Source organism: Burkholderia sp. JPY481 (assembly GCF_038900515.1).
In the GTDB taxonomy this organism is placed as follows: Bacteria; Pseudomonadota; Gammaproteobacteria; order Burkholderiales; family Burkholderiaceae; genus Paraburkholderia; species Paraburkholderia youngii.
On record NZ_JAYMRT010000010.1, the window covers coordinates 167,992 to 225,662 of the forward strand.

The 57,671-nt window shown below is 62.3% G+C and carries 49 protein-coding genes (1 of these 49 running past the window's edge); 26 read left to right on the plus strand and 23 right to left on the minus strand.

Going from position 1 to position 57,671, the window contains the following annotated elements:
• The 3 genes in view from VSR82_RS23595 to VSR82_RS23605 are tightly spaced (each overlapping or abutting the next) and all read right to left on the minus strand, a layout consistent with a single transcriptional unit that may run on beyond the window.
• Positions 1-595: the 5' portion of an ABC transporter ATP-binding protein gene (locus VSR82_RS23595; RefSeq protein WP_429463202.1), read on the minus strand. The gene continues 170 nt to the left of window position 1, outside the view; only the first 595 of its 765 coding nucleotides appear in the window; its start codon is at positions 593-595; its stop codon lies off the left edge, out of view.
• Positions 592-1,572, minus strand: a complete 981-nt coding sequence (locus VSR82_RS23600) for a branched-chain amino acid ABC transporter permease (protein WP_498858105.1) — start codon at positions 1,570-1,572, stop codon at positions 592-594. Before VSR82_RS23600 ends, VSR82_RS23595 begins: the two co-directional genes overlap by 4 nt.
• Positions 1,569-2,432, minus strand: coding sequence for a branched-chain amino acid ABC transporter permease (locus VSR82_RS23605; RefSeq protein ID WP_498858106.1), 864 nt, complete (start codon positions 2,430-2,432; stop codon positions 1,569-1,571). The genes VSR82_RS23600 and VSR82_RS23605 overlap by 4 nt, the downstream gene beginning before the upstream one ends.
• A 536-nt stretch (positions 2,433-2,968) precedes the next feature.
• Here VSR82_RS23605 and VSR82_RS23610 point away from each other — a divergent pair.
• The 3 genes from VSR82_RS23610 (at position 2,969) to VSR82_RS23620 (ending at position 7,101) form a co-directional block, all read left to right on the plus strand.
• Entirely contained in the window at positions 2,969-5,710 is a 2,742-nt protein-coding gene (locus tag VSR82_RS23610) for an ATP-binding protein (protein WP_498858107.1), read from the plus strand.
• 435 nt (positions 5,711-6,145) lie between these two features.
• Positions 6,146-6,415: a hypothetical protein gene (locus tag VSR82_RS23615; RefSeq protein WP_410851288.1), complete on the plus strand. Its 270-nt coding sequence runs from the start codon at positions 6,146-6,148 to the stop codon at positions 6,413-6,415.
• A 200-nt stretch (positions 6,416-6,615) separates the two neighbouring features.
• The gene (locus tag VSR82_RS23620) at positions 6,616-7,101 is read left to right on the plus strand and encodes a hypothetical protein (protein WP_429463192.1); all 486 of its coding nucleotides are present in this window, start codon (positions 6,616-6,618) and stop codon (positions 7,099-7,101) included.
• 232 nt (positions 7,102-7,333) lie between these two features.
• Here the strand turns inward: VSR82_RS23620 and VSR82_RS23625 are convergent, their stop codons facing one another.
• Both VSR82_RS23625 and VSR82_RS23630 read right to left on the minus strand, forming a co-directional pair.
• Positions 7,334-8,275: a LysR substrate-binding domain-containing protein gene (locus VSR82_RS23625; RefSeq protein ID WP_429463190.1), complete on the minus strand. Its 942-nt coding sequence runs from the start codon at positions 8,273-8,275 to the stop codon at positions 7,334-7,336.
• 25 nt (positions 8,276-8,300) lie between these two features.
• A complete protein-coding gene (locus VSR82_RS23630; RefSeq protein WP_429463188.1) occupies positions 8,301-9,629 on the minus strand; it encodes an MFS transporter in 1,329 nt (442 codons plus the stop codon).
• Between the two features lie 243 nt (positions 9,630-9,872).
• Between VSR82_RS23630 and VSR82_RS23635 the strand changes: the two genes are divergently transcribed.
• From VSR82_RS23635 to VSR82_RS23660, 6 genes are all read left to right on the plus strand, one after another.
• The gene (locus VSR82_RS23635; protein WP_498858108.1) at positions 9,873-10,691 is read left to right on the plus strand and encodes a class II aldolase/adducin family protein; all 819 of its coding nucleotides are present in this window, start codon (positions 9,873-9,875) and stop codon (positions 10,689-10,691) included.
• Positions 10,692-11,029: 338 nt separating this feature from the next.
• Positions 11,030-11,908 carry an ATP-grasp fold amidoligase family protein gene (locus VSR82_RS23640; RefSeq protein WP_368581321.1) on the plus strand — a complete coding sequence of 293 codons (879 nt, stop codon included), beginning with the start codon at positions 11,030-11,032 and terminating at the stop codon, positions 11,906-11,908.
• A gap of 286 nt (positions 11,909-12,194) precedes the next feature.
• The gene (locus VSR82_RS23645; RefSeq protein ID WP_498858109.1) at positions 12,195-13,721 is read left to right on the plus strand and encodes a glycosyltransferase family 39 protein; all 1,527 of its coding nucleotides are present in this window, start codon (positions 12,195-12,197) and stop codon (positions 13,719-13,721) included.
• Positions 13,718-15,166 carry a UbiA family prenyltransferase gene (locus VSR82_RS23650; protein ID WP_429463182.1) on the plus strand — a complete coding sequence of 483 codons (1,449 nt, stop codon included), beginning with the start codon at positions 13,718-13,720 and terminating at the stop codon, positions 15,164-15,166. The genes VSR82_RS23645 and VSR82_RS23650 overlap by 4 nt, the downstream gene beginning before the upstream one ends.
• Before the next feature lie 169 nt (positions 15,167-15,335).
• Positions 15,336-15,692 carry a SpoIIAA family protein gene (locus tag VSR82_RS23655; RefSeq protein ID WP_368581318.1) on the plus strand — a complete coding sequence of 119 codons (357 nt, stop codon included), beginning with the start codon at positions 15,336-15,338 and terminating at the stop codon, positions 15,690-15,692.
• A 101-nt stretch (positions 15,693-15,793) separates the two neighbouring features.
• Positions 15,794-16,693: an NAD-dependent epimerase/dehydratase family protein gene (locus VSR82_RS23660; RefSeq protein WP_368581317.1), complete on the plus strand. Its 900-nt coding sequence runs from the start codon at positions 15,794-15,796 to the stop codon at positions 16,691-16,693.
• Positions 16,694-16,805: 112 nt separating this feature from the next.
• Here VSR82_RS23660 and VSR82_RS23665 read toward each other — a convergent pair whose 3' ends face one another.
• The 5 genes from VSR82_RS23665 to VSR82_RS23685 all read right to left on the minus strand — a co-directional run bounded on the left by VSR82_RS23665 (position 16,806) and on the right by VSR82_RS23685 (position 22,655).
• Complete coding sequence (locus VSR82_RS23665) at positions 16,806-17,024, minus strand: hypervirulence associated TUDOR domain-containing protein (RefSeq protein WP_429463179.1); 219 nt, start codon at positions 17,022-17,024, stop codon at positions 16,806-16,808.
• 76 nt (positions 17,025-17,100) lie between these two features.
• Entirely contained in the window at positions 17,101-17,742 is a 642-nt protein-coding gene (locus VSR82_RS23670) for a peroxiredoxin (protein WP_429463177.1), read from the minus strand.
• A gap of 58 nt (positions 17,743-17,800) precedes the next feature.
• A complete protein-coding gene (locus VSR82_RS23675) occupies positions 17,801-19,009 on the minus strand; it encodes a class I SAM-dependent methyltransferase (protein ID WP_429463175.1) in 1,209 nt (402 codons plus the stop codon).
• A 65-nt stretch (positions 19,010-19,074) separates the two neighbouring features.
• Positions 19,075-20,808, minus strand: coding sequence for an NADPH-dependent assimilatory sulfite reductase hemoprotein subunit (locus tag VSR82_RS23680; protein WP_429463173.1), 1,734 nt, complete (start codon positions 20,806-20,808; stop codon positions 19,075-19,077).
• Positions 20,809-20,816: 8 nt separating this feature from the next.
• Complete coding sequence (locus VSR82_RS23685) at positions 20,817-22,655, minus strand: assimilatory sulfite reductase (NADPH) flavoprotein subunit (RefSeq protein ID WP_429463171.1); 1,839 nt, start codon at positions 22,653-22,655, stop codon at positions 20,817-20,819.
• Between the two features lie 169 nt (positions 22,656-22,824).
• Between VSR82_RS23685 and VSR82_RS23690 the strand changes: the two genes are divergently transcribed.
• Entirely contained in the window at positions 22,825-23,760 is a 936-nt protein-coding gene (locus VSR82_RS23690; protein ID WP_498858110.1) for a LysR family transcriptional regulator, read from the plus strand.
• Positions 23,761-23,780: 20 nt separating this feature from the next.
• Here VSR82_RS23690 and VSR82_RS23695 read toward each other — a convergent pair whose 3' ends face one another.
• Positions 23,781-23,918 carry a hypothetical protein gene (locus tag VSR82_RS23695; protein ID WP_429463166.1) on the minus strand — a complete coding sequence of 46 codons (138 nt, stop codon included), beginning with the start codon at positions 23,916-23,918 and terminating at the stop codon, positions 23,781-23,783.
• Between the two features lie 799 nt (positions 23,919-24,717).
• Between VSR82_RS23695 and VSR82_RS23700 the strand changes: the two genes are divergently transcribed.
• Positions 24,718-25,185: a CBS domain-containing protein gene (locus VSR82_RS23700; RefSeq protein ID WP_368581309.1), complete on the plus strand. Its 468-nt coding sequence runs from the start codon at positions 24,718-24,720 to the stop codon at positions 25,183-25,185.
• A 31-nt stretch (positions 25,186-25,216) separates the two neighbouring features.
• Positions 25,217-27,232 carry an acyl CoA:acetate/3-ketoacid CoA transferase gene (locus tag VSR82_RS23705; protein ID WP_429463164.1) on the plus strand — a complete coding sequence of 672 codons (2,016 nt, stop codon included), beginning with the start codon at positions 25,217-25,219 and terminating at the stop codon, positions 27,230-27,232.
• 44 nt (positions 27,233-27,276) lie between these two features.
• On the opposite strand, the gene VSR82_RS23710 is transcribed toward VSR82_RS23705, so the two are convergent.
• From VSR82_RS23710 to VSR82_RS23720, 3 genes are read right to left on the minus strand one after another with little or no spacing between them, the layout of a single operon-like run.
• Positions 27,277-27,825, minus strand: coding sequence for a hypothetical protein (locus VSR82_RS23710; protein WP_429463161.1), 549 nt, complete (start codon positions 27,823-27,825; stop codon positions 27,277-27,279).
• Between the two features lie 28 nt (positions 27,826-27,853).
• Positions 27,854-28,009, minus strand: a complete 156-nt coding sequence (locus VSR82_RS23715) for a hypothetical protein (protein ID WP_368581306.1) — start codon at positions 28,007-28,009, stop codon at positions 27,854-27,856.
• 55 nt (positions 28,010-28,064) lie between these two features.
• The gene (locus VSR82_RS23720) at positions 28,065-30,455 is read right to left on the minus strand and encodes a two-partner secretion domain-containing protein (protein ID WP_498858111.1); all 2,391 of its coding nucleotides are present in this window, start codon (positions 30,453-30,455) and stop codon (positions 28,065-28,067) included.
• A gap of 538 nt (positions 30,456-30,993) precedes the next feature.
• On the opposite strand from VSR82_RS23720, the gene VSR82_RS23725 reads away from it, so the two are divergent.
• Positions 30,994-32,217 carry a YeeE/YedE family protein gene (locus tag VSR82_RS23725; protein WP_368581304.1) on the plus strand — a complete coding sequence of 408 codons (1,224 nt, stop codon included), beginning with the start codon at positions 30,994-30,996 and terminating at the stop codon, positions 32,215-32,217.
• 88 nt (positions 32,218-32,305) lie between these two features.
• On the opposite strand, the gene VSR82_RS23730 is transcribed toward VSR82_RS23725, so the two are convergent.
• On the minus strand, positions 32,306-32,986 hold the full coding sequence (locus tag VSR82_RS23730; protein ID WP_498858112.1) for a DUF4410 domain-containing protein: 681 nt from the start codon (positions 32,984-32,986) through the stop codon (positions 32,306-32,308).
• Between the two features lie 204 nt (positions 32,987-33,190).
• On the opposite strand from VSR82_RS23730, the gene VSR82_RS23735 reads away from it, so the two are divergent.
• Positions 33,191-34,846 carry an FAD-dependent oxidoreductase gene (locus VSR82_RS23735; protein ID WP_429463156.1) on the plus strand — a complete coding sequence of 552 codons (1,656 nt, stop codon included), beginning with the start codon at positions 33,191-33,193 and terminating at the stop codon, positions 34,844-34,846.
• Positions 34,847-34,861: 15 nt separating this feature from the next.
• Here VSR82_RS23735 and VSR82_RS23740 read toward each other — a convergent pair whose 3' ends face one another.
• Complete coding sequence (locus tag VSR82_RS23740) at positions 34,862-35,764, minus strand: ATP adenylyltransferase family protein (protein WP_429463154.1); 903 nt, start codon at positions 35,762-35,764, stop codon at positions 34,862-34,864.
• 51 nt (positions 35,765-35,815) lie between these two features.
• Positions 35,816-36,301 (minus strand): adenosine-specific kinase, encoded by a 486-nt coding sequence (locus VSR82_RS23745; RefSeq protein ID WP_176111261.1) that lies wholly within the window; start codon positions 36,299-36,301, stop codon positions 35,816-35,818.
• Positions 36,302-36,663: 362 nt separating this feature from the next.
• Between VSR82_RS23745 and VSR82_RS23750 the strand changes: the two genes are divergently transcribed.
• From VSR82_RS23750 to VSR82_RS23760, 3 genes are all read left to right on the plus strand, one after another.
• Complete coding sequence (locus VSR82_RS23750) at positions 36,664-37,971, plus strand: tryptophan leader peptide (RefSeq protein WP_498858113.1); 1,308 nt, start codon at positions 36,664-36,666, stop codon at positions 37,969-37,971.
• A gap of 66 nt (positions 37,972-38,037) precedes the next feature.
• Entirely contained in the window at positions 38,038-38,367 is a 330-nt protein-coding gene (locus tag VSR82_RS23755; protein WP_429463150.1) for a hypothetical protein, read from the plus strand.
• A 33-nt stretch (positions 38,368-38,400) separates the two neighbouring features.
• Positions 38,401-39,246, plus strand: coding sequence for a GNAT family N-acetyltransferase (locus VSR82_RS23760; protein WP_429463148.1), 846 nt, complete (start codon positions 38,401-38,403; stop codon positions 39,244-39,246).
• A gap of 19 nt (positions 39,247-39,265) precedes the next feature.
• Here the strand turns inward: VSR82_RS23760 and VSR82_RS23765 are convergent, their stop codons facing one another.
• Positions 39,266-40,855 carry a methyl-accepting chemotaxis protein gene (locus VSR82_RS23765; protein WP_368581296.1) on the minus strand — a complete coding sequence of 530 codons (1,590 nt, stop codon included), beginning with the start codon at positions 40,853-40,855 and terminating at the stop codon, positions 39,266-39,268.
• Between the two features lie 179 nt (positions 40,856-41,034).
• Positions 41,035-41,931, minus strand: coding sequence for a LysR family transcriptional regulator (locus VSR82_RS23770; protein WP_429463146.1), 897 nt, complete (start codon positions 41,929-41,931; stop codon positions 41,035-41,037).
• 179 nt (positions 41,932-42,110) lie between these two features.
• Here VSR82_RS23770 and VSR82_RS23775 point away from each other — a divergent pair, with 179 nt between their 5' ends.
• The 3 genes from VSR82_RS23775 to VSR82_RS23785 all read left to right on the plus strand — a co-directional run bounded on the left by VSR82_RS23775 (position 42,111) and on the right by VSR82_RS23785 (position 46,403).
• Positions 42,111-43,277, plus strand: coding sequence for a mandelate racemase/muconate lactonizing enzyme family protein (locus VSR82_RS23775; protein WP_176378267.1), 1,167 nt, complete (start codon positions 42,111-42,113; stop codon positions 43,275-43,277).
• 146 nt (positions 43,278-43,423) lie between these two features.
• Positions 43,424-44,794, plus strand: a complete 1,371-nt coding sequence (dctA, locus tag VSR82_RS23780; protein ID WP_429463144.1) for a C4-dicarboxylate transporter DctA — start codon at positions 43,424-43,426, stop codon at positions 44,792-44,794.
• 61 nt (positions 44,795-44,855) lie between these two features.
• Entirely contained in the window at positions 44,856-46,403 is a 1,548-nt protein-coding gene (locus VSR82_RS23785) for a methyl-accepting chemotaxis protein (protein WP_368581294.1), read from the plus strand.
• Positions 46,404-46,437: 34 nt separating this feature from the next.
• Here the strand turns inward: VSR82_RS23785 and VSR82_RS23790 are convergent, their stop codons facing one another.
• From VSR82_RS23790 to VSR82_RS23805, 4 genes are all read right to left on the minus strand, one after another.
• Entirely contained in the window at positions 46,438-47,961 is a 1,524-nt protein-coding gene (locus tag VSR82_RS23790) for an ATP-binding cassette domain-containing protein (protein ID WP_429463141.1), read from the minus strand.
• Positions 47,958-48,884, minus strand: a complete 927-nt coding sequence (locus VSR82_RS23795) for a branched-chain amino acid ABC transporter permease (RefSeq protein ID WP_498858114.1) — start codon at positions 48,882-48,884, stop codon at positions 47,958-47,960. The genes VSR82_RS23790 and VSR82_RS23795 overlap by 4 nt, the downstream gene beginning before the upstream one ends.
• A gap of 23 nt (positions 48,885-48,907) precedes the next feature.
• Positions 48,908-49,783 (minus strand): branched-chain amino acid ABC transporter permease, encoded by an 876-nt coding sequence (locus VSR82_RS23800; RefSeq protein WP_410851261.1) that lies wholly within the window; start codon positions 49,781-49,783, stop codon positions 48,908-48,910.
• A gap of 91 nt (positions 49,784-49,874) precedes the next feature.
• A complete protein-coding gene (locus VSR82_RS23805) occupies positions 49,875-51,140 on the minus strand; it encodes an ABC transporter substrate-binding protein (RefSeq protein WP_498858115.1) in 1,266 nt (421 codons plus the stop codon).
• A gap of 674 nt (positions 51,141-51,814) precedes the next feature.
• Here VSR82_RS23805 and VSR82_RS23810 point away from each other — a divergent pair.
• The 6 genes from VSR82_RS23810 (at position 51,815) to VSR82_RS23835 (ending at position 57,580) form a co-directional block, all read left to right on the plus strand.
• A complete protein-coding gene (locus VSR82_RS23810; RefSeq protein WP_429463139.1) occupies positions 51,815-52,303 on the plus strand; it encodes a hypothetical protein in 489 nt (162 codons plus the stop codon).
• A 275-nt stretch (positions 52,304-52,578) separates the two neighbouring features.
• The gene (locus VSR82_RS23815) at positions 52,579-53,835 is read left to right on the plus strand and encodes an ABC transporter substrate-binding protein (protein ID WP_429463138.1); all 1,257 of its coding nucleotides are present in this window, start codon (positions 52,579-52,581) and stop codon (positions 53,833-53,835) included.
• Between the two features lie 40 nt (positions 53,836-53,875).
• Positions 53,876-54,745, plus strand: a complete 870-nt coding sequence (locus VSR82_RS23820; protein WP_429463137.1) for a carbohydrate ABC transporter permease — start codon at positions 53,876-53,878, stop codon at positions 54,743-54,745.
• Positions 54,745-55,596, plus strand: a complete 852-nt coding sequence (locus VSR82_RS23825) for a carbohydrate ABC transporter permease (RefSeq protein ID WP_429463677.1) — start codon at positions 54,745-54,747, stop codon at positions 55,594-55,596. Before VSR82_RS23820 ends, VSR82_RS23825 begins: the two co-directional genes overlap by 1 nt.
• A gap of 102 nt (positions 55,597-55,698) precedes the next feature.
• Positions 55,699-56,538, plus strand: coding sequence for a phosphatidylinositol-specific phospholipase C (locus VSR82_RS23830; protein ID WP_498858116.1), 840 nt, complete (start codon positions 55,699-55,701; stop codon positions 56,536-56,538).
• An 886-nt stretch (positions 56,539-57,424) separates the two neighbouring features.
• Positions 57,425-57,580 (plus strand): hypothetical protein, encoded by a 156-nt coding sequence (locus VSR82_RS23835; protein ID WP_368581285.1) that lies wholly within the window; start codon positions 57,425-57,427, stop codon positions 57,578-57,580.
• Positions 57,581-57,671: the final 91 nt, after the last annotated feature.

A 57,671-nucleotide genomic window follows, 5' to 3' on the forward strand; every position in this document is an offset into this window, starting at 1 on the left:
GCGTCTTGTTCTTGCTTATCTGACGAATCAACTCGACGACCTTCTGTGATTCGTCGACGTCGAGACCTGCGGTCGGTTCATCGAGCAGGATCAATTGAGGAGACGTCGCGATGGTGAGCGCAATCTCCAGCTGTCGCTGTTCGCCGTATGAAAGCGCGCATGCCGGCGTGTCGCGTCGCTCGAGTAGCTCCAGCAATCCGAGAACATAATTTGCCTCCCGGGCTGCGGATTCCTGATGATCGACGACGTGCCAGAAATCGAGTCGGCTGCCGCGGCGGGATAAAACAGCACTTCGCACGGACTCGAAGACAGTCAGGCGCGGAAAGGTGTTGATACTTTGGAAGGAACGAGCAACACCTAGGCGGGCGATACGATAGGGAGACATCCGCGTGATGTCCTTTTGTTTATAGAAAATTCCCCCTTGCCTTGGATGCAAGCGCCCGCTGATGATATTGAACAACGTCGTCTTGCCTGCGCCATTCGGTCCGATGATCGCGTGCCGCTCACCCGGAAAGATCTTCAGGTCGATTCCCGCCAACACACGAAACCCGCAAAAATCGTGATGAATTTCGCGGAGTTCGAGCATGGGGTTCATGGCTGTTCTCGCGTGGGTGAACGCCACATTCCGATCAGAAATTGGATTGGACCCGCAGGCCCGACGATGCCAGCCAAACCGGTACGCATGAACAGTATTAGCAGGACGAACAGCAGACCGACCACGAACGGCCAGTGTTCGCTGATACTCGACAGCCAGTCTTGTAACAGAATATAAGCTGCTGCACCTAATAGAGGCCCGACAAGTGTTCCGGTACCGCCGAGAAGCGCGATCAACACCACCTCGGCACTGGTGTTGAAATCCAGTGCTTCAGGCGACACAAGTTCCTGAAAGCTCGCAAAGAGTCCACCCGCGACCGCCGCAAAAGAAGATGCAATACAGAACACGCTCAACCTTGTGGCGAAAACATTGTAGCCAAGCGATGCAGCCCGCTCGTCGTTTTCGCGCACTGTCACTGAGGCGTTTCCCAATGGTGTGCGGGTGATGTGCCATATCGCAGCAATGCACAGCATCACCACCGTCAGTTCAAGCCAGTAAAAGTGCCGTGGCTCGTTCATGTGCAACAGAAGCCCGCCTGGCAAGCGCAAATCCGGCGGACGAACGCTCAGGCCGTCGTCGCCCCTCGTCACGGTCCGCCATTTCAGTGCGACTGCAAAGAGAAATTGACTGAAGGCCAGCGTGAGCATCGAAAAAGACGTGCCTCGAGAACGAACACAAAGGACTCCCACGACGATCCCCAAAGATGCGCCAGAGAGCGCGCAACCAATCAAAGTCAGTGGAACTGGCACGGCACCGAGGAATTTCCATGTCAGACCGGCTGCGTAACCACCTATTCCGAACGCGGCTGCATGACCGAAAGAAAGCATTCCGCCATACCCGAACAGAAGATTGAACGAGGCGGCAAAAAGGCCAAAGTAAAGTATCTCTATGACAAGTCGCAGCGAAGCGATGTCCAGAATCAGAGGTAGAAGGTAGAGCGCGATGAGCGCTGAAATCCATCCGGCGAGCAGGATCACCGCGTCTTCCCCAATAGGCCTTGTGGCCTGACTATCAGCACTGCCGCCATCAGAAGGAATTGAAAAACGAGTGCAAACTGTGGAACGAAAAGTATCCCGAATGACTGTATCTCACCGATCAGAATGGAGGATATCAACGCTCCAGAAAGCGATCCGAATCCGCCGATTACGACAACGACAAAAGTATCGACGAGAATTGCCTGTCCCATCGATGGTTCGACCTGCAGGAAAGGAGCCGCAACGACTCCAGCGATAGCAGCGAGGGCAGAACCCAGGCCAAAAACCGTGGTCATCACCAGACCCGTGTTGACACCCAGCGCACTCACCATTTCTCGATCCGAAACGCAGGAAAGAATGACGATGCCAAGCCGCGTCCGGTTGAGGACAATCCCCAGAAGCACGCAAATCAGACCTGAGAATGCGAGAATGAACAGGCGATATGTCGGATATCGTCCGCCCAACAGGGGAATCGATCCGGCCAGCAACGAGGGCGTTGGAACCTCCAACGTATAGCTGCCCCAGATCCACCGCGTTGCTTCGGAGATCATGTAAAACAGACCGAGAGTCAAAAGCAACTCGCGCTCTTGTCCATGCCCGCGGATGCGCCGCAATAGCCCGTATTCAACTGCCGCACCGAGTAATCCCACCGCAATAGGAGCGATGAGCAGAGAAAGCCAAAAGTTCTCTGTGATCGCGACGATCGCATAGGCGAGATAAGCGCCCAACATATAGAAGGCCGCATGAGCGATATTTAAAACCCGCAGCAACCCGAAGATAAGAGTCAGTCCGGACGCAACCAGAAAGAGCAGCATCCCATAGACCAGGCCGTGCAAGGCCTGCATTGTGTAGAGACTGATCATGTCACCAGTGACCGATCTTCAACCGGTCATCGTGCGGATGAAGCGTCGAACGTCATAGCCTCCTCCATTCAGTGACGGCGTTTTATCCTGTATTAGCCGAACGTCACTCTATAGATAAAGCGTGGCGACTGGAATGAGTCGGTTAATCGTAAGGTTCCAGGATCGTCAGGACGCAAGTCGACGACCTTTTTTGTCTTGCCAACAGCATCGACAAAAGCCTTAAGCGTTCTAAGCATGATAGTTGATGAGTTTGGCAAACGAGTGCGGTTTGGAAGTCGAAATCCGCCAATCCGGTCAAATGCTTCGAGACCGGATTGCTCCATCACTCTTCGTCTCGATCGCCAATTTGAATCATGTCTTCCACTAAAAGATGATCTTGCGCAGAACGGACCTTATCGGATAGCGCGCGAATGCACGCTTGCGTCCGAAAAGGCATCAAACACTGGCGGCGAGGTCCCTAGAGTCATATGCTCCATCAATGGATGACTCGGACAAGGATAGTCAGGGAGGCGTCGACTCACACGACGATTGGCCGAATGAACGCCGAAAATTCCGCGAAATTCATCACGACGCCGGACTCCGTCAGCGACGCCATCGTATCTGTACTGCACTACCCCGGATTCGACATCGATAAAGGGCGCGGCGAACTGCGCGTCGAGGGACGCCCTGTTGCCCTCAGACCCAAGACCTTTGCGCTATTGCTGCATCTGGCGCAGCACCCCGGCCGCCTGCTAGGCAGGATCGAACTCATCGACGCCGTATGGCGCGACGTTATTGTCACTGACGATTCGCTGGTGCAGTGCATCGGTGAATTGCGCGCGGCTCTGGGCGATCGAAGTCAGCAGTTAATTCGGACGGTGCCGCGCCGGGGCTATATTTTCGACGTCCGGCCAGTCGGGTCATTTTCCGCCGAAGGCCCGGACCTGACGGCACCTTCGTCATCGCTGGCGCTCAATGGGGACATCGGCGTGCCGCAATCGGTTCGGGAAGCGGCGCTGAAGCGGTCTTCTTCTGATTTCGTCGATACGGCTGTCAGAAGAGCAGTCCCTTCGAACAGAGAGTCCGCTGGGGAAGAGCGCGCTTCCCTGACGAGGTCCGTAAGGGCGGGCGGCAATCTGCCGGCCCAGATGCCACCGCTCTATGGGCGTGCGGACGACATCGTCACGCTCGCGCGTTTGCTGGAGATCTGCCAGCTCGTCAGCGTGGTGGGCCCCGGGGGCATCGGCAAGACACGGGTGGCCCAGGCCGTGGCGCACCGGCTGCGCAACGACTATGCAGACGGCGCCTGGCTCGTCGAACTGGCCTCGCTGGCGGACGCTCAACTTCTCGTGCCGACCGTGGCGCGCGTGCTGGGGCACCAGATCGCGCTCGAAGCAGGTGGACTCACGTCGCTGGTGCAACTGATCAGGGATCAGCGACTGCTGCTGTTGCTGGACAACTGCGAACACCTGCTCGAACCTGCCGCGGACCTGGTCGCGCGGATCGTGGCCGCCGCACCGGGCGTGCGGGTGCTGGTCACCAGTCAGGAACCGTTGCATATCGATCAGGAGCAGATCTTCCGGCTCGACGCGCTGGCCGTGCCCGCGAGCGCCGACGCGACCGTCGCGCTGGGCTTTGGCGCGGTTCAGCTGTTCGTCGCCCGCGCCCAGGCCGCCGATCCGAAGTTCACGGTCGGCAGCGGCAACGTGGGCGATGTGGTCGAGATCTGTCGGCGGCTCGATGGGATTCCGCTGGCGATCGAGTTCGCCGCGGCGCGGGGGGCGCTCCTCGGACTGCATGGGCTGAGGCTGCGGCTCGACGAGCGGTTGAGGCTGCTGGCGGGCGGAACTCGAACCGCGCTGCCTCGCCATCAGACTTTGCGGCGGGCGCTGCAGTGGAGTTATGGGCTGCTCACGGCGCCCGAGCAGACCGTGTTCGACCGGCTCGGCGTGTTCATGGGCAGTTTCTCGCTCGAAGCCGCACAGCGCGCAGCGAGCGACCAGACAATCGATAGCTGGGCAGTCATTGATCACCTGGCCTCGCTGGTGGACAAATCGCTCGTGATGATTGAAGGCGGCGGAATGCCGCGCTACCGGCTGCTCGAAAGCAGCCGGTCCTTTGCCTTGGAGCGGCTCGCCGTCGCTGGTGCGCTGGATGCGACGCGCCGGCGCCACGCCGAAGCGCTAGCGGAGAACCTGAGCGGAGACGATCCCTTCGAGGAGCCTCTGGCGCGGATGCGTCGCATCGCGCCAGACCTGGACAATGTGCGCGCAGCCGTGGCGTGGGCACTTGGACCAACGGGCGATCGCCGGATCGCGGTCGAGCTTGCCGCCGCCACGGACACGCTATGGGATGCACGCGGCTTCAACGACGAAGGCGCGCGGCTGTACCGCACGATCGAGCCCTGGGTGGACGAGTCAATGCCGCCTCGACTGGCAGCGCGCTTCTGGTTTGCCGTCGCGGACCTGCGCATGCGTACGGAGACGAAGCGCCAGGCCGCTTCGGCACTGAAGGCGGCTCGACTCTTTCAAAGCCTGAACGACCGCTTCGGAGTCTTCAGCTCCTTGATGGTTGCAGCGCTCCAGTTTGCCATGCTGACCGATCGCGACGCGGCGAAGGCAGCACTGGCCGAGGCAGAAGCCCTGTTCGACGACGCATGGCCGTCGTGGTTGCAAACGTACACCGATTGGTGCAGAGCGGCTTGCACGTACTATATCGATGGCACTCCCGAGGAAGCGCGAAGACTAGCCAATGCTGCATTGCAGGCGCATCGCCGTGGCGACAGCTTCTTCGGAGACCGCTGCCAATTTTTGCTGGCCGCCTGCGACTTGATGGCGGGCGACTTCGCTTCCGCATTGCGGCGATGTAACGATATTCTCGACAGCGCCAGCGTGACCGGAAGTGTCCACCTGCGGTCGCAAATCCTGGTTGTACGCGGCGCGGCGCTCGTTTATCTCGACGACATCGAAACGGCTGAGCTTGAATTGCGCAGCGCTTGCACGCTGTCGATGCATGCGGATGGTCCGATGACCTGTCCCTACTGCTACGTAGCGCATTTGCTGGTGCGGCAGGGCCGTCTCGCCGACGCCGCGAGGACAATTGCCTGGATTGACAGGCGCCTTCTGCAGGCAGACCTTGGTTACCGCGATTGGATACCTCCGCATGCGGTGTCCAGCTACGAGCATGCGCGAGACATTGTCCGCTCGTCATTCACGCCCGAAGAACGTGATCGATTTGCCAGCGAAGGCGCGCGGCTCGATGTCGAGCAAGTCACAGCAATGGCATTTCCGGCTCGATAGAACGAAAAGCGACGCGGCGGATTTGGACTCATTGCACCGGAAACCGCGGCTGCCCGCGCCCGCCTGAAGCACAAGTCATCTTCCACCAATCGAACCGATTGCCTTCAATACGCCGTCGTCGTGGTCACATCTTTCGGCGCAATTTCGGCGTTGATTCGGCATCCCTTCGTGCGACCCGACCCCGCCGTGCCTACGCTGCTCTTGCCAGCGAACTCGCATATTGCAACGAATCGCGCATGGATGCGGCGACCGCTGCGTCATTAATGGCGGCGGCGCGCGACTAATCCTCATCACGGGCCCTCGCTCACGCGCATCCAGCGTATTCGAGCCGAATTCAACCGCTTGCGCACTGCCGCCACGCAAACGGTTTGTCGTCGTGAGCGGCACATCAGTCCCGACGCGAATCAATCTCGTCGAACTTGTAGGAGACGCATCATGAAGTATGCACTGAAGGTGGCCTTGGCTTGCACAGCCGTTACTATGGTGGCAGGCGTCGCGTTTGCTCAGGGGGGCGGAAATGGCAATGGTGGAAGCGGCGGAGGTAGCGCGCATGGCGCGGCAACTTCCGGCATGACACGTAACGGAGACCCTGTGTCGAGCCCGTTGGATGCGATACCGGGCAAAAATGATTTCGGCAAGAACGAGTCCGATACGCACTCGATGCCGCCGAACGATGCCCTAAATACAGCGAAGAGCGGTCAATAAGGCGACTGTCCGATCATGCAACGGCTGACCGAAGTCACTGGCCGGCGCCGTCGCAGGAGTGTTTTGCTTGCAGCAAGGGTGCATCGCACCCTTTCTGCAAGCATTACCCACACTATCTCTATTCAAACCAAGTATCTATAACAGTTCTGTGGAGCCCGCAATGTAGTACGAGTTTCGAAGTAGTCAACGGAGCAGGGAAAATGAAATCAACGTTAAGAAAATTGGCATTGGCCGCATCCATGACTGTTTCCGCCGGCGCGACATTGGCCCAGATGTTCGATATGCCTCGGCACGGTAGCACGACCTACACGAATTACGCTATCAACCACGAACTGGCCACCATCGACATGGGCGATCAAGGGTCCAGTTTGCTGATTGAGGGGTTCGGGATCACGCGCAATTCGGTCGGCGAAAAACCTTTCGATCGTATGTCGGTTCAATGCCTTTTCTATGAAAGCGCTAGAAGCGGCAAATATGAAGTAAAGGGTGCTTGCACCGAAACTGATGTGGACGGTGACAAGATCAACCTCACCTTTGAAACGGACACTCAAACTTTGACCGGAGGTACCGGCAAGTACAAAGGAATAAGCGGTTCGGGGACATTCTCGGGACAGCTATTGCACCCACCCGCCGTGGGCACGCATGCGGTCGAGGTGAATAACAAGATCACCTGGAATATGAATTAGCGATATGCGCCGACCCATGCGGTCGACTCCGAAACTGGTTCCCTCGCAAAAATCTCGCACGCGCAGTCGCGTCAGATCGCATGCCCAAGTTTTCCTATCAATCGCAGGATTGAGCATGCCAGTAGCGAGGGTTCGAAGTCGTATTCGGTCTTGTGCGAGCCACCCAGACTTTCGAAAGCTTCCACGGTAAAGCACGCCGTTGCCATTCACCCCAATAGCGTTGCTCGACACGTCAGCATTGCGGCGCTTCTTCCGGCAATGCTCGACGTTGCGCGCGATAACGTGTCATCTCCTCGTCCAGCCATGTGGCGAAAGCGACGAATGGCGCCCACTCGCGCCGCTGCTCCGGAAACATCAGATAAGTCTTCTGCGCATTGATCGCCGCATATCCGCCGATGCGCACCAACTGGCCCAACGCCAGCTCCTGCTCGATCAGCACGCGCGGCAATAGCGCGAGGCCCAGGCCCGCGACCGCTGCTCGAATCGCCATGATGAAGAAGTCGAACGAGTGGTCGCTGCCGTTGCGCGGCGTGTGTTCGATGGCTTCGTGCGCGGCGGCTTCGCTCCACGTCATCCAGGCGGCGGGCAGATCGCGCGTATGAATCCACGGCATCTCGACGATGTCCTGCGCGGCGAGTTCATCGGCCATTGATGGCGAGGCGACCATCCACACTTCGTCGTCCGCCATCAGCACCTTGCTCGCGAGTCCCGGCAGCGGCGACTGCTCGAAGTGAATCGCGGCGTCGAAGTTCAGGTCGTGGAAGTACGTTGGTTGATCACGGCCAATCAGCCGTACCTGGATGTTCGGCTGCGCACGATGAAAAGCCGGCAGCCGAGGCACCAGCCATTGCGCGCCGAAGGTGACGCCTACCGCGACGCGCAGCGTCGAGCGTTCGCGATTGGCTACGAGTTGCTGCGTGTCCTGGCGAATCTGCTCGAGATTCACGCGGATGCGATGCGCGTAATCGGCGCCCGCATCGGTCAGCACCAGACGCTGGCTGACGCGCCGGAATAACTCGACGCCGAGGCTGGATTCGAGTTCGTTGACCTTCTTGCAGATGGCGCCGTGTGTCTGCTGCAGTTCAGTGGCGGCCTTCGAGAAGCTTTGATGACGCGCCGACGCCTCGAAGGCCTGCAACGCCGTCAGGCTCGGAATTCCTCTACGCAATGACACGAGCGGGTCTCCATAGGAAGTTCGCTCATTTTAGCGCCATGCTTGCGGCGGGCTCGCGCCGACGTTCGGTGTCGAGCACGATCCCAAGCACTGCACCGGCGGTCATCGCCACCGCAATGCCGATGAATGCGAGCTGAAACGTGCCGGTCGTATCGCGCACCCAGCCGATGAGATACGGCATCAGAAAGCCCGACGATACACCGATGCTCGTAATGAGCGCGATCCCCGCCGCCGCCGCGCGATCGGTGAGGATGTTTCGCGGCAACTGCCAGAACGTGCTGATGCTGCAGAAGCACGCGGACGTGCCGACCGCCAGCACCGCGATGGTCGCGAGCGGCGACGACAGATAGAGTGCGCTTGCGAGCGCGATTGCCGACAGCAACATCGGTCCGGCGACGTAGCGCGCATGAATGCGCTTGCGACTCACGATACGTCCCCACACGATCACGCTGACCACCGCGGCCGCGAACGGCGCGGACGTGATCAGGCCGATCTGCGTGAGCGAGTACTGCGCGCTACCCTTGAAGGTCTTCACGACCTGCGGAAGGAAATACAGCAGTCCGATGATGCCCGAGTTGATGCCGAAATAAACCAGGCCGAGGCCCCAGACCTTCAGGTTGGTGAGCGCGTGGCGCGCGTTGCCGGGCTGCACGGCGGCGGACGCGGCCTGCTCCTCGCCGATGAGCGCCGCGCGGATCGTCTGACGGTCTTTCTCGCTCAGGCCGCGCCATGCGTGAGGACCGTCCGGCAAATAGAACCACGCGACCACGCCGAGCACGATAGCGGGCAGACCTTCGAGCAGGATCATCGCGCGCCAGCCGGTGATGCCGAACACGTTCGCATGCTCCATGATCCACGTCGACACCGGCGCGCCGATCATGCCGGTGAGCGGGATCGACATCGTGAAGAGCGACATCATCCAGACGCGATTGCGTGCGGGCATCCACAGCGTCAGGTAGTAGACCATGCCGGGATACAGCCCCGCCTCGAACACGCCGAGCGTGAACCGCGCGATATACAGCCATTGCGCGTTCGGCACGAAGCTCGTGAGCGACGACAGCAGGCCCCAGGAGACCAGTATGCGTGTCATCCAGCGCCGCGCGCCGAAGCGATGCATGCACAGATTGCTGGGCACTTCGCACAGGATGTAGCCCAGAAAGAACAGACTCGCGGACAGCCCGTATTGCGCGGCGCTCATGCCGAGTTCGGCGTTCATCGTCAATGCCGCGTAGCCGACATTGGCGCGATCGAGCTGGTTGGCGACGTACATCAGCACCATCAGCGGCGCGAGCCGCCACACGATGCGTTTCATCAGATCGGGCGGCAACGCGCTTTGGGTATCGAGAGTCTGCATGGGTGTTGTCCGGGCACGAGTCCTTTCGTGGCTTCATTTAGCACTAGCCGAATTTCCATGACAATCCACGAAAAGTATCTGTCCTGTGACGCTTCGGCATAACCTCGTGCAAAGCCATGCGCGACGGGCCTTCGTGGCGAGTGGTGCCGAAATCTCACACGACATTGCGCAAACCGCCATGGACGGCGGCACTTCTGGCGCACCAGAATAACAATGTCCCGTCTCTTTCATCGAGGGTGCCGCATGTGCTCGGTCGACTCCGACGATTATCAGATTCCCACTCCCATCGGCGGAGCGTTGCCGGTTCCGCGTGTCCATAAAGACCACGAGACCGAGCGGCGGCATCGCAAGCTCAAGCTCGCGGCGGCGTTCCGGCTGCTGGCGCGCTTCGGGCTGACCGAGGGCATCGCCGGTCATGTGACGATGCGCGATCCCGAGCATCACGACCGCTACTGGGTCAATCAATATGCGCAGCACTTTTCGACCATCCATCCCGACGATCTCATGTGCATCGACGACAAGGGCGCGGTGCACCACGGCAGTGGGCCGGTCAATGCGGCGGCGGTCGCGATTCATTGCGGGCTGCATCGCCAGAATCATGCGGCGGCGGCCGCCGTGCACACGCATACGACCTATGGCCGCGCGTTCGCCGCGCGCGAACGGCTGCTGGCGCCGATCAATCAGGAAGCGTGTCTGTTCTTCGAAAACCATGTGGTATTTCGCGCAGACATCGTCGTGCTCGCCACCGACGAGGGCGCGCGTATAGCGCAGACCATGGGCGAGTGCAAGGCCGCAATCCTATTGAATCACGGCCTGCTGACGGTGGGATCGAACGTGGATTCGGCCGTGTATCGCTTCATCGCCATGGAGCGGTGCGCGCAGGTGCAGTTGCTGGCAGAGGCGGCCGGCCCGCTCGAGCCGCTCAGCGCGGAAGAGGCACGCGCGACGCGCCGGCATCTGGCGTCAGACTACGTCGCCTGGCTCGGTTTTCAGGGCTTATTCAAGCAGATACTGCGCGAACACAGCGACCTCAACGACTACGCGCGCATGCTCGACATGTAGTCGTGATCAACGCGACGATACACGTGCGTACGGTACCTTCCACTTCGAGCGCTCATGACGCTCATTGCGAATACATCAGGAACAAGGTCAGCGGCCCATTACTTCTGATCATTGGCACCGAGCGCATTCGCGGCAGTATGCAAGCGATCACCGTATCAGCCGGCCTCGCTTTGTGAATATCAATATCTACTCCACGTGATGCGATATTTGTCGCGTCACCGCTCTTGACGTTGGCTTCTTGCCGAATGATCATAACCTCTGAGCCTGCATCGAACTTCTGTCAGTCGCAGCTTCAGAAATATTGATACCCGTGCGTAGTCATTGTTGGGAGACGTGCAATGACCTACCCGTCCCAATCCATTGTTCAATGGACGAAAGACAACGCGAAACAGCTTCTTCCCGATGCGGTTTTCCTCAGCTTGCTACATCGCAAGCGCATCGGGCGCTTCCCCAAACTTTTTCACCCCACAACCTACAACGAGAAAATCCTGCTACGTTGCTTGCGGCCGGACTCGCGATACAGCGCTTTGACCGACAAACTGACCGTGCGCGATTACGTCAGAGAAAAGATCGGTGAGAAATACCTCATCCCCATCATCTCCGCGCCCTCGGACTTTACGCAAAAGACGTTCGACATGTTGCCGAATTCCTTTGTCATGAAGGCGAACCATGGAAACAATTTTGTGGAAATCGTCCGGGACAAGTCGCAGCAGAGTTTCGAACATCTCCAGTGCCTCGCCAGCCAATGGCTCTCCACCAATTTCTACAGAAATGCGCGGGAACGGCACTACCGAGGAATTCAGCCACGCATTTACTTCGAGAGTCTGCTGCTCGACGAGCACGGCATGATTCCAGCCGACTACAAGGTTCACTGCTTTGCGAACGGATCGGGACGACCCGTGATGTATATCTTCGTCATCTCAGACCGTTTCGGAAGCAACACGCGCGGCGACACATACGACGCACAATGGAACCGTATCGACCTCGAGTTTGCTCCCTACCTTCGCAGCACGCGGCCGGCACCGCGACCGAACAATCTGGAGCTGTTGCTCGATACGGCGGCGCTTCTGTCCGAGGGTTTCGATTATGTTCGCGTCGACCTGTACGCACCATCTGACCGGGTGTTCTTCGGCGAACTCACTTTCACGCCGGGGGCTGGCGTAAGTCCCATGTTGCCCGATCGGGTCGATTATGAATGGGGACGTCTTCTGTCGTGAGGGTGTCTGCAGTGTGGTCGTGACGGCGTTCCTCTTCATCAGCCTGGCGGCCGACTGCGACTGCCAGGCCCATTAGCGGCACTCAGCTCTGTTAGTCGCTGGACGCGACCCGTTCACGGGTCAATTTCGCCGCGAGCGTCCTTCCTCCATCAAGCCTTTTTTACTCGATCGGCGCCATCGGTTGCCGGGTGGTCTGTCAGGTTCGCCCACCTCTTCCATAAGCTCATATTACAATGCCGGGCTAAAAACGCCGCCCGGTACGGTGGCACACAGACCAAAACGCTCAATGTCGACCCAGCTTTCGAATCCTCCGTCGCTCGCCTCGGCCTCCGACCAACCTGCCGCCGCAGGCATCGCATCACTCGGCTGGCTGCTCCCCTTCCACGCAGTCGTCTGGACGCTCGCCGCCTGGCTCGCGCGCGGCAATCTGGACATCCAGGGCGACATGGTCGAGACCTACGTCTGGGGCATCGAGTGGCAGGCCGGTTACGCCAAGCACCCGCCGCTTTCGTCGTGGGTCGCCGCGGCCTGGTTCAGCGTGTTCCCACATACCGATCTCGCCTATTTCGCGCTTTCGGCGGTGAACGTGCTGGTCGGCCTCGCCGGGATCGTCGCGCTCGCCGGGCGCTTCGTGCCGCGCCAGATCGCGATCTTCGCCGGGCTTGCGATGGCGGTATCGCCGCTTTACTCGAATCTCGCCATCAAATTCAATCCCAACTCGATCCTGTTGTCGGTCTGGCCGTGGACCGCCTACTTTTTCGTCCGCTACGTGCAGCCGGGCAGCCGCGTCGCGCGCGGCGGCGCGGCGCTCGGTCTCGGGGCCTGCGCGGCGCTTGCGGTGCTGGGCAAGTACTTCACGATCGTGCTGCTGCTCGGGCTGTTGCTGGCGTTGCTCGCACGCCCCGCATGGCGGGCGCGCCTCGTCAGCGTCGATTCGCTGCTCGCGGTGGCGGCGGGCGTCGCCGTGCTGGCCCCGCACGTGCACTGGATGATGGTCAATCATTTCCCGACGCTCGAGTATGCCGCGCAACGCACCGGCGGCACGCTTCTCGCCGCGGTCGGGCGCTTTGGCATCTACACGCTCGCGCAGATCGGCTACCTCGCGCTCAGTTTCGTTTTCGTGCTGTTGATGGTGCGCACGCGCGGGGCGGCGCGGCTGATGGCGCTGAGCGTCGTTCGGCCCGCGTCGCACCCGGATCTCTGGTGGCTCGCGCTGGGGCCGCTGTTCGCCGTGGGCGTGCTGTCCGTGATCGGCAAGACGCAGATGGCCTCGGTCTGGGGCATGGCGCAGTGGTTCGCGATCGTGCCGCTCTGGCTTGCCGTGCTCGCGCAAGCCCGCGTCGCGTTCGCGCCGCAGCGTGCGATACGCGCGATGGCGGTGTACTGGGCGCTGGTGCTCGCGGTGTCCGCCGTGGTCGGCTACACGGGGGCGCAGCGCAATACCGACGACGCGGCCGAGCCGCGCGCGGAACTCGCGGCAGCCGCGCAGGCGGTGTGGCACGAACACACCAGCCGGCCGCTGTCGATCGTGGCGGGCTCGACGCATGAGGCCGCTTCGATGGTGTTCTATGACGGCGGCCGCGCCCGCTTCTGGGATCTCGACTGGCCGGCAGCAACGCCTTGGGTTGCACCCGCCGATTTCACGCGCCAAGGCGCGCTGATCGTGTGCCGTGGCGACGACTCGGACTGCATCGCGACCGGATCGTCGCTAAGCCATGCCGCGCCGGTTGCGCTCGAGGTGGGCAAGACCGCATGGGGACGGGAGTTGCCCGCGCGTCCCTACCAGCTGTTCGTGATCGTGCCGCAGTCGTGAGCCATGCGCCGATCACGCCGGACCGCGGCCGGCCGCTCGTCGTCGATCTCGACGGCACGCTGTTGCGCTCCGACGTTCTGATCGAGTGCGCGCGGGCGTTTCTGAAGACTTCGCCGCTGCGCTGCTGGCAACTGCTGGTCTGGCTGCTGCGTGGCGGCAAAGCGGGCCTGAAGGCGCGGCTCGCGGCCGCCACGGATCTCGATGTCACCGGGCTGCCGTATGACGCGTCCCTGCTCGCGCAGTTGGCGGCGGAGCGTGCATCCGGCCGTGCGCTCGTGCTTGCGACCGCCACCCACCAGCGCTACGCGCAGGCCATCGCGGATCATCTGGGCTGCTTCGACGAGGTCCATGCGACCGACGGTAAGGTCAACCTGTCCGCGAGACGCAAGCGTGACCGTCTGATCGCCGCCTTCGGGGAGCGCGGCTTCGACTACGCGGGCAATTCGCGCGACGACGTGCCGGTCTTGGCCAGCGCCGCGCGCGCGTGGGTCGTGAACCCGGAGCGCGGCGTCGAGCGCGTGGCGCTCGCGCAGGGCAATGTCGATCGCGTGATCGAGACCCGGCCGGGGCGCCTGAAGGTGCTGGGCAGAGCGCTGCGCCTGCACCAGTGGCTCAAGAATCTGTTGATTTTCGTGCCGCTGCTCACCGCGCACCAATTCGGACAGCCGGCGACAACGCTCGCCGCGGGGCTCGCATTCGTCGCCTTCGGGCTGTGTGCGTCGAGCGTCTACCTGCTCAACGATCTGATCGATCTCGAGGACGACCGCCATCATCCTTCCAAGCGCAATCGGCCGCTCGCATCCGGCGCGTTACCGCTACGCAGGGGGGTTGCGTTGTGTCCGGTATTGCTGGCCGGCGGCGCGCTACTCGCATTCGGCTGCCTGCCGCTGCGCTTCGGGCTCGCACTGCTCGCCTACTACGCGCTCACGCTCGCGTACTCGCTTTACCTGAAGCGGCTGGTGATGGTCGACGTGGTGGTGCTTGCCGCGCTTTACACCGCGCGCATCGTGGCGGGTGCAGCCGCGATCGGGGCACATCTGAGCTTCTGGCTGCTCGCGTTCTCGATGGTCATGTTCCTGAGCCTCGCGCTGGTCAAGCGTTATGCGGAACTGCATGCATTGCAGGCGCGCGGGCTGACGAAAACACGCGGGCGCGGCTACCAGTCCGACGACCTGGCGCTGATTTCATCGCTCGGCGCCGCATCCGGCTATCTCGCGGTGCTGGTCCTCGCGCTCTATATCCAGGACCGCAACACCGCGCTGCTTTATCGTCACCCGCCGATGATCTGGCCGGTGTGCGCTATCCTGCTGTACTGGGTCAGCCGCATGTGGCTGATCGCCCATCGCGGACAGATGCACGACGATCCAGTGCTGTTTGCGGCGAAGGACCGCGCGAGCTGGCTCATGATCGCACTCTGCGCGGCGTGTTTCTGGATGGCGTTATAGAGCGGCGATCATGCGTCGGATGGTGCGCTTATCGGGGCCGCCCTCTGCCGTTCTGCAATACGCTCGCAACCTGACCGGGCGTGTGGAAAGCGGTACCATGAAAACACCATCGGACGCCAGGTTCATCTGTGCCTGAGCGTGTAACGTCTCCGTCGCCAGGGGTCCCGCCATGATCGTGTATCACACCGTAGCCGATTCACCGGTGATCGAAATATCCGTCGAAGGCAAAATCACCGACCACGAACTGCGCGAAGCCATCGAGCGCATGCGCGGCGATCTTGAACTGAACGGTAAGACCCGCGTGCTCGAACGTATCGAGCATTTCAGCGGCATCGAACCGAAGGCACTGTGGACCGACCTGACGCTCGGCGTCTCCGTCGCCCGCAAGGTCAAGCGCGCCGCCGTGGTAGCCGACGCGGGCTGGATTCACGCGTCGATGCATTTGGCGCGGTTCTTTACAAAGGCCGAAATCAAGGCGTTTCGCGTCAACGAGCTGGAACAGGCGCGGGCCTGGATCAACGCCTGAACGTCGTCTTCAGCCGGACGCATTGAGCAGAGACCGGTACTGCCGCATCAGCGACATGCAGTGCCATCCACACAAGAAGCACAACAGGAGAAGAGGAGCACATGACGAAGCGAGTGATTGTGACCGGCGGCAGCGGCCTGGCCGGAAAATGGGTCGTCCAGGACCTGGTCGAGCACGGCTACGAGGTGATGAATGTCGATCGCGTGCCGATGGCAACGCGCACCGCACGCACGTTGATTACGGACATCACCGATGCGGGCCAGGTATTCAATGCGCTGGCATCGAGCACGGCCCCGGGCGAATTCGCCAACGACCTCGAACCCAAGCCGATCGACGCGATCGTGCATTTCGCGGCGATCCCTCGCATCATGATCACGCCCGACAACGAGGTGTACCGGATCAACGTGATGGGCACGTACAACATCCTCGACGCAGCGTCGAAGCTTGGCATTCGCAAGGTTATCGTGGCATCGAGCGAAACCACCTACGGCATCGTGTTCGCGCACCGCGACCGCAGTCCGGAATACTTCCCGCTCGACGAGGAATATCCGGTGGACCCGATGGACAGCTACGCGACGTCGAAGGTGATCAACGAAGTGACGGCGAAGGCGTTTCACGCGCGCACCGGCTCCGACATTTACTGCTTCCGTATCGGCAATGTGCTCGAACCCAGCGACTACGCGAAGTTTCCGGAGTGGCTCAAAGATCCGGCACTGCGCAAGAGGATCGCGTGGAGCTATATCGACGGCCGCGATCTCGCGAGCGCGTGCCGGCTCGCCATCGAAAAGGACGGTCTCGGCTTTCAGGTCATGAACGTGGCGGCCGACGACGTATCGTCCGACGTGCCCACCGCGGAACTGCTCCGGCGCTACTACCCGGGCGTGCCGGTCAGAAAGCAACTCGGCGAGTTCGAGACTCTGCTCAGCAATGAGAAGCTCAAGCGCCTTGTTGGGTGGAAACAGCAACACTACTGGCGCGACGAAACGAAGAAGATCGCCTAGTAGGCATGGCGGGCCGGTGCCCGGCCGGCCCAATCATGCCGTGCGAGTCCTGATTGCCTACCTTGCAACGACGCTGAAGGGTGCAATGGCGCCGTTCTCGATCCCGCGCAGATCAGTGCTTGTGCACCTTCTCCAGACTGTCCGCGCGATGCACCGCATGCTGACCGCTTTTCTCGCTTTCGACCTCGTATCGGGGGTCATCCTTCGACGCACTGATAACCTGACCCTCCAGTTCCGTATCCCTGATGATCCTGCGGACGACCGTACCTGTCGTCACGCCTTGCGGGGTATTCCACGTGACGCGATCACCTGTTTTCGGTCGATGGGACATGATTGTGCTCTCCAGTGGTTGAACCCATAGGATCGCAGCATTCGTCGTTCCTGAGCCGGCTCGAGCGTCTCATCCGTTATTCGCCGGGTTGCGGCGTATAGCGCAGATACGGACGCTCCGCACGATAGCCCTTGGGAAATTTCTCTTTGATAACGGCTTCGTCCTGAAACGTGAGCGGAATGATCACCTCGTCGCCGCTCTTCCAGTTGCCAGGGGTGGCCACCTGATGTGCATCGCTTAGCTGCAACGCGTCGATGACCCGCAGAATCTCGTCGAAGTTACGGCCGATGCTGAGCGGATAGGTCAGCGTCAGCCGCAGGGTCTTCTTCGGATCGATGATGAAGACCGCGCGCACCGTAGCCGTTCCCGACTGGTTCGGATGGATCATGCCGTATAGCGCGGCGACCTTTTTGTCCTTGTCGGCGATGATCGGAAATCCGACCACGGTTTTCTGCGTCTCCTCGATATCTTTCGTCCATGCCTTGTGCGATGTGACGTCATCGACTGAAAGGGCGATCGCCTTGACGTTGCGCTTCTCGAACTCGGGCTGCAATTTCCCCGTCAGACCGAGTTCCGTCGTGCACACGGGTGTGAAGTCCGCGGGATGGGAAAACAGAACGACCCATGCATCGCCGGCCCACTCGTGGAAGCGGATCCGCCCAATTGACGTGTCCTGCTCGAAGTCAGGCGCGGTATCGCCCAGACGAAGACTACTCATGATGTTGACCTCTCAGGTTAGATCGCCCCACGGAGAATTCGTGGAGTCGCGGAATGAATCAGTTCGGCGCGTAGATATAGCGGCGTGACCACGGAAGCTTGCTGGCACGGATGCCCGCCTTGCGCGCGACGATCTGGTAAATGGCCACTTCGTCGTTCTCGAATGCGTGAGCGCAGCCCGCGAGATAGAGACGCCAGATCCGGAATGTCTTTTCGTCGACCAGTTCGCGCAGCTTCGCTGCGTTCGCCTCGTAATTCGCGCTCCACAGCCGCAGGGTTTGCGCATAGTGCTTGCGAAGGTTCTCTACGTCGAACGCTTCGAGACCGCCCTCCTGCATCGACTTCAACGTGAGGCTCAGATGAGGCAACTCGCCATCGGGAAACACGTACTTATCGATAAAGACGCCGCCGTACGGCGTCTCGCCGCTTTCCGCATCGGTCGACGTGATGCCGTGATTCATCAACACGCCGTCTTCGGCGAGAAGTCCTTCCACGTGCGCGAAGTATTCGGCAAGATTCTGGCGCCCCACATGTTCGAACACGCCGACGCTGGTGATCCGATCGAAGCGTCCGGATACATCGCGGTAGTCCTGCAAGCGGATTTCGATGCGATCCGTCAGACCTCGTGCTTTCACGAGTTCAGTTGCCCACTCGAAGTGGTTTTTCGACAGCGTGATGCCGACACACCGCGCGCCGAATTTACGCGCGGCGCGAATCACGAGCGCACCCCATCCGCAGCCGATGTCGAGCAATGTCTGCCCGGGCTTCAGCTGGATTTTCGCGAGGATGTGGTCGATCTTCTTTTGCTGGGCGGTGGCCAGGTCCTCGTCGCCATTCTCGAAGTACGCACACGAGTAGACCATGCGGCGGTCCAGCCACAGCCGGTAGAAATCGTTCGACACATCGTAGTGGTGGTGGATCGCGCGCAGGTCGGACGCGTTCGAATGAGTCAGATGTCGCGCGAGGCGGTGCAACCGGCCCTGCGCCTCCGGCGAAGCCATCGCGAGCGCATAGCCGATATCGACGATGTCGGTCAGGTCCCCTTCGAGATCGATCTTTCCCTGGACGTAGGCTTCTCCCAGCGTGTCCAGCCGCGGCGACAGCAGCAGTCGCGTGACTGCCGCGGTTTTCGCGTGCAGCGTGACGGCTGGCTGCCTGAATACGCCAAGATCATGCGACTGGCCATTCCAGAGCGAAACGCGTGCTGGCAAATTCCTGTGCTCGCGAAGATCGGCCGCCCACGAGGCCAGCTTTCTTTCCCAAAACATCCAATTCTCCTTCATGGACCGCAAGTAAAGCGACATCGTCGAAGCAGACCGTGCAATACGCTGGATCAACGGTTGAAATCGCGGCCCGAGGTCACGGCATCGACATAACCCGCGCGAATGACGAAGTCACCGAAGTGCTCATGCTCGACGCGTTCGCTGGCGAAATGGCCGAGCGTCGTGTCGAGCGACTCGAGGATCGTCTGTTCGCCGACGTTCTCGCGATACAGGCGATTGAGTCTTTCCCCGTGAAAGCCGCCACCCAGATAAAGGTTGTACTTGCCGGGCGCGCGTCCCGACAGTCCGATCTCTGCGATATAGGGCCGCGAGCAACCGTTCGGGCAGCCGCTCATGCGCATCGTGATCGGCACATCCGCCAGCCCGTGCTTTTCGAGCAAGGCTTCGATCTTCGTCACGAGAGACGGCAGGTAGCGCTCGCTTTCGGCCATCGCCAGACCACATGTCGGCATCGCGACGCAGGCCATCGAGTTCAGGCGCAACGCGCTGTCACGAACGTGAGCGAGCAGGCCGTGTTCTTCGGCGAGCCGCTCGATTTGCTCGCGGTTCGCGTCGGGCACCTGAGCAATCACGATGTTCTGATTAGGCGTCAGGCGAAACGTGCCGACGTGCACGCGCGCGATTGCACGCAAACCGTCGAGCAGCGCATGGTCCGGCCTGTTGCTCAGGCGGCCGTTCTCGATGAACAGCGTCAGGTGATGCGCGCCGTCGTCGCCCGTCTGCCAGCCGAGTGCGTCGCCGTTCGTCGTAAAGGCAAACTGGTGCGCTTCTCCGAGTGCGAAGCCCAGCCGCCGTTCGATCTCGGCTTTGACCCAGTCGAGACCGAGATCGTCGATCGTGTACTTGAAGCGCGCGTGCGCGCGTTCCTTGCGGTCGCCGTAATCGCGCTGAACGCTCATCACGGCTTCGCAGGTGGCAAGCACCTGATCCGGCGCGACGAAGCCGATCACGTCGGCGAGCCGCGGATAGGTCGCCGCCGATTGATCGCTGCGTCCCATTCCGCCGCCGATCGCCACGTTGAATCCCTTCAGTTCGCCGTGCTCGGCAATGGCGACAAAACCGAGGTCCTGTGTGTAGACATCGATGTCGTTGACCGGTGGAACCGCGAAGCCAATCTTGAACTTGCGCGGCATATAGGTCTTGCCGTAGAACGGCTCCTCGGGCTCCGGGCCCTCGATGCGTGTCTCGCCATACCAGGTCTCGTGATAAGCGCGCATGCGTGGAATCGCCTGGTCGCTGGCGCGGCGTGCGAGATCATAGACAGCGGCATGGAGTGACGACAGATGCGGATTGATCGAGCACATCACACCGCGGGCGTCGTCGCCGCAGGCAGAGATCGTATCGAGCTGCACTTCGCGCAGGCCCTGAATGAGAGGTCGCAGGTCGTCTTTGAGCACCCAATGGAATTGGACCGTTTGCCGCGTCGTCAGCCGCAGTGTTTCGCCGCCGTTCTCGCGCGCGAGTTGGTCGAGTTTGAGCCATTGCGCAGGCGTGCAGACGCCGCCTGGCATTCGCACGCGAATCATGAACTGAAACGCCGGTTCCAGCTTTTGCCGCCGGCGCTCGTCGCGCAGATCGCGGTCGTCCTGCTGATAAATGCCGTGGAATTTCATCAGCTTCGTGTCGGTATCGGCTACGGCGCCCGTCAACGGATCGGCCAGGCTTGCGCCGATCGTGCCGCGCAACTGGTCGCTCGCGGCCTTCAGACGTTCGTCCGCGCTCAAGCGTTCGACGGGCTGTGACAGGTCGCGGCTGCGATCCGGTTCGGTATGTGGGGTGGTCATCATCTCGCTCAGTAGACGTCGCGCTGGTAGCGCCCGTCGCGTTGAAGCTGTTGAAGGTACGCTTGCGCGCATTCGGTATCGAGCGCGCCCTCGCTGCCGATGATCTCGATAAGCGTGTGATGGACATCGGGCGCGAGGCGGCTTGCATCGCCGCAGACGTATAGGTGCGCGCCTTCTTCCAGCCACGCGAAGAGGTCGTGGCCCTGCGCCTGCATCCGGTGCTGCACGTAGGTCTTCCCTTCGCCGTTGATGCGCCGGTCGCGCGAGAAGGCAACGTCCATCCGGGTCAGCGCGTTGTCTTTCAGCAGCCGTTGCCACTCTGTCTGGTAGAGAAAGTCGGTGCGGAAATTGCGTTCGCCGAAGAAAAGCCACGACCGTCCGTGGGCCCCGCGAGCTTCGCGTTCCTGCATGAAGGCGCGAAACGGCGCAATGCCGGTGCCGGCGCCGATCATGATGATCGGCACGTCGCCTCCGGGCAGCCGGAAGTTCGAATTCCGGTGTACGTACACAGGCAATTGAGCATCGAGCTCGATGCGCTCGGACAATTGACCCGACGCTACGCCTGCGCGCGGTTCGCCGTGCAGTTCGTAGCGCAGCGCCGAAACGGTCAGGTGCACTTCATCGGGTGCCGCGGCGAGGCTCGATGCAATCGAATAGAGCCGCGGCTGCAACGGTCTTAGCGCGGCGAGGAAGTGCTGCGCGTCGATACCCTTGACGGGAAACCGCCGTAACACGTCGATGATGTGGTGGCCGCGCATGTACGCGGTTCGCTCGCCAGCATGCGCGTTGTCGACGAGACGTTCGAGTTCTGCCGCGCCGGAAAGCCGTGCCCAATGCTCGAGAAAGCGCGGCGTGAGTGCAGTGACTTCGAAGCCCGCGCCGAGCGCATCGCCGAGTGTGGTGTCGTTGCCCTTCACATCGACCGCTTGCGAGGCATCGAGATCGAGTTCCTGCAGTACCGCGCGTACCACGGAAGGATCATTCGTCGGCACCACGCCCAATGCGTCGCCCGGTTCGAAGCTGAGCCCCGAGCCTTCGAGCGACAGTTCGATATGCCGGGTTTCCTTCGATGATCCACGCCCCGTCAGCGCGATGTTTTCAATGACGCGGGCGTGAAACGGATGTTGCCTGTCGATGGCCGCCCGCCGTTGCGCCACAGCGCCTGCGGGCGCGCGCGGTTCGGCGCTGAGCGGATGACCGCCTGCGGATAAATTACTGCCCAGAAGCGCAAGGGTCTGCTCGATCCAGGCGTTCGCCGGTTGTTCGTAATCGACGTCACAATCGACTCTCTGCGCGAGGCGCTCGGCGCCGAGGTCCTCGAAACGGCGGTCGAGCCGCTTGCCCGCCTCGCAATAGTGTTCATACGTCGAGTCGCCCAACGCAAGCACGGCAAAACGCACGCCGTTCAGCTTCGGCGCCTTGCGTCCTTCGACGAACTCGAAGAAGTCGGTGGCCGATTGCGGCGGATCGCCCTCGCCATAAGTGCTCGCGACGACGAGGACATCCTGCTCGTCCTTCAACTGACGAACCTTGTAGCTCGCCATGTCATGCAGCGACGCGACGAGACCGCGTTGCGCCGCCTGCTCCGCGAGCGTGCGGGCGAGCGCCGCGCTGTTGCCGGTTTCGCTGCCGTAGAGCACGGTGAGCCGGCGTGCCGAAGTGCCGCCGAGGCGGGCTTCAGCAGCCGGTGCACTCGCTTCGGCTCGGAGTGTGTTGGCTTGGTCGAACCCCGCGAGATATCCGCTGACCCAGACGAGTTGCCGGGAGTCGAGCGAGGTCGTGAGGGCCTTGATGTGTTCCCACTGGACCTCGGTCAGCCCCGGGTCCCGAAATTCCGCAACAGCCATCTCTCTATCGACTCCAGACGTACGCTGCCCCCGGGTGTCCGCGTGAGCGTGTCGCGCGGACCTCGACAGGTCAGCTTGGTGATGAACCAACAGTCATTTTCCGCCACCGGTTATCCGCACGCAAATGGATTATCATTGCAATTGAATGCAAAAATTTTGATATGAAACGATGGATATCACACTGGCCCGCACCTTTCTCGAAGTCTCGGCAAGTGGCAGCTTCATATCGGCCGCGGAGCGTTTGCACCTGACGCAGACGGCGGTGAGCGCGCGCATCCGCACCCTGGAGGAACAGCTGGGACGCCGCCTGTTCGTGCGCAACAAGGCTGGCGCCCGTCTGACGACGGCAGGGGAACGCTTCGTCCGGCATGCAACGACCCTCGTGCAGGTGTGGGAACAAGCTCGTCAGCATGTGGCGCTCCCGCCCGGACGCGAAGAGGGTGTCAGTCTGGGCGGCGAACTCAGCCTGTGGCATCCGCTGCTCGCCGACTGGCTCATCTGGATGCATCGCGAATGCCCGCAGATCGCACTGCGCGCGGAGGTGGACAGCCCGATGCGCTTGCTCGACCGCGTGCATGAAGGCTCGCTCGACATTGCCGTTCTTTACAACCCTCCGCAACGTCCCGACCTGGTTTCGGAACTGCTCGTCGAAGAAAAGCTGGTGATGGTGACGAGCGCGCCAGATGGCGCGATGGACCCCGCCCAGTATGTCTATGTCGACTGGGGGCCGAGCTTTCAGGCAAACCATCAGGCGGCCTTCCCTGAACTCGGTAGTCCACCTGTGTCCATTTCGCTCGGACCGTTGGCGCTGACTTATCTGCTGTCAGTTGGCGGATCGGGCTACTTTCGCATCGGCACCGCCGAGCCGTTCTTGCGGGACGGCCGTCTGCGCCTCGTCACGGGCGCGCCGGAATTCTCATGGTCCGCCTACGTGGTGTACGCGAGACGCCAGGAAGGCAACGTTATCGACCGGGTCCGGCAGGGGCTGCGGGCCGTCGCCACTGTATTTGACGAACCGCGCGCGGACCACGAGGTGGGCTCACGGCCGACCGTTCGCGGTAGCAGGCGGCGGACGGATCGGGGCGAATCCGTGTCACAGCGGTGACGACCGAATTGGTCGGACTATCATCGGGCGGAGCCGACCGTTATGAGCAGCGTGACGTCTTGCGGCATGTCCACCGGGTCCGGCCCGGCCACACCCGCCGGCAAATGAAACGTGCCGCCGTAGTGAATCTTATGTGAGCCGGCAGGTAGATCATTCATGACGCTCTCCAACCGTATTTGTGCTTCTTAACTGGGAACCATCGACTCGGTCGATGGCAACGTTGAAAAGCCACTCGGATTTGCAAACCTGATCAGCCACGAAAGACAACTTCTCTAATCGCAATATCGAGCGAAAGTCTGCGAAGCTATTTGCGGTCGATCATTCGCATAAACCGAAAGGCAATAGAGGTCGCATCGACATTCACCTGAGCGGGCGAATGTGAAAAATGGGCGCACGTTGATCGCGCGGAGTCACGTATTTGCTGTGACGCAAATCATCGGCGACCGGAACCAACATATAGGGAGGACTACCTGGTCACTGAGCCAACGCAATGAGCTGAGTGGTGGCAGATGCGTGCAGAAGTTTTGCACGGAAGTCTGCTCGTGGTGACTTCATGAGTCATGCAACGCCAATAAGATTTGCATTGCATGACGTCGTTATAGCAGCGGTGAAAACTACTACAAGGCGATAAATCAGCCGGGATAAGACTTCGGTTAGACGCCACGAGCCATGCAAGAGGGCACCGGCTCAATTCAGCCGATCGTCATGGACGCCCGAGCGCAATCCGCTGCGCCGCAGGCTCGCGTGTGGCACGCAGCACCGCTCGTTCTTGTCAACCGCACTCTTCCACATAAGCCGGAACAGAAAATGTTCGTTCGACACAGATCAAGCGACCTACACTGCAATTCAACGAAGACAAAAAAGATCGCCAGATCTGGCTGGACCCGAACGATCGTGTTCCGATTTCGCTTTGATCAGGCGGAGTCCGTACATGCTCCCCTTTCTGTGGAGGCGCTCATGAAAAAGGAGAGGAAGACAGCACGGCAAATTCTGTCCGGGAACCCGCGGGAGTTGGTTTCGGTCGGCCCCGACGACACGGTGCTCAGCGCGCTCCAGCTGATGGCCGACAAGGATGTGACGACGGTGCTGGTGCTGCAGGGCAGCAATCTGGTCGGCGTGCTGTCCCAGCGGGACTACGCGCGCAAAGTCGACGTGCTCGGCCGCAACGCCGCCAACACCCGCGTTGGCGACATCATGACCACTCAGGTGTTTTATGTGACGCCCGAACATACCTGCGATCAATGCCTCGCATCGATGCACACGAAGCGGATCCGGCACCTGCCTGTTATCGAATCCGGGCGCGTCATCGGCGTGCTTTCCGACAGTGACGTGCTGGAGGAACTCCTGCAGGAGGACGAGCATTTCATCCGTGTTCTCGAGGACGACATGCTCCATCTGACCATCGATACCGGCGGCGCCTATTAGACAGTCGCGCTCGAATCAGACGAGGTGAAACGTGAGCACGCAATCAACCGCGGGGACGCCTGCACCGGCCATCCTGTCCCGCTCGTCCGGCAAAGTGGCGTCCGCACGCGATGCCGTGCGCCTGATCCGCGCCGGCGATACGGTCGCCACAGGTGGCTTCGTCGGCATCGGCTTCGCCGAAGACATCGCTATTGCCATCGAGGAACTCTGTACGACGCGTGACGAGGATGCGTTAATCACCCTCCCAAAGCCACGCGACCTGACGCTGGTCTATGCTGCCGGTCAAGGAGACGGCAAGGACCGAGGACTGAACCACCTGGCGACGCCGGGGCTCGTCAAGCGCGTCATCGGCGGACACTGGGGTCTCGTGCCGAAGCTGCAGCGGCTTGCGGTAAATAATCAGATCGAAGCCTATAACCTGCCGCAGGGCGTGATCAGTCACCTGTTTCGCGATATTGCGGCCGGAAAACCCGGCCATCTGTCACGTGTCGGCCTCGGCACCTTCGTCGATCCGCGCTTCGGTGGCGGCAAGCTGAACGAACGCACCACCGAAAACCTGGTCGAGTTGATGCAGATCGGCAACGACGAATATCTGTTCTACAAGTCCTTCCCGATCAACGTCGCGATCGTGCGCGGCACCACCGCCGATCCCGACGGCAATGTGACGATGGAGCGCGAAGCGCTGACCCTGGAGGCGCTGGCGATCGCCATGGCCGCGCACAACTGCCACGGTCTGGTGATCGTCCAGGTGGAGCGCATCGCCGAAAGCGGCTCGCTCAATCCGCGACAGGTCAAGATACCCGGCGTGCTGGTCGATTGCGTCGTGCTGGCGCCGCCTGAGAATCATCAGCAGACTTTTGCCACACCGTACAGCGCGGCGTTCGCCGGCGAGATCCGGGTGCCCACGAGCAGCATGGCGCCGATGTCGATGAGCGAGCGCAAGGTGATCGCGCGGCGCGCGGCAATGGAACTCCAGCCGAACAGCGTGGTGAATCTCGGAATCGGCATGCCCGAGGGCATCGCCAGCGTCGCCAACGAGGAAAGAATTCTCGACCTGCTGACGCTGACCACCGAGCCCGGCGTGATCGGCGGCATTCCGGCGGGAGGCTTGAACTTCGGCGCGGCGACCAATCCGCAGGCGATCATCGATCAGCCCGCACAGTTCGATTTCTATGACGGCGGCGGGCTCGACGTCGCGTTTCTCGGCCTCGCGCAGGCCGATCGGATGGGAAACCTCAACGTGTCGAGATTCGGGCCGCGCCTGGCCGGTGCCGGAGGCTTCATCAACATCAGCCAGAATGCCAGGAAAGTCGTGTTTGTCGGCACGTTCATGGCGGGCCAAAGCCAGATTTCAGTCGTCGACGGCAAGCTGCATATTCACCGTGACGGCACGGCCAGGAAGTTCATCGACGAAGTCGAGCACCGCACGTTTTCTGGCCCGTATGCGGCGGCGGCGGGGCAACCGGTCCTCTACATCACCGAGCGTTGCGTGTTCGAACTGTGCGCCGAGGGTATGGAACTCATCGAGATCGCACCTGGTGTCGATCTGGAGCGCGATATTCTGGCCAGGATGGACTTCGCACCGATCCTGCGTTCGCCGAAGCAGATGGACGAGCGGATCTTCCTGCCGGAACCGATGGGCCTGCGCTCGAATGTTTTGCGGCTGCCGCTGGAAGCGCGCTTCATCTACGACGACGACAAGAACATCATGTTCCTCAATTTCTCGCGTCTCGAGGTGAAGCGTCCCGACGACATCGCCGCGATCCGAACTCAGGTATGCCGGATCTGCGAACCCCTGGACCACAAGGTTTATGCGGTGGTGAACTACGAGGGTTTCGTGCTGGACCCCGCGCTGGAAGACGCGTATGTCGAAATGGTCGAGGATATGGTGCAGCGCTACTATCTCGGCGTGACGCGCTTTACCACCAGCGCTTTCATGCGCGCCAAACTGGGTGACGCACTGACGCGGCGCGGGCTGTCACCTTATGTCTATGAGACGGAGGCGGAGGCGCAGGCCTTCCTGCGCGAGCAGTCGCCGGACCGCTAGCGAAGCTGAAATCGCCACGAGTGATGTCATCGAGCCGGCAGCCGTCACATCGGCTTGTTGTCGCCACCCTGCAAGTGGAGCGGGTCCGGACTCTTCTGGGTTGAGCGCAACACGCCGGTGTCGTCGAAATAGAAGTTAAACAGCAGGTACCACAGGTTGTCTTCCAGATAGCGATAGCTCCAGACCTCGCGTTTCAACATTGGAAAGTATGTCGTTTCCTCCGGGCGGCCGAAGTTGATCAGAACGTCATTCTTCGTCCACTGGTCAGGCTCCGCGCGGTAAAACTCGTTCGGCTGCAGCACTTGCCGGACGCGGATCACTTTGCCGGTCGGGTCGATGTCCGCGGCGACGGTGACTTCCCCCATGGGCTGCGTCGGCCACATTAGCCGCCTGGAACCGTCGGGCAGGTTGTAGACCTCGCGCGGCTGCCCCATTCTGGCGACCACGGCCGATTCCGGTTCGCCCGCATGGAACGCTTCCCACGGCTGCGCGCAGGCCCCGAGCGCGAATACCGCTGCGCAGAGCAGCGCGGCGCGTCTGTGACAGGCACGACCGGATACCGATCGGGATGAGTTCGATCGCCGGAATGTCATGTGCGACCCTACCCGCCAAGCTCCGGAGTCAGTGCCTGTGATGTAGCCAGCCCATGTGATGGGCGTCGAGCCACTGGGTCATAGTCTCTTGCGGATGCGCGTGCCTGTATCGCCGCGCGAACACGAACGCGATGACCAGCAGGGCCGCCAACGCCACTACCAGGCCCATCATTGACTGAGTCATGGCAGCCTCCTTTCAGGTTGCGACCATGGCTATATGGTAGGCGATGCGCTCGATGTCAGGGCCCTGCCAGCCAGCGCAATTGCGGCCCCGGATAGCCCGCGACCCACGTGCCGTTCGCGCCGAAATCCCAGGTCGGACCGAAGCTCGCCGGCTCGAGCAACTGTTGATCGGTGAGTCCGCTCGAGTCGGCCACCGCCGTGCCCGCGCCGACGCCCGCCGCCGCCCCTGACGATTCGCGGTTCCAGAACACGTTCGCGGCGATGCGGCCGCTGTTCGTGCCCGCGATACCGCCTGTCGTCGCGTTCGCGCCCGGCGTGAGCCTCGACGCGGCATACGACTCGCCGATGGAGCCCGTATTGCTGCCGACAAGCCCTCCGACAGTCGCGCCGCCGCTCAGGAATTCGTCTGCATACGATTGGGCGATCGCGCCATGGTTGGTGCCGACGAGTCCGCCGACTGTGCTTTGCGCACCGGCTGTTGCCCGGCCGATCGCGAAAGACTGACCGATGCGGCCATCGTTAAGTCCGACGAGCCCACCGACCTGATCCGCGCCGGTGATGGCCACGCCCGCCCACGAGCGCTCGATACGTCCAAAGTTCTCGCCAACCAGGCCGCCGGCCACCGTACTCGTGTTGCCCGTCGCATCGATGGTGCCCGTTGCGCCGACGTTTACCATGTGCCCGTAGTTGACGCCGGCCAGCAAGCCGGCCGTTCCTCCCGATGAGGTCGCGGCGCCGTCCGCCAGTGTGAAATTGCGCACGACGCCGCTCTTGCCGATCACGCCGAAGAGTCCGGTATCGGCCGCGGTCGACAGATGCAGGTCCGCGGGCAGATGCCCCATGCCGTCGAACTGCCCGGTGAACGGATTCGCGGCGGTGCCGATGCCGCCGAAGTCCGGCGCACCCGCGAATTCGAGCCCCCTGCTGCCGAGCGCATAGTTGCCGGACAGGTTGTTATTCACCGCGCTCAGATCCGCCATCGAGTTGACGAGCTGATAGGCCGTGAACTGCGTGACGAGCCCACTGAACGGCGCAGGGCGCCACGATGCGTTGGTGTTCACCGTGCCGGGCGTGTAGCTGCCGTTCATGTCGTACAGCCCACTGACGATGCCCATGCTGCGCGACCAGTCGATCGTGCCCAGATTGGTCAGGCTGCCGCCGTTGTCGAAACCATTGGTATCGGCGGACAGCGTGAGCGAACCTTTGCCCGCATTGGCGATGGTCGTCTGCGGTGCGATCGTCAGCGAGTGCGCCGCATCGAGCGTCAGCGAGGAGGCTCCGTGCCAGCGCACGCTGGCGTCGATCGCGATGTCTCCTTCACCGGTCGCACCGAGCTTGCCGTCCCCGCCGTTCGCGATCACGGAGATCGACGCGCCGTTGCTCAGGCTTGCGCCGAGCGTGTGGGCAGTGGGGCCGTCCGCGATGAAGTCTCCAGTGGTGATGTTCCATGCTTTCGCCCGCACATCCGCGCCGCCGACCTTGACGTCTTTGCCTGACATGTCGACCGTGCCGCCGCTGCCGTCGGCATTGCGCGCGCTGATTCGCGCGCCGCGCGCATCGACGTTGCCGGAGTTGACGAGGACCCCGTTGGTGGTCGTGTTGGCGACGAGCCATACGTGGCCGTCGCGGGTCGCAGTGCCGGTGGCGCGCAGCGCGCCCGAACGACCCGCGAGCGCGAAGATGTTGCCGTCGGCCGCCTGCACGTTGACGATCGCCGCCCGCACCTTGCCCGAGTTCGTCACCGTGCCGCCGCTTCCCACGTCCACGAAGACTTGTTGGTAGTTGCCGTCGTATAGATGCACCTGACGGCCCGTGGCGAATTCGGCATTGCCGTTCGGCGCGTCGATCGTCCCTGCGTTCGTGACCTTGTTGGCCGATATCAGGAACACGTCTCCGCCCGACGAACTGATCTTGCCGAGATTGACGACATCCGCCGTGGAACTGCCTGTGTAAGCCGACCCGCCGATCACGGGCGGGTTGAGAAAGACATCGTTGGGGACGTCGAGGGTCGAGGCGACGAAGCGCCCGCCCGTCGACACCACGCCGCCAGGCCCGATGAGCACGCCATGCGGATTGATCAGGTAGACGCTGCCGGTGCCCTTCAGCGTGCCATAGATCGCCGACACATCGTTACCCGTCACGCGATTGAGTGTCGCGCCCGTGCCGTTGTCGATCGATACCGTGCGGCGCGACCCGATTGAAAAACTGTTCCATTCGATGATGCCGCGCGAGCCCGCCTGCGTGATGCTGATGCCGGCATCGTTCTGAGCGATGTTTCCCGAGCCGGCGACGAAATGGCCGCCCTGAGGCAGAGTGCCCGCCGCGCACGCGACGTGCGTCGCGAGAAGTCCGGTCAGCGAAACGACGATGGCGAATGAAATACGCCCGCTTGAATGACGACGTGGCGATGCACGTCGCCGCAGCAGAGGTGGTCTTTGAGTTTTCATGCATCCCCCTTCCAGGCTTGCGCGAAACGGCTGCGCTCCGTATGAAGACTAGCAGTTCGCCTCGTCGCGACTTGCGGCAATCTCAACGATTTGCGCCGTACTGTCGGGCTTTCATACCACTCTCGCCGCAAGATGGCCGCCTGGTTCGAATGTCGTGGCTAGTTTGGTCGATATTTCGGCCCGAAATGCTGTTGCGCGACCGGGACGCGACGCTGGTTATTACCATCGCCTTCCACGTTGATGACAATTTCAATGCAAGTTTGAAATACCGTTATTACGAGGGGTTATTAAACGACGGACCTCCACCCACCGTCGATTTCCGCAAAGGCCCATGCGGCGGGCATTGCGGGGTCGCGGCACCGTCCGCGCCCGGACTCGCGATCGCGCAGTGCGCCCCCCGACAGGCAGCGGCCGCGACCGGACATTTCGGTATACTCCCGCGTTTTCCCGAAACGATTATTCGCGGCCCTCCCGCGCAGCGACCGCCGTTCGACCGGCGCGCCGCCCTCGCGCGACAAGCGCGTCCGCCCCATTCATCATGTCCGATCTCTCCACGCCATTCGGCGCGCCTCGCCGTGCCGTCAACATCAATCCGAAGCCGCTCGCCGTCGCGCTCGCGCTGGTCGTGCTCGGCGCGATCTATCTCGCGCAGACCGTCAGCGTGAAGCAGGCCGCGCTGTACGTCCTCGGCGCGCTGCTCGGCATCACGCTCTATCACGCCGCGTTCGGCTTCACGTCCGCGTGGCGCGTGTTCATCGCCGACGGCCGCGGCGCCGGCCTGCGCGCACAGATGCTGATGCTCGCGGTCGGCGTGCTGCTGTTCTTCCCGGCGCTTTCCGCCGGCACGCTGTTCGGTCATCCGGTGGTGGGCGAAGTGTCGCCCGTCGGCACCTCGGTAGTGGTCGGCGCGTTCATGTTCGGCATCGGCATGCAGCTCGGCGGCGGCTGCGCGTCCGGCACGCTGTACACGGTCGGCGGCGGCAGCACGCGGATGGTGGTCACGCTGATCGCGTTCATCATCGGCTCGGTGATCGGCACTGCGCATATGCCGTTCTGGTCCGCGATGCCGCATCTGCCGCCGATCTCGCTGGTGCAGACGCTCGGCGTGGTCCCGGGGATCGCGCTGAACCTCGTGGTGTTCGCGGCGATCGCCGCGCTGACCGTGCTGATCGAGAAGCGCCGTCACGGCCGCCTCGTCAGCGAAGTGGAGCGCGCACCGAACGCATCGCCGTGGCTGCATGGCCCGTGGCCGCTGCTCGCCGGCGGCGTCGTGCTCGCGATCCTCAACTTCGTGACGCTCGCGCTGTCGGGTCGTCCGTGGGGCATCACGTCGGCGTTCGCGCTGTGGGGCGCCAAGGCGTTTTCCGCATTGGGCGTCGACGTCGCGAGCTGGCCGGTGTGGAGCACCGGTCCGAACGCGGCCGCCCTCGCCGCGCCGATCAGCCACGACATGAAGTCGGTGATGGACATCGGCATCGTGATCGGCGCGATGCTCGCCGCTTCGCTGGCCGGCCGCTATGCGCCGGTGTGGCGTCTGCCGCTGCGCTCGCTGATCGCGGCGATCGTCGGCGGTCTGATTCTCGGCTACGGCGCGCGTCTCGCGTACGGCTGCAACATCGGCGCGTACTTCAGCGGCATCGTGTCGGGCAGCCTGCACGGCTGGCTGTGGCTCGTCGCGGCATTTTTCGGCAACGTGGTCGGCACGAAGCTGCGTCCGCTGTTCGGCCTGCCGGTAGAACGGGTCAAGCAGACGGGCTGCTGATCGGGCGGCTTCGGCCGCATATCGGGCGAGGGCTGCGCTTGCGCCCCGCCCGCGCAGTTCCAAAGTCGTCTGAACCAAGTCGAGTCTTCTACCTGGCGCCCGTCTGAAGCCGTTGCGCGATCTGGTCGGCTATCTGCGCCGCGCTGTTCCTGACCGCCGTCTTTTCATCGCGGCCGGACAGAACCACCTTCGCCGCGATCACGTACGGATTGAGCTTGATCACCGCGCCCGGCATATCCCTGCTCTTCCCCTCTTCAACACTTTCATAAAGCGGCGGCAACTCCGGCGCAGCCAGGTTATCGCAGGAAACCGCGACCTGAAACTGGCTTTGGCCCGCCCCCATGCCCACCATCGCGCGACGCAGCCGGTTGCCCTCATCGACGCTGAGAAAAACGCCGCGCACCTGCCAGCCGTCGTGCGGCAGCGTCTCCCCCGGCGCGACGCGGCGCGCGTCGACTCCGGCCTTCTTCAGATCGTCCGTCAAGGATTGCGCCATCAGCGCAACGATCTCGCGCGCCCGCGCCTGCGGGTCCTGCTGCTGGCGCAGCGGACCCGCAGGCACCAGATTGCCCACGATGCCTCGCGCGCGGTGACCCGGCCCGCTGTCAGGGGCGATATTCGCGGCATCGAGATCGAAATCGGCGACATAGACGACCGCCGGCGCGACAGGCGCCGCAAGCGCTGCCGATGCATCCGCCGCCAGACATCCTTCCGCACTGGCACACACATACGTCGCCAGACAGACCATTCGCAGCCATCGAAACATCATTGCGCACCTCCGCGCTGATCGCCTGGTACTGGCCGCATGGCAACGACGAATTACGGCACTCACATCCAGGCTCTTTACCCATCTTAGGACTTTCGATCGTCTGCATCGCGATCCGAAAATCCTATACTGGGTCGATGCGGTTGGTGGCTACGCGCGTTGTCCGCGTATGCCTTGGCGCGAGTCCGACAAACGGAAAACAAAGCCATGCTGACGATCGACGACATTCGCGCCGTGCCGCTGTTCTCGACCCTCCCCGACAGCGAACTGGAAAACCTCGCGCACGCGGCCGCCGACCTGCATCTGTGCGCGGGCGAGTTCGCGGTTCATGAAGGCGGCGAGCGCGCGTTATACGCGGTGCTGTCGGGCAAGATGGAAGTCATCAAGACGTTCGACGGTATCGAGCGGACCTTGGGCTGGCGTCTGCCCGGCACGATCTTCGGCGAAGTGCCGCTTGCGCTGAGTTCGCCGTTTCCGGGCGCCTATCGAGCCGCCGAGCCTTCGCGCGTGATGCGCGTCGACGCGCCGCAATACTATGCGCTCGCGGCGGCGTCGCCGGAGGTGGCGTTCAAGATGGGCGCGCTCGCGCGCGAACGCATCGGCGGGCTGCAAAGCCTTTCCGCCGAGCCGCCGAAAGCGCGTGTGACGATCGTCGGCAACCGCTGGGACGATGCGTGCACGCTGCTGCGCCAGTTTCTCGCGCGCAATCAGATCAGCGCCGACTGGCTTTCGCCGGATGCGCCCGAACTGGCCGCGCGTTGGCCCGGCACCTGTCCAACGGAAAGCGAGTGCCCCGCGTTGCGCCTCGCCGACGGCACGGTGCTGAGCCGGCCCGCGACCCGCGAACTGGCGGGACTGCTCGGCCTTCAGACGCAGCCGCGTCTGGACGGATACGACACGGCGATCATCGGCGGCGGCCCCGCGGGGCTGGCTGCCGCGGTGTACGGCGCGTCCGAAGGTCTGCGCACGCTGGTGCTGGAGCGCGAGGCGCCGGGCGGACAGGCGGGCACGTCCTCGCGCATCGAGAACTATCTCGGCTTTCCCAATGGCGTTTCCGGCGACGAACTCGCGAGCCGCGCGCTGCAACAGGCACGGCGGCTCGGCGCGGAAATCCTCGTGACGCGCTCGGTCGAGCGCATCGATGTAAAGACGCGGCGGATTCATCTCGATGGCGGCGACGCCGTGCACGCGCGGACCATCATTCTCGCGACGGGCGTCACGTGGCGGCGGCTTGCGATCGACGGCTTCGACCGCTTCATCGGCAAGGGGATCTACTACGGCGCGGCGCGCAGCGAGGCGGGCGCGACCCACGGGCTCGACGTCCATCTGATCGGCGGCGGCAATTCGGCCGGCCAGGCGGCGTTGTTCTTCGCCAATCATGCGCGCAGCGTGACGCTCGTCGTGCGCGGCGATTCGCTCGAAAAGGGCATGTCGCGCTATCTGGTCGAACAGCTTGCGGGCAAATCGAATGTCGCGGTGCGCTTGCGCTCGGAAGTCGTCGGCGCGCATGGCGATACGCATCTGACGGCCATCGACATTCGCGATTCGACGACGGACGCAGTAAGCCGGCACGATTGCGGCGGCCTGTTCGTCTTCATCGGAGCGGATGCGCAGACGGAGTGGCTACCGTCCGAAATCGCGCGCGACGCACGCGGCTATGTTCTGACCGGCGACGACGTCGTCAAGGCCGCACGCTGGCCGCATCATCACCGCGATCCTTATCTGCTCGAATCGAGTGTGCCTGGCGTGTTTGCGTGCGGGGATGTGAGGCTGAGCCCCGTGAAGCGCGTCGCTTCGGCCGTCGGCGAAGGCAGCATGGCGATTGCTTTCGCGCACAGGTACTTGCAGTCGGACGGTGCGTGAGCTCGTTGACGGTCGCTATGTATTCGCAGGCAGCGCGGCGCGTTCCAATACCGTCATCGGGCCGAGCCTTTCGATCACGTCCAGTTGAGCCGCGTCACGCACGAACAGCGAACCCGCAAACCCGAGCGCGTTGATCGACACGCCTTCGACACGCTCTTGTGATCTCGGCACGAGCAGCATCCAGCGCCGTGTGACCAGCAGGTTGTAGGGTGCCGCATGACACCACACGCGATCGATTTCGAGCGCGCCGACACCCGCCGCTTCGAGCAGCGTGCGATAGCGGGACAGCGCCAGCTTCGGCGCATCCGCGCGCGTCAGATCATCCGCGTCGTAGTGCGCGAACGCATGCCAGAACGGCAGCTCCGGCAAGCGGTCCTGCGCACCCAGCAAGGGCTCGATAGGCACCGCCGGACCGGTGTCCCCGAGCGGCAGCGGCACGATCTGCAGATGCTTGTGGGGCTGGCTCGCGCCCGACTCCGTGCCGGCGTTGTAAAAGCCGATGCCATCGAACTCGGCCATGCACGCGAGCAGCGCTTCGAAATCGGCAAGATCGAGCAGCGCTTCCTGCGGTTCGAATGCGCGCGTGACGATCAGCAGGTGATGATCGATCACGTTGAATTTGTTGAGCAACGCGAGATGCGTATCCGAGATATCGGCGACGAACAGATCCGGGTCGGGCGGAAGAAACGGGTTCGCTTCGGGGCGCCTTGCGGTCTGCAGTTTGTGCGCTTGCTCGCGCTGTTGTTCCTTGTGCGTCAGGCTCGACACCTGACGCACGAGAAAACGGATGCCGCCACTGTCGATCATGCACTGTTGGGTGCCGATCGGCCGCAGCGCGCCGCAACCGAGCGCATGGTCGGTCTGTCGCAGAATGGCGGGCCACAACGTGCCCGGAATCAGGCGTCGTTGTCGTTCCATAGCATGTCGGCAGGTATGGCGGTGCGTGTGAAGCAAGTGAAAGCGCAGCCGCTACAGCTTGTAGCCTATCGTGCGCAAAAGATCCTTGCGCCATTGAACGTCTTCCGCGCTTTCGGTGCCGACGGGCGGAAAGCCATCGATCACGCCGACGATCCCGCGCCCCTGATCCGTTTCAGCGATCAGCACTTCGACGGGATTCGCCGTTGCGCAGAAGATGCGGCAGACCTCGGGCACGGCCTTGATCGTGTTCAGCACGTTGACGGGGAAAAAGCCGTCGCCCAGAAACACGAAGAAGCTATGGCCCGCGCCGACGTTGGTCGCGTTCTGGCATGCGATCTCGACGAGGCTGTCGTCGGTGCCGGAGCGCCGCACGAGGCGCTTGCCGGAGGCCTCGCAAAACGCGAGGCCGAACTTGATGCCGGGCACCGTGCCGACCATCGCTTCGTGAATATCCTCGACGGATTTGATGAAGTGGCTTTGCCCGAGGATGAAGTTGGTCGCTTCGGGCTTGACGACCTTGACGGCGGACAATTGCATGGTGGACCTCGCTGCATTGCGGCAATACGCCGATGAAAACACGTCGAACGCCGGCCAACCCGACTGCGGATGGTTCGCGCGTCAGCCTGTCTTCGTCGATCCGGCTTCTAGCCTAGTACGAAATCCGGGCGTCTGGCGAGCGACGTTGCGGGCCTACCCGGAAACGACGTTTGCGTCTAGAACCAAGTGATCGCGGCATCGTGCTACGGAGGGCTCCGTCAGAGCGTTTTGACCCGCTTTATACCCCATCGCGCCGCAACAGCCCGTCCGAGTCAACAAGGTCAAGCGCCGGTTTACGCCCCCGACCGAGTGTGCAAGTATCTTCACCAAGCCGCATCCCGCACACTCTTGCGAGGTCCACGATGGCCTGGAAACTTTGGAAGACCGAGAAGCAGAACGACGAGACGCGAAGCTGGCCGAGCGGGACCCATGAGTCGTTGAAGCAGCTTCTGGACATGTACCTGGTCAGCGACGCGCCACCGTTTGCGAACTGGGCCGCGCCCGGGATCACCTTCACGCCCGAAGTCGAAACGCTCGCCCGAAACGGGGTGCGGGGTTATCAGCTTGCCCTTTGGCTGTGGCTTTTCGCCGAGAAGCACGGCACCATCGCGGCAAAAATGGTGCGCGAATCTTTTTGCCTGCTCGCCGACGCGATGCAACCGTCTGCCGGCGACAGGATCGACACGCTGCTCGACCTCGAAAACCGCCTCGCGCATTCTGTCGAAGACCTTTCCGCCCAACAGCGCAGCTTCCGTCTGGAGGGTATGTCCGTCGAGCTGCCGATGGAGTTTTTCCTCGCTACCGCATTCCTGCGGCTCGCGCCGGATTCTCCGTATGCGGGGACCGAAGGTATCCACCTGCAAGGCAATGACTTCAAGCTGGCCGACTGTTTTCGCCATGCGACCGAAGAGGGGCTGGCGGTATTCCGGCCCATGGTAGACGCGGTCGAGTTCGACGCGAAATCGCTGCCCGACTGGAAATGGAGCGCTCATCCCGGCGCGGCCGAGCGACACCTGCAACGCCGCCACAAGAATCCGCTGTTCGCGCTTCATCGCCAGATGGTGACCGCTCACGAAGTCTATGAGGCACGGCTTGCCGATGCCCGGGCCATCGAGGAGGTCAGGAGCGAGCTCAACGAGATCAGCCGGTCGTTCTCCGGGACGACCGAATTGCCGTTGAACTGGCAGCCCTTCCTCGAACGATACCGGGACCATGTCGACAGGCTCGATGAACGCCGGCTCGTGGTTGGCGGACAGAGCACGTCCGTCGGCAATGCAATTGCGGAGTTGCGCGCGGACATACTTGCAACCTGGCGCGCTTCGATTCACAAGAACCGGCACAGTCTCGCGACCCTGGAGCAGGACGAAGCGAAACGGACCGAGCGGCGCGCGCTGCTGTATGGATGCGACTGGACGGCTCAGCTTTTGAGCCACGGGTCGCTGATTCCGCCAGAAGAGGTGGTGCCCGCGCTGCTGAGCGAGCCCCCCTCCGAGCTGGAAAAGGTGGTGACGGGTCTGCGGGGCGAACCGCGACTGCATGAGACGCTGGCGCAGTGTCGTGCAACTGCGCATCGGCTCGTCAACGAGCTTCGCGCGGCCGGCCATCAGCTTCCCGATATCGACGACAAGCTTCGCATTCTGGATGGTGCGCCCGGGCAGTTGCCGGACTGATCATCTTGCTGGTGTGCGGTGTCTTGTTACCCGTGGATGCCACGCCCGACCGACCAAAGGCCACTTATGAATTCTTCCTCACGCGCCCCGCTCGATGCAGCGACCGAGGCGGCATCCACGCTTTCGGAGTACCTGGAGCTGTCGCTAGACAAAGGACAGAGCCTGATTTTCGTGCTCTCTCACGGCGAAAATAGCGAAGTCTATCTTGGGGACCCCGGCGAGCCAGACGCGGACTGGACAAGCTGCGCGGCCATTCCGAACACGGTCGTCCACGCGCTTCTGGAGACCACCCGGTCAGGGTTCAACCAGTTGGTCATCGAAGGACAGGCCTACCGCTTCGCCCGGACCTTCGCGCAAGTTGCCGGGCATGGCGCTGTCGTCTTCACGCCCGCGTAGACGTCGTAGCCAATCACGTTGCCGCCTTTGAGCATGGATGATCATAGCGATTTCGTCGTGCGCAACATGTCGTCCAGCGAGGTCGATCTCGCGATCGAATGGGCTGCGGCAGAGGGATGGAATCCGGGCCTCGACGACGCGCGATGCTTCTGGAATGCAGACCCCAACGGCTTTTTCGTTGGTATCTGGCGCGGCGAGCCGGTGGCATGCATCTCGGCAGTCGCCTACGACGAGCGTTTCGGTTTCATTGGCCTCTACATCGTCAAGCCGGCATTTCGCGCCAGGGGTTTCGGTCTGCGCACCTGGCAGCACGCGATGCGCTATCTGGGAGATCGTACGATCGGCCTCGATGGTGTCGTTGCCCAGCAGCAGAACTATAGGAAATCCGGCTTCCAGCTCGCGTATCGCAACATCCGCTTTCAGGGCGTCGTGCGAGCCGCGTCGACGCCCAAGCTGACGAACGCGCGGGAGGTACCGTTCGCGCAACTGCTTGCCTACGACAGCGCCTGTTTTTCGACCGCCCGTTCCCGCTTCCTCGCGGACTGGATCGCGCAACCACAGGCGGTGGCCCTGGCAAATGTGCGCAACGCCCAGATCAGAGGGTACGGCGTGCTGCGCCGTTGCAGGAGCGGCTACAAGATCGGGCCGCTCTTTGCCGACGACGCACGGATTGCCAGCGAGCTATTCGACGGCCTGGTCGCGAGCGTCGCGGGCGAAGTCATCGCGCTCGATGTCCCGGAAGTCAACGCGGCTGCCGTCGCGCTCGCGCAACGCTACGGCATGGTGAGCGCGTTCGAAACGGCGCGCATGTACACGCGCGCCGCGCCGGCCATTCCGGTGCAACGCGTGTTCGGGGTGAGTACGTTCGAACTGGGTTGACGGCAATGCAACGGAACGATCATCGAGCGGCCGTCAGCGACGGCTCACGCTGACCGGAAATGGTGAAAAGGCGCACGGTCTCATCCAGCACTTGAGCGGAGTCGATCAGCCGTTGCGCGGTGGCCGTCGCTTGCTCCACCAGCGCGGCATTTTGCTGGGTCGCGCTGTCGAGGTGCGTGATTGCCTGATTCACCTGCATGATGCCTTTGGCCTGCTCGTCGCTTGCGTTTGACACATCGTCGATGATGGTCAGTACGCGTCTGACCGTCTCGTCGATCACTTTCATCTGCGACGCGGTGCGGTCGATCAGTTCCGTTCCTTGCGAGACTTCCGCGACGGTCAGATCCACCACGGACTTGATTTGCCTTGCAGACTCCGCGCAACGTTGCGCCAGCATGCGCACTTCGGTGGCGACGACCGCGAACGATCGGCCGGCGTCGCCGGCACGGGCGGCTTCGACCGCCGCGTTCAGTGCAATGATGTTGGTCTGAAAGGCGATCCCATCGATCACGCCTGTGATATCGGCGATACGCTGCGACGCCGACGTAATGCCGGACATGGTGCGCTCAACGTGACCGACGATCTCGCCGCCAAGCGCCGCGGCATCCTGCGCTTCCCGGGCAAGTCCGAGCGCGGATGCGGCGGCGTCTGCATTGGCCTTCACGCTGGTGGTGAATTGCTCCATGGTCGCAGCCGTTTCCTCGAGCGACGCCGCTTGCGATTCAGTGCGGCGCGCGAGATCCTCATTACCGCTCGACATTTCCCGAGCGGAGTCGACCACACCGCCGATCTGGCCACGCACGTCCAGCACGATCGCGCCGAGGTTCGCCTTCAGTTGGTTCAGCGCGCTCAGTACGTCGCCGAAATCGCCGTTCCTCGAGATCCTCATTTCGGCAGTCAGGTCACCGGCAGCCATACGGGTGGCGAAACTGGAGAGCCCCGCGAGCGGCGCACCCAACTGCTTACTCAGCGCGAACCAGGCGAGGCCGGCCAGCACTGCGGAGACGGCCGTCGCAGTCCAGTACGGCAACGGCGGCAGCCCGCCGTACTGCACCGCGCCGACGAGCGGAAAGACCAGCGGCGCGATCGCGTAGCCGATCCCGATGCGCGCCACGACCGACATGCGTGTCAGTGCCTGAAGCTTGCCGGCTATCCCGGTACGCACGAGCTTCCCGCGGCGCAACTTGTGCGAACGCAACGTGCCTTCGCGCATCCGCGCATAGGTTGACTCGGCAAGCCTCACTTCGTTGCGGGATGGCTTGGTACGAACGCTCAGATAGCCGACGATCTGACCGCTCTCGATCACTGGCGTGACGTTCGCGCATACCCAGTAATGGTCGCCATTCTTGCGGCGGTTTTTCACCAGCGCCGTCCACGGCTGACCCGCGCGGATCGTCTCCCACATGTCGGCGTAGGCCTCGCGCGGCATGTCGGGATGCCGGACGATGTTATGTGGCGCGCCGAGCAACTCTTCTCGCGTGAAGCCTGAGATCGCAATGAACGCGGGGTTGCAGTACTGAATCCTTCCTTTCAGGTCGGTTGCCGAGACAAGCATTTCCGAGGCGGGAAAATCGAATTCGCGTTGTGTTACAGGCTGGTTATTGCGCATGAAAGTCGTTAGCGAGGCACCGCGCTCTGCTGAAGGCGCCGGAATGTCGGTCAATGGACGTTCTAACGGCAATACCCTCAAAATATTGAGGGTTATCTGACTAGCTTAGTCGGGTAATCGAAAGCATCGCCCCACCAAGTGCTATGAACCTGTGGCGGCGACGCCAGGCGACATGAACGTCACTTGCGCGAGCCCCTCTTCTTCCTTTCCGGAGCTTCGACGGTGGGGTCGACCGGCGTGAACGGTGCCTGAAAATGATCGACGAGGAAATCGATGAAGGCTCGCGCTCGCGCTGTCTGATTGCGCTGCCTCGGGTAATAGACGAACAGGTCCGCCGACGGCAGCACGGTATTCGGCAGCACCAGCTTGAGGCGCCCGCTCTGTACGTACTTGGCCAGATCCCATTCGGAGCGAATCAGAATCCCGTGACCGTCGAGCGCCCACCGAAGCGCAATGTCGCCGTCATTGCTCGATAGCACGCCTTTGACCTTGATCGCCTCGATGTGGTCGTTCACGATGTAGCGCCACACGCCATAAGCATCATCGTTCTGCCGGTGGATGATGCAGCGATGCTGATGCAGATCCTCCACGCGCTCGGGCGTTCCAAAACGCTCCAGATACTTTGGCGACGCGCAAAGAAAACGGCGATTGCTCATGATGCGCCTTGCGCTCAGCCGACTGTCCTGCAGCTCGCCGAACCGTATCGCCATGTCGAACGCGCCTTCGACGAGATCGACCGGCCGGTCCGTCACCTCGAACTGCACTTCGACGTTCGGAAAACGTTTGGCGAAGTCGGAGACGAGCGGTGCGATGGTCGTCCTGCCGAAACCTAGCGTCGCGTTGATGCGCAACGGCCCATGCGGATCGCGCCGGGCACCGGAGATGGCCTCCTCCATCTCGCGGACCTGCCCGACGATCTGGGACGCGTAGCGCAGATAGGTCTCTCCCTCGGGCGTCAGGCTGACGCTGCGCGTGGTCCGGTTGACCAGACGCGCGCCGAGCCGCTGCTCGATGATCCCCAGCCGCTTGGTCGCCGCCGGCGGACTGAGATCGAGCGCGCGGGCGGCGCCGGACATGCTCCTGAGTTTCGCAAGGAGAATGAAGAACTCGAAGTCGGATGCGGGTGCAGTACTCACTTTTGGTGAAATATGTAGTGAACGCAAGTGAATTTTAGCAAGCTCTTTCGCGGCTAAGCTACGCACCACATTGCAGCCCGTGCGGCTCAATAACTGTTCAAATCTCTGGAGACAGTGGCGTGAGAATCGTTGAAATCCGCGAAAAGACCGTTCCGATCAGTTCCCCGATCCGGAACGCCTACATCGACTTCAGCAAAATGACCTTGAGTCTCGTCGCGGTCGTCACCGACGTGATCCGCGACGGCAAGCCGGTGATCGGCTACGGCTTCAACTCGAACGGCCGCTATGGCCAGGGCAAGCTGATGCGCGAGCGCTTCATCCCGCGCCTGCTCGAGGCCGACCCGGCCTCGCTCGTCGACGACTCCGGCGACAACCTCGATCCCCACAAGATCTGGGCGACGATGTTCATCAACGAGAAGCCCGGTGGCCACGGTGAGCGCTCCGTCGCGATCGGCACGATCGATATGGCGGTCTGGGACGCGGTGGCGAAAATCGCCGGCAAACCGCTGTTCCAGTTGCTCGCCGAGCGGTACGGCAACGGCGAGGCCAACCGCAAGATCTTCGTCTATGCGGCGGGCGGCTATTACTATCCGGGCCAGGACCACGAAAAGCTCAAGGATGAGATGCGCAGCTACATCGACCGCGGCTACACGGTCGTGAAGAAGAAAATCGGCGGCGCGTCGCTCGACGAAGACCTGCGACGCATCGACTCGATCCTCAGCGTGCTGCAGGACGGACAGAAGCTCGCGGTCGATGCCAACGGCCGCTTCGATCTCGATACCGCGATCAGCTATGCGAAGGCGCTGTCCCAGTACGACCTGTTCTGGTACGAAGAGGCGGGCGACCCGCTCGACTTCGAGTTGCAGGCCACGCTGCGCAACTACTATGACAAGCCGATGGCGACCGGCGAAAACCTGTTCTCGATGCAGGATGCGCGCAACCTGATCCGCTACGGCGGAATGCGCCCCGATCGCGACTGGCTGCAATTCGATTGCGCGCTGAGCTACGGTCTCGTCGAATATCTGCGAACGCTCGACATGCTGCATCAGCATGGCTGGTCGAGAAGCCGTTGCATTCCGCACGGCGGCCACCAGATGTCGCTGAACATCGCGGCGGGCCTCGGACTTGGCGGCAACGAATCGTACCCGGACCTGTTTCAGCCATACGGCGGTTTCCCGGACGGCGTTCGCGTCGAGAACGGATATATCACGATGCCGGAGCTGCCCGGCATCGGCTTCGAAGGCAAATCCGACCTGATCGCCGAGATGCGCAAGCTGGCTGAATAACGCGCGCTCGCAACGGCATCGACCAACATTCCCGCTCGAATGGTTCATAAAAGACGGAACGAAGCCGGCTCAATGCGGCCCTCCCACGCTTTTCGCGTGGCAGGGCCGCATTTTCCCTTTGAAGACGCCACGCACAGGAGACAGAAATGCCAGTATCGAAAGTAAGAAGAGCACGTTCCAAGCTGTACGTTCAGGTCCTCATCGGGATCGTGGCCGGTGTCCTGCTGGGTCACTTCTACCCCGATCTCGCGTCGCAGATGAAGCCGCTGGGCGACCTGTTCATCAAGCTGATCCGGATGCTGCTTGCGCCGATCATCTTCGCGTCGGTCGTGGTCGGGATCGCGCGCATGAACGACCTCCATCAGGCGGGCCGGGTAGGCGTGAAAGCCCTTCTCTATTTCGAACTGGCATCGACGGTCGCGCTGATTGCGGGGATGGTGGTCGTCAATGTCGTCAGACCCGGCAGCGGCATGAACATCGATCCGTCGCAAATCGATGCCGCCGCGATTTCGACCTATACGCACGCGGCGCAGCAACACGGCATGCTCGACTTCTTCATGAGCATCGTTCCGAATAGCATCGTCGGGGCATTCGCCAAGGGCGAGATGCTTCCGGTCATTTTCTTTTCAGTGCTGCTCGCTATCTCGCTGGCGAAGCTGGGAGCCCGTACCGCGCCATTCGTCGACATGCTCGACATGTTCCTTCAAGGCATGTTCGGCGTGGTGCGGATCGTCATGTACGTGGCGCCGATCGGCGCATTCGGCGGCATGGCCTTCACGATCGGCAAATACGGCATCGGCACGTTGGCATCGTTCGGCGAGCTGATGCTTTGTCTCTACCTGACCTCGTTCTTCTTCGTGTTCGTCGTACTTGGCCTTGTCATGAAGATGTGCGGGCTCTCGCTATGGAAGTTTCTCCGCTACATCAGGGACGAGATTCTGATTACGCTCGGCACGGCGTCGACAGAAGCGGTGTTGCCGCAAATGCTGATCAAGATGGAGGCGATGGGCTGCCCTCGCCCCGTCGTCGGCATGGTCCTGCCCACCGGCTACACGTTCAATGCCGACGGAACGGCGATTTATCTGACGATGGCGGCGCTGTTCATCGCCCAGGCGATGAACGTCCACCTCAGTATCTGGGACCAGTTGCTCGTGCTCGGCGTGCTGCTGCTCACATCGAAAGGCTCAGCGGGCGTGGCCGGGGCGGGATTCGTCGCACTGGCCGCGACGCTGGCCTCGATGCACAAGATTCCCGTCGAAGGCCTCGTGCTGCTGCTCGGCGTGGACCGCTTTCTGAACGAGGCGCGTGCGGTCACGAACCTGATCGGCAATGGCGTTGCCACTGTCGTCGTCGCTCGTTGGGAAAGGCAACTCGATTGGAAGCTGGCGCGCGCGGTGCTGAATCGCGACAACACGGCTCACGTCCAAACATCGGGTCCTGCCGCGCAACCCGCGGTCAGTTCGGCATCGCCGACCGAAGCGGAGGCGCTCCTCGATGGCTCACCGAACCATCAATAGAACTGAACTTTTCGGAATGGGTGCCGTTAACCCAGCGGTATCTCACTCTTCCGAATTCAGCATGAAACTGACCATCAAGTTCCGTCTTCTCGCCACCCTCACCTTGCTCGGGTTCCTGCTGACGGTGACTGGCGTACTGGGTATCGCCGGCATGCGTGGTTCGAACCATGCCGTTGCGCAGGCGTACACCAACGACGTGGCCGCCGCAACCGCGCTCGGCAAGTCCAACCTGAACCTGACCGTAGTGCGCACCACGCTCGATCGCGTGCTGCTGCACCCGGAGGCGGCGGATCGAGCCGCTCTCATCGATAAGGCGCGCAACTACCTTGCGGTCTCCGACAAGGCCTGGAAAGAGTACCGCGCACTGCCCGTTTCCGACGCGGAGGCGGCCTTGTCGAAGGCCGTCGCCGACGCCCGCGAAGCGATGCTGCGTGGCGCACTCGAGCCGATGATCGACGCAATGAGCCGCGGCGATCACGATGATGCCGACCATATCGCGATGGTCGTTATGCCGCCGTTTGCGGCGGCTCTAACGCAGAAATCCGCGGAGCTGGACAAGTTTCGCAACGCGCAAGGCAATAACCGCTACATGACAGCGCAGGACCGCTACGACACCCTCGTGACCATTACCGCGATTGCGATCGCCGTCGGTCTTCTGACCTGTGTCACCTGCGGCTTCACGCTGCTGCGCGCAATCGCGCGCCCGATCGACATGACGGTGCGCCATGTCGAGCGACTCGCTCAGGGTGACATGTCGCAGCAATTGCGCTTCGACAGTAATGACGAAATGGGTCGCCTCATCCGAAGCGTTGGGCAGATGCAGAAGGACATCGGCACGATGATCGAACAGATCGCGCGCGGCAGCGAGTCGATCGCGTCCGCGACCCAGCAAATTTCGGCCGGCAACGCGGACCTGTCGGCGCGCACCGAGGCGCAGGCGGCGTCCATCGAGGAAACGGCGGCGAGCATGGAACAACTGACCAATGCCGTCACGGAGAACGCGGCGCACGCGCGTGAGGCGCGCGAGTTGGCCGACGCGACGAAGGCGACGGCCGGCGCGGGCGCGGACGTCGTCCGTCAGGTCATCGACGCGATGAGCGACATTCACGACGGCGCGAAGAGAATGGGCGAGATCATTGGCGTGATCGAAGGCATCGCCTTTCAGACCAACATCCTCGCGTTGAATGCGGCTGTCGAGGCCGCTCGCGCCGGGGAGGAAGGACGCGGCTTTGCGGTCGTCGCCGGCGAGGTACGCAATCTCGCCCAGCGTTCGGCGACCGCGGCGAAGGAAATCAAGGAGCTGATCGACGCGTCGACCGCGCGCGTCGCCGACGGCTCGCGCCTCGTCGGCCGGGCCGGTGAGACGATGGGCGAAGTACAGACGGCCGTCGGTCGCGTCACGTCGATCATGAGCGACATCGCGACGGCTTCGGCCGAACAGAGCGATGGCATCGAGGAAGTCAATCGCGCGATTACGCAGATGGATCAGATGTCGCAGCAAAATGCCGCGCTCGTCGAGCAGGCAGCCGCCGCGGCCGCGTCGCTAACCGAGCAGACTGGCCTGCTGACGCAGGCGGCTGGCCGCTTCCGCTTTGCCTCCATGGCCTGATGCCACGCTATAGGCTCGCGTGCCGCTCCGCGCTTCAGGTCCGCGAGACGCCGGAGGCCGTGGTGTCGGCGTCATTGGCAGGCACCGCCTCGAGAAAGCCGCGCCCCATCTCCGCCTCGAAGCGCGCAGCGCTGCCCTCCCAGATGATGCGCGCATGTTCGAGAACGTAGACGCGATCGGCATGCGGCAGCGCAAACCTGACGTTCTGCTCGCCCAGCAACACGGTGATAGGCGTGGATTTCTGCAGCGAATCCAGCGCTTTCGACAATTGCTCGAGAATCACGGGCGCGAGGCCGAGAGTCGGCTCGTCGAGAATCAGCAGCTTCGGCTGGGTCATTAATGCGCGCGCGATCGCGAGCATTTGCTGCTCGCCGCCGGACAGCGTACGCGCGGTTTGTCCCTGGCGCGACTTCAGGATCGGAAACAGATCGAACAGCCACGACAGCTGTTTCGCGCGCGCCGTGTCGGCGAGATGATATCCTCCGAGTTCGAGATTCTCGCGTACCGTCATGTCGCCGAATAGCTCGCGCGTTTCCGGGCATTGCACGAGGCCGGCGCGCGAGATCGCCGCACCGCTGATTCCGCGCAGATCGCGCCCGTCGAAGCGAATCGTCCCCTTGTACGGCACGAGGCCGGAGAGCGCGTTGAACAGCGTCGTCTTGCCCGCGCCGTTGAGCCCAACGACCGAGACGAACTCGCCCTCGCGCACTTGCAGACTGACGTCGTCGAGTGCGCAAGCCTTGTCGTAGAGCACGCGCACACCGTTCACCTCGAGGATCGTGGGCTTCGCATTGCCCGCGGCGCCGGTGCGCTGGCGCAACTCCAGCTTGCCGCCCAGATAGACGCGGCGCACCGTCTCGTTCTGCATCACCTGTTCGGCGGTGCCTTCGGCGACACGCTCGCCGAGGTACATCGCGAGCACGCGGTCGGCGAGCGCGGACAGACTTTTGACGTTGTGATCGACCAGCAGCACCGCGCGCCCTTCGGCGCGAAAGCCGCAAATCAGCTCGGAAAACGCGTGCGATTCCGCCACCGTCAGTCCCGCGAACGGCTCGTCCACCAGCACGACCTGCGGGTCGCGCGCAATCGCCTTGGCCATCTCCATGCGGCGCAGATCCGCAAACGGCAGCGTCGCGGGATGCCGATGCATGACGCCGGCAAGGCCCACCCGCTCGGCGATTTCCTGCGCGCGCTGGTGCACGTGGGGTTCGGCAGCGAGTTTGACGAGCGAATCAGGCAGCAGCGCGAGCTTGATGTGTTCCAGCACCGTTTGCCGATGCAGCGGCCGCGAATGCTGAAACACGATGCCCACGCCCGCGCGCGCGATCCGGTGCGGCGCCCAGCCGGCCATCTCCACGCCGTTCACTTTGACCGACCCCGCATTGGGCCGCTCGATGCCCATGATCAGCTTCATGACCGTGGACTTGCCCGAGCCGTTCGGTCCAATCAGACCGAGGATCTCGCCGGGCCGGATGTCGAACCCGATATCCTTGACGGCGACGAGACCGCCGAAGCGCTTGGTCAGTCCGCGTACGGAGAGCAGCGGCGTGTCGTTCATTGGCGCTCCCTCGCGCGTAGCAGATTGCCGAGCAGACCGTCTGGAAAGAACAGCAGCGCAGCGAGCGCGACCGCCGCGACGACGAACGTGTTGAGCTGGCCGAGCGGTCGCAGGAACTCGCCGGCGACGATCAGGAAGATCGAGCCGAGCACCGCGCCGAGTATCGTGCGGCGTCCGCCCAGCACGGCCGCGATGATGATCTGCACGCCCACGCTGAGATCCACCACCGTGCTCACGGAAGCCGTGCCCTGGTAGAACACCAGCATCGCGCCTGCCACGCCCGAGAAAACGGCGCTGATGCAGAAGGCCACGAGCTTGTGCCGCGTGACATTGAAACCCAGCGCCTGCGCGCCGGTTGCGTCCTGGCCGCTGGCCTGCAGGATCAGACCGACTGCCGAACGCGACAGGCCGAACAGCAGGATCGCGCAAACGATCAGGAACGCGAGCGCGATCCAGTAGCTATGGTTCGCATCGACCGACATCACGTCCGGCACCATCATGCCGATCTCGCCGCCCGTTATGCCCGCGAAGATCACGATGGCGTTCTGCAGCAGCAGCACGGCCACGAGCGTAACCAGCCCGAAGTAAGGACCGCGCAGCCGAAGCGCGGGCACCGCCAGCAGCAAGCCGCCCACCAGCGCGACGCCGCCGCCCGAAAGCACGCAAACGGGTATGGGCAGGCCCCATCTGGCGTTGAGGATCGCAGCCGAATAGGCGCCGAGTCCGATCAGGAACGTCGGCCCGAAGTTGACCTCGCCGGCAAAGCCGAACAACAGGTCCCACGACATCGCGAACACGCCGAAGTAGAACGCCACCGTGAGCACGCCGAGGACGTAGCCGGAAAGCCACCACGGCAACGTCGCGGCGATCACGGCGAGCGCAACGGCGATCCATGCGCCACGCGAACGGAGAAGAACGGACATAGGGGTACGCTCCATTCGCACTGTTAGCGGCGTCCCAGGAAGCCCTGGGGCCGCACGTACACGACCAGCACCAGCAGCAGCAACGCGGGCAGCGGGCGCAGCGTCGGCGCGATCAGATAGGCCGTGACGGTCTCCAGATAACCCACCACGTACGCGGCCATCAACGAGCCCGATACACTGCCGAGCCCGCCCAGCACGACGATCGAGAACGCGCTGGCCGTCAGCTGCCCCGCATTGTTCGTGCTCACGCCAAGGAACGAAGCGAGCAGCACGCCCGCTATGCCGGCCAGCACGCCGTAGATGCTCCACGCGAGAAGATAGATCCGGGAGAGTTCGAAACCGAGCAGCGTGAGACCGCGCGGATTCATCGAAGCCGCGAGCAGCGCCTTGCCTGCACGCGTGCGGTTCACGAACAGCCACAGCATGCCGATCACGGCCCAGCAGACCACCGCGATCATGATTTCGTTGTACGGCACGCGCACGCGGCCCACCATCGCCACGCCGCTGATCAGCGGGCGCATCGTCACCGGGTTGTCGGTGAAGAGCCACGCCATGCCCTGCTGGATCATGATGCCCCACAGCAACGTGCCGGTGAGCACGAAGATTTCCTTCTCTTCGCCGGGAATCGCAGCGGAGCGTTGAATGGGCCGCACCACCATCAGGTAGGTGACGAAGGCCGTCACAAGACCCGCGATCACGCCGAGCAGCGTGCCGAGATAGGTGCCAAGCCCCGCCTCGCCCGCGAGCATCCAGCCCATCAGCGCCGCGACCAGCATCACGCCGCCGTGCGCGAGATTCAGGATGCCGGAGACGCCGAAGATCAACGTGAAACCGATCGCGCCCAGCGCATAGAGGGAGCTGATTGCAAAGCCGTCGACGAGAATCTGCAGTAGCAACATGCCCGGCCTTTCATGTTGGTTAGGTTGTCGATTCGTGCGCTGTCCGGGCCTTCGCTATGCGCAGGTCCGGACAGTCGCGATCATCGCGCGGCTAGTTCGCGCTTGCCTGCTGCACCTTGATGAAGGTCGGGAATTTCACCGCGCCGTTGGCGATCGACTTGGGCCAGATCGCGACCTGCTTGCCGTTCTGCCATTGCAGGTTGATGCCCGTGATATAGCCGGGCCCGTACTTCAGCGTGTGCGTGAACTGATCGCTCTTGCCATAGAACTGCCAGCGACCGATCGTGCCCACGTAGTCGGTTTTTTCGAGCGCGTCGACCATCTGGTCCGGATCGGTCGAGCCCTTGTTGCGCTTGATCGCGTCCGCGATGATGTAGACGAGGTCGTAGCTCGTGAAGCCGCAATACGCCGGAGAAACGCCGAACTTCTTCTGGTACTCATCCGTGAAGGGCACCGTTTTCGGCGTGATCGCCACGCCCGGCGCGGCGGCCGAGGCCGTGATCACGCCTTCAGTCGCGCCGTTCGTGTCCTTCCAGAAGCTCGTGGTCGTGGCCTGCGAGCTTTGCCCCGACATCGGGATCGGCACTTGCTGGTCGTGCCATTGCACGGTCGGCTGCACGCCCACGTGGCTGATGCCGGTGGTGATCGTATCGGGGTGCTTCGCCTCGATCTGATTGAAGATCGGCGTGAAGTCGGAGGTATCGGGATTGAAGCGGATGTGATCGAGCACCTGAAGTCCCGCTTTGGGCAGGCATTCGAGGTAGCGTTCGTCGAGCGGCTTGGTCCACGCCGCATCTTCGCTCATGACGACGGTCGTTTTCATCTTGAACTGGCCGACCAGAACGTCGTGCGAGAAGTCGCAGATAGACTGCGCGATGAATGCGGACGTCATCCAGCCGTGGAACGTGTACTTGTAGTGGTCGTAGTCGTCGTGAACGTGCTTCGAGATGTCGTTGCTAGCCGCGCCGGGAGTGATGAAGGGCACCTTCAGGCGCCCCGACCACGGTTCCATCGCGAGCGCCACTTCGCTGATGTAGCTGCCGATCACAGCGACCACCTTATCCTGGGTCGCCGCGCGCTGGAAGGCGCGCACGCCGTCGGAGGCCGATGAATGGTCGTCGTATGCGACGATCTGGATGGGCCGGCCATCGACGCCGCCGCTCGCGTTGATCTGGTCCGCGGCGAGCTGCGCCGCCTTGCTGATCGAAGCGCCCGCCACCGAGGATTCTTCGCTGATCACGCCGATCTTGATCGGCTCGGCCGCCGCATGAGCGCCTGCCGCCAGACCTAGCCCCGCCGCTACCATCCCCGTCGCGACGACGCAATGAAGGTTTCGCCACACATTGTTACTGGACATCATGCATCTCCGATTCGAATGGATCGTTGAGCAACAATTGCCCGCCACATTGCAGCAACTTAAGAATGCGCACACAACAATATTCACCCGTTTTGCCGCGCTCAATCGGTACAAACGATGACCGGGTCCCTACGGACTTCATGGTGCAGAGCGGAAAAATCTTGCCGCTCGCACCGCCGGATGCCGTTTTTTCTTAGTGGGATCGATGGCTATGGGCTGCAAGATTCGCGGTATTCTTTCTCCCTCATTCGTCATCCGAAGCATTGTGTTCGCCTCGTTTTGGTGGGTTCGTGCGCTTCAATGACCAACGTGCCGTCGCCTCGCAACGCTCTCGAACGTACCCGGCTTAAAGCGCCTTAGAAGGACAGCCGATTTGCCAACATCTGACCTATATTTGATCGCAGCAACGGTCCGCGAGTCACATCTCTCTCGCTTCCCGCCCCGGCCACACCGAACTGGGCGCATCTGACTGACCCCGCACCAACTCCGCCGAAGCAATCGCGTCAGCGCCCCACTCCCGCAGTTTTACGGCGACTTTTCGTCCGGCCCAGATTCGTCCCGATCACGCGACCTGGCTTCCCTGCTTTCAAGGAGGACTCTTATGGCGACAGCGATAAACCGAATCCATGCAAGTGAGATCCGTCCGTATGGAATAACGAAACGGAGTATTGAATATGAACTCAATCTTCAAAGCGGTGATTGTGGGAGTTTCGTTTTCGATCTGTGCCGACGCAACGTTGGCGCAAAAGGTCGAAACCCCTCCTCATCAGGGCAATACGACGTATGTAACCTACTACCTTAACCATCTATTGGCGAACATCGACATGGGCGACGAGGGCTCCGATTCGGTGATCGAGGGCTTTGGTATCACGCGTAACACGAGCGGGCAGAAAACCTTCGACGGCATGTCGGTGCACTGCGTCTTCTACTACGGGGTACGTGGCGGCAAGGAGACAGCACAAGGCGCCTGCACCGAGATGGATGCCGATGGCGACAAGGTATTCACCACGTTCGTGGCGGGCGCCCACACGTTGATCGGGGGCACCGGAAAGTACCAGGGCATCACCGGTAGCGCGACGTTTTCTGCCAGTCCGCTGCGCCCGCCCGCACCCGGCACGTTTGCGGTCGAGATCGATCACAAGGTGAGCTGGAAGCTCAAGTAGCTGCATGACGCAGCGCATCAACCCGCGCCATGGTCGGTTGGAAGGCGGCCGCGGCGCGGGACCGGAACACTCTGCAAGCGTGCCTCCGTGCGGGTCCGAACATTACGCGGCAACCCTGCTTGCTGACATATGTACGTCATGATAGGTTGCTGCAATTCCCGCTGCCGCATCTGGCATCTCTTTTCGCAACGCTACGCGCGCGATAAAAAAAGCGGGATGGGTTGATCTGGACTCATCGTACGCATACGCCTTTCCCCGAGAGGAATTCAAGAGCCATGGCTTCAATGATCCAGCGAACGACCCTGTTCGCCTGTCTTCGCGCGGCTTCTGTCGCGGCTTCCCTGTCGATCGCCGCACTTGGCGCGCACGCCGCCGATCTCGTGATCGCAGGACGGGACGACATCTACGGCCGCGGACTCGCGCAGGCGGTGGACGGCTACAAGAAGCAGCACCCAGGCGTCGATATCGAGTTGCTGAAGCTGCCGAATAACGACCTGTATCAGAAACTGAAGCTGTCGTTACGCGAAAACACGCGCGCTTATGACCTGGTGATGATGGACGACACCTGGTCCCCCGAATTCATCGCCAACGGATGGCTTCAGCCGCTGCCCGCCACGCTCGCGGATGCCGACATGGTGACCTCGACGATCTCCCTCGGACGCGCGTCGACCGGAACCTTGTATGCGATGCCGATCGTCGGCAATGTCGAGATGTTCGCCTATCGCAAGGATCTGCTCGCGAGTCGCGGCCTGCAGCCGCCGCGCAGCTGGGACGACGTGCTGAAGATCGCACAGACCATCGGGACCGCCGACAAGGACGTTTCGGCTGTCGTGTTTCGCGGCGTGAAGGGCAACCCCGTCGTCACCGGTTTCCTGCCGATCCTTTGGGCCTATGGCGGAGAAGTCGTCGACACGAACGGCAAGGTCACGATCGATTCACCCGAAGCGCTGGCCGCGCTGAAGATGCTGCTCGCGCTGAAGAAGTGGGCCCCGAAAGATGTCGACGTGTATGGCGCCGGTGAAGTGCGCGACGCATTGCAAGGCGGCACGGCCGCGCAAGCGATCGAAGTGTGGCCCGCCTGGCTGCCAGCGCTCGACGATCCGGCGAAGTCGCGCGTCGTCGGCCAGGTCGCGCTGCAACCGCCGCCCGGCCAGGTCAAGGGACCGGCGCCGATGCTAGGCATCTGGCAAATGGGCATTGCGAAAGACGCCGCGCATGCGAAGGTGGCGGCGGATTTTCTCGCCTACCTGACTTCGTCGGCGACGCAAACACAACTGGCTTTACTCGGCATTCCGCCGACGCGCAAGAGCGTCTTCGTCAATCCGACACTCGTCAAGCAATATCGCTGGTATCCGGACCAACTGAAGGCGCTCGAAGCGGGCCGTGCGCGGCCTCGCGTGAAAGATTGGCAGCAGATCGAGGCGATTCTCGGCGACGCGTTGCAACTTGCGCTGACGGGGCAGGCCACGCCCGACGCAGCGTTGCATCAGGCTGCACAGAAGATCGCCCAGGCCAACGCCGCAGTGCAGTGATAGCGGCAGTGACAGCGCAGGCAAGCGTGGAAACCGATCGATGAGCCGCTTGCGACCTTATCTGCCGCTGCTCGTCCTGATGAGCCCGGCCGCGGCCGTGCTCGGCGCGCTGGCGCTCTACCCGGTCGCGCGCGTGCTGATCGATTCGTTTTTCTCGGTGGATTACGCGTCGGGGCATCGCTCGTTCATCGGGCTCGTCAACTATCGATCGGTCATTGCCGACGGCGAGTTCGGCACGAGCTTCGTCAATACGATCCAGTTCATGATCGTGGCCTCGCTCGCTGAAGTGCTGTTCGGACTTGCGCTCGCGCTGCTATTCGTCCGCGCGTTTGCGGGCCGGCGCATCGCGTTGCCGCTCGCCGTGCTGCCGATGATGCTCTCGACGCTCGTGTGCTCCGCGATCTGGCGCAACTGGCTCAACTACCGAGGCTTTCTGAATGCGTTGCTCAAGGCGATAGATCTACCGGCGGTGCCCTGGCTATCCGATCCGCACCTCGCGTTGTGGTCGCTGATGCTGGTCGATGTCTGGCAATGGACGCCGATGGCATTCCTGATCATTCTCGCGGGGCTACAGTCGATTCCGCCTGAAATCGCCGAGGCGGCACGCACCGACGGCGCGAACGAATGGCAGTGCCTGCGCTACATCACGCTGCCGCTCGTTGCACCGCACGTCGCACTCGCGATGCTGCTGCGCTCGATCGATACCTTCAAGCTGTTCGACAAGGTCTACGCGTTGACGGGCGGCGGTCCGGGCAATGCCACGCAGACGCTGTCAACGTACATCTACGACACGGGTTTCCGCTTCTTCAACGTTGGACCCGCCAGCGCGGCTTCGGTATTGATGCTGCTCACGTGCGCGGTGCTGGTCTCGGGATACATATGGAAATCGGCAGTCAAGCGCGAGCGTTGATGCCGCTCGCCCGCTTGCAGGGTTTCGCGCGACGCTCGTCCGGTGCCGCGGTGCGAGGACTGTTGCGGCTCGTTGCGCTGGCGGTGTTGCTGCTGCCGTGCATATGGATGGCTGGCGCGGCCTTCACGCCCACGCTGGAACGCCTCGCCCATCCGCTCGCGCTGTGGCCTTCGGCGCCCACGCTCGAGCATTTCGCGGCGGTGTGGGAAAGCGGCATGGCCCAGTCGGTGCTGAACTCCGTGTGGGTCGCGGTGGGCGCCACGTTGCTCGCACTCGCGCTGGCTTTTCCGTCCGCCTATGCGCTCGCGCGACTGGCGTTTCCGGTGCGACTCGATCTGCTGTTCCTGATGCTCGTGCTGGCACTGAAGCTGATGCCGCCGATCACCGTGGCCGTACCGCTGTTTTCGCTGGCCAAGTGGCTCCATCTGCTCGATTCGCTGTTTGGGCTGGTACTCGCCTATCAGCTGTACGCGTTGCCGATGGCGATCTGGATGTTGCTGCCGTTCGTGCGCGACGTGCCGATCGAATTCGAGGAGGCCGCGGCGCTCGATGGCGCGAACCTCGCGCAGCGCATCGTCTTCATCGTCGTGCCGCTGTGCGCGCCGGGTCTCGTTGCCACCGCGATCTTCGTGTTCATCATCGCGTGGAACGAGTTTCTGCTGGCGCTGTTGTTCGTCTCGTCGCCGAGTCACTTCACACTGCCGCTCACCATGGCAGGTTATGTGACCGAGAACGGCATCGACTGGGGCGAACTGATGAGCGCGGGGCTGATTTCGTCGGTGCCGACGCTTGTGCTCGCCGGCTATGTGCAGCGCTATCTGCTGCAGGGCTTTTCGGGCGGCTTGAAATAACGGGCTCCAACTTCGCGTCGACGTTGCAGCCGACGCTTTGCTTATCCAGAGGTTTTCTTGCGCCCTGCCGTGACCTGTCCGTCCGTTTCGCCCGCTGACTGGATGTCGGCCATCGAAGGCAGCCGCTTGCTGTCCGCACTGACCTTGCCAGGCAGCCATGACACCTGCGCCTACACGGTCGATGACCGGCTCGCGCGCACGCAACATGCCACGCTCGTCGATCAGTTGCGCCATGGCGTGCGGGTTCTCGACATCCGCTGCCGTCATCAGCGCGATCGCTTTGCGATTCATCATGGCGGCATCTCGCTGGGTCTGAGTTTCGACGATGTGATACGTACATGTGCTCGGTTTCTCGCGCGCCATCCGGGGGAATCGATCGTCATGTCGGTCAAGGACGAATGGCCCGCGCTCGACTGCACCCGTGCGTTCGCCGCGACCTTCGAATGGTATGTGGAGCGGCACGCGGAGGTGCGCTGGCACCTTGCTTCCGAACTGCCGCTACTGGACGCGGTGCGCGGAGGCATCGTGCTACTGCGGCGCTTCGCGAGTGCAAAGCCGCTCGGCATCGACCTAACGGCCTGGCCTGACAACGCGACGTTCGATATCGACGACGTGCCGGCGCCGTTCACCGTCCAGGACGAATTTCGCGTGCCGGTGCCGGCATCGATCGCTTACAAGTGGCGCGCCATCGATTCGCTTCTCGATCTCGCGCCTGGCCTGTGCGACGAGCGTTGGGTCATCAACTTTTGCAGCGGCACGGGGATGGCGGCGCCGCCGGTCGTCGTGGCGTGCGGCGATACACAGCATCGCGGTGTTCACGAGCAGCTTGCCGAGCGACTCGCCGATGGTCCGCAACGATGCGGCACCATGCTGCTCGACTTTTGCGACTGGGAGGACTGGCGCCTCGTTGATGCGTTGATTGATTGCAACCGGCGCCGATAACGCATCGCTGCGGGCATGAGGTTGCCCGCGAACCTCAGCGTGATTCCTTGGCTCGCGGCTGCCGCGGTGGCGGCCTCGATTCTGGTCCGCGCCTCACCGGTTCACGCGTACAGGCGTCCGGCGGTGTGACATAGGGAACGTCGTCGCGACAACACGCATAGATCGGAAATCCATACGCGTTCGTGCCGACGATGGTCGTTGGGCCGTGCAGCGGGCACACCGCCTTCATGACGCCTCCTCGAAACGCATCGATCAATCTTCTCCATCTTACGCTCGCGCGGTCGGGCGGCAGCCGCGTTGCAAGGAAGCGTCGGCGGAATTGTCATTTCTTGCACGCCATGCAATGATTGATCCCGGTGCGGGATGGTGTCATTCCGGCCGTTGCTGACATTTTGGGATGCCCTGCCATTCAGTCGACGAGCCTACTCCTCGCCGCCGGCTGTTCCAGTCTGTTGTTTCGACGCTCAAAACATCGACTTGGCTCGGCCTCATCTGCGATGGCGGCGATTTCCGAATAAGGGTATTCACCTACCCCTTCTTCCCGAAAATTTAACATTTTGAAGTTAGAATGAACCCTCTAAAATCGATTGTTATCTCATCTGATGACAGTTGATATAGGGAGATCCAAGCGTCGGGGCAGCCGTACGACCTACCGGCGCGAGTCCGGGCCAGTTGGTGGGCTGTGACTCGATGGAAAAACAGCATGTCGTATTTCGACTGATGAATACCGACATGAAAATGCGATTCGGCACAACTGTTTTCTCGGTGTTTATTTAGTCTTACTAATAAGACTTTTGCTCCGGATCCTCACCGACGATATTCCGCATACTGATTGCGGATACGGTCTCCGGAGCAGGCGGGTTCGAACTTCAATCCAGGAGAAGCAATGAAAGACCATTCGTCCGAAGCTTTGATGAAATCCTGCAGAACGAATGCGTCGACGTGCTTTTCGCCCGCCACCGAAGCGTTTGAAGGAACACAGAAACTCGCTGGCCTGGACCGGCAGGCGGGGAGCACCGTTCGGGGCAACTGGAACCTTTGAGCAGTGCGCCGGCGCGGCACGTCGCCGCTAGCTGATGCACCAGCTCCATTCGCGCAATACCACAAGCCTATAAAAACCCGCGCAGTTCAAT

What these genes read in the sequence shown, in the direction of transcription:
- VSR82_RS23605 (WP_498858106.1), bottom strand. Translation starts at nt 2,432, where the DNA reads ATGATCAGTCTCTACACAATGCAGGCCTTGCACGGCCTGGTCTATGGG.
- VSR82_RS23610 (WP_498858107.1), top strand. Translation starts at nt 2,969, where the DNA reads ATGAACGCCGAAAATTCCGCGAAATTCATCACGACGCCGGACTCCGTC.
- VSR82_RS23615 (WP_410851288.1), top strand. Translation starts at nt 6,146, where the DNA reads ATGAAGTATGCACTGAAGGTGGCCTTGGCTTGCACAGCCGTTACTATG.
- VSR82_RS23620 (WP_429463192.1), top strand. Translation starts at nt 6,616, where the DNA reads ATGAAATCAACGTTAAGAAAATTGGCATTGGCCGCATCCATGACTGTT.
- VSR82_RS23630 (WP_429463188.1), bottom strand. Translation starts at nt 9,629, where the DNA reads ATGCAGACTCTCGATACCCAAAGCGCGTTGCCGCCCGATCTGATGAAA.
- VSR82_RS23635 (WP_498858108.1), top strand. Translation starts at nt 9,873, where the DNA reads ATGTGCTCGGTCGACTCCGACGATTATCAGATTCCCACTCCCATCGGC.
- VSR82_RS23640 (WP_368581321.1), top strand. Translation starts at nt 11,030, where the DNA reads ATGACCTACCCGTCCCAATCCATTGTTCAATGGACGAAAGACAACGCG.
- VSR82_RS23645 (WP_498858109.1), top strand. Translation starts at nt 12,195, where the DNA reads ATGTCGACCCAGCTTTCGAATCCTCCGTCGCTCGCCTCGGCCTCCGAC.
- VSR82_RS23655 (WP_368581318.1), top strand. Translation starts at nt 15,336, where the DNA reads ATGATCGTGTATCACACCGTAGCCGATTCACCGGTGATCGAAATATCC.
- VSR82_RS23660 (WP_368581317.1), top strand. Translation starts at nt 15,794, where the DNA reads ATGACGAAGCGAGTGATTGTGACCGGCGGCAGCGGCCTGGCCGGAAAA.
- VSR82_RS23665 (WP_429463179.1), bottom strand. Translation starts at nt 17,024, where the DNA reads ATGTCCCATCGACCGAAAACAGGTGATCGCGTCACGTGGAATACCCCG.
- VSR82_RS23670 (WP_429463177.1), bottom strand. Translation starts at nt 17,742, where the DNA reads ATGAGTAGTCTTCGTCTGGGCGATACCGCGCCTGACTTCGAGCAGGAC.
- VSR82_RS23675 (WP_429463175.1), bottom strand. Translation starts at nt 19,009, where the DNA reads ATGTTTTGGGAAAGAAAGCTGGCCTCGTGGGCGGCCGATCTTCGCGAG.
- VSR82_RS23680 (WP_429463173.1), bottom strand. Translation starts at nt 20,808, where the DNA reads ATGACCACCCCACATACCGAACCGGATCGCAGCCGCGACCTGTCACAG.
- VSR82_RS23685 (WP_429463171.1), bottom strand. Translation starts at nt 22,655, where the DNA reads ATGGCTGTTGCGGAATTTCGGGACCCGGGGCTGACCGAGGTCCAGTGG.
- VSR82_RS23690 (WP_498858110.1), top strand. Translation starts at nt 22,825, where the DNA reads ATGGATATCACACTGGCCCGCACCTTTCTCGAAGTCTCGGCAAGTGGC.
- VSR82_RS23695 (WP_429463166.1), bottom strand. Translation starts at nt 23,918, where the DNA reads ATGAATGATCTACCTGCCGGCTCACATAAGATTCACTACGGCGGCACG.
- VSR82_RS23700 (WP_368581309.1), top strand. Translation starts at nt 24,718, where the DNA reads ATGAAAAAGGAGAGGAAGACAGCACGGCAAATTCTGTCCGGGAACCCG.
- VSR82_RS23710 (WP_429463161.1), bottom strand. Translation starts at nt 27,825, where the DNA reads ATGACATTCCGGCGATCGAACTCATCCCGATCGGTATCCGGTCGTGCC.
- VSR82_RS23715 (WP_368581306.1), bottom strand. Translation starts at nt 28,009, where the DNA reads ATGACTCAGTCAATGATGGGCCTGGTAGTGGCGTTGGCGGCCCTGCTG.
- VSR82_RS23720 (WP_498858111.1), bottom strand. Translation starts at nt 30,455, where the DNA reads ATGAAAACTCAAAGACCACCTCTGCTGCGGCGACGTGCATCGCCACGT.
- VSR82_RS23725 (WP_368581304.1), top strand. Translation starts at nt 30,994, where the DNA reads ATGTCCGATCTCTCCACGCCATTCGGCGCGCCTCGCCGTGCCGTCAAC.
- VSR82_RS23730 (WP_498858112.1), bottom strand. Translation starts at nt 32,986, where the DNA reads ATGATGTTTCGATGGCTGCGAATGGTCTGTCTGGCGACGTATGTGTGT.
- VSR82_RS23735 (WP_429463156.1), top strand. Translation starts at nt 33,191, where the DNA reads ATGCTGACGATCGACGACATTCGCGCCGTGCCGCTGTTCTCGACCCTC.
- VSR82_RS23740 (WP_429463154.1), bottom strand. Translation starts at nt 35,764, where the DNA reads ATGGAACGACAACGACGCCTGATTCCGGGCACGTTGTGGCCCGCCATT.
- VSR82_RS23745 (WP_176111261.1), bottom strand. Translation starts at nt 36,301, where the DNA reads ATGCAATTGTCCGCCGTCAAGGTCGTCAAGCCCGAAGCGACCAACTTC.
- VSR82_RS23750 (WP_498858113.1), top strand. Translation starts at nt 36,664, where the DNA reads ATGGCCTGGAAACTTTGGAAGACCGAGAAGCAGAACGACGAGACGCGA.
- VSR82_RS23755 (WP_429463150.1), top strand. Translation starts at nt 38,038, where the DNA reads ATGAATTCTTCCTCACGCGCCCCGCTCGATGCAGCGACCGAGGCGGCA.
- VSR82_RS23760 (WP_429463148.1), top strand. Translation starts at nt 38,401, where the DNA reads ATGGATGATCATAGCGATTTCGTCGTGCGCAACATGTCGTCCAGCGAG.
- VSR82_RS23765 (WP_368581296.1), bottom strand. Translation starts at nt 40,855, where the DNA reads ATGCGCAATAACCAGCCTGTAACACAACGCGAATTCGATTTTCCCGCC.
- VSR82_RS23770 (WP_429463146.1), bottom strand. Translation starts at nt 41,931, where the DNA reads ATGTCCGGCGCCGCCCGCGCGCTCGATCTCAGTCCGCCGGCGGCGACC.
- dctA (WP_429463144.1), top strand. Translation starts at nt 43,424, where the DNA reads ATGCCAGTATCGAAAGTAAGAAGAGCACGTTCCAAGCTGTACGTTCAG.
- VSR82_RS23785 (WP_368581294.1), top strand. Translation starts at nt 44,856, where the DNA reads ATGAAACTGACCATCAAGTTCCGTCTTCTCGCCACCCTCACCTTGCTC.
- VSR82_RS23790 (WP_429463141.1), bottom strand. Translation starts at nt 47,961, where the DNA reads ATGAACGACACGCCGCTGCTCTCCGTACGCGGACTGACCAAGCGCTTC.
- VSR82_RS23795 (WP_498858114.1), bottom strand. Translation starts at nt 48,884, where the DNA reads ATGTCCGTTCTTCTCCGTTCGCGTGGCGCATGGATCGCCGTTGCGCTC.
- VSR82_RS23800 (WP_410851261.1), bottom strand. Translation starts at nt 49,783, where the DNA reads ATGTTGCTACTGCAGATTCTCGTCGACGGCTTTGCAATCAGCTCCCTC.
- VSR82_RS23805 (WP_498858115.1), bottom strand. Translation starts at nt 51,140, where the DNA reads ATGTCCAGTAACAATGTGTGGCGAAACCTTCATTGCGTCGTCGCGACG.
- VSR82_RS23810 (WP_429463139.1), top strand. Translation starts at nt 51,815, where the DNA reads ATGAACTCAATCTTCAAAGCGGTGATTGTGGGAGTTTCGTTTTCGATC.
- VSR82_RS23815 (WP_429463138.1), top strand. Translation starts at nt 52,579, where the DNA reads ATGGCTTCAATGATCCAGCGAACGACCCTGTTCGCCTGTCTTCGCGCG.
- VSR82_RS23820 (WP_429463137.1), top strand. Translation starts at nt 53,876, where the DNA reads ATGAGCCGCTTGCGACCTTATCTGCCGCTGCTCGTCCTGATGAGCCCG.
- VSR82_RS23825 (WP_429463677.1), top strand. Translation starts at nt 54,745, where the DNA reads ATGCCGCTCGCCCGCTTGCAGGGTTTCGCGCGACGCTCGTCCGGTGCC.
- VSR82_RS23830 (WP_498858116.1), top strand. Translation starts at nt 55,699, where the DNA reads ATGTCGGCCATCGAAGGCAGCCGCTTGCTGTCCGCACTGACCTTGCCA.
- VSR82_RS23835 (WP_368581285.1), top strand. Translation starts at nt 57,425, where the DNA reads ATGAAAGACCATTCGTCCGAAGCTTTGATGAAATCCTGCAGAACGAAT.